Raw genomic sequence first — 54,782 nt, forward strand, 5'->3', positions numbered from 1 at the left:
CGCGCCTCGTGCTCAACCGGCCCGACAAGCTCAACGCCATCGGTGAGACCACGCCCGCCGAGATACGCCGCGCGGTCGAATGGGCCGAGGCCGACGAAGAGGTGCACGTGATCGTGGTCGAGGGCGCGGGCCGTGCCTTCTGCGGCGGCTACGACCTCGGCGACTACGCCGAAGGCCATGGCCGCCAGGGCGACGGTGAGCAGGGCGACCATCCCTGCCGGCAGGAGAAGACGCCCTGGGACCCGATGCTCGATTACGCCGCCATGAAGCGCAACACCGACGACTTCATGGCCCTGTGGCGCAGCCGCAAGCCCACCATCGCCAAGGTGCACGGCTACGCGGTGGCCGGCGGCAGCGACATCGCGCTGTGCTGCGACCTGCTGACCATGGCCGACGATGCGCGCATCGGCTACATGCCCACGCGTGTGTGGGGCTGCCCGACCACCGCGATGTGGACCTACCGCCTCGGCGCCATGCGCGCCAAGCAGCTCATGTTCACCGGCGACACCATCACCGGCACGCAGGCAGCCGAATGGGGGCTGGCCAATCTCTCGGTGCCGGCCGAGCGGCTCGAAGACGCCACGATGCAGCTCGCGCAGCGCATCGCGGGCGTGCCGAGCTCGCATCTCATGATGCACAAGCTGGTCGTCAACCAGGTCTGGCATTCGATGGGGCTGGAACAGAGCCAGATGTTCGCCACCGTGTTCGACGGCATCACGCGCCACAACCCCGAGGGCATGTGGTTCAGGCGGCAGGCGGAGGCCGAAGGCTTCAAGAGTGCGGTTCAGTGGCGCGACAGCGGCCGGCCGATTCCGGAAGGCGACGAGGCGAGGGCGCGCATCGCGGAACTCGAAGCGAAGCTGGCGGCGCGCGGTTGAGCACCGCTGCCGCGGTGCTCAGCCCTCGCGGCGCGTGACGACCACCGTGGCCTCAAGCCCCTCGTAGGCCTCGGGGTCGCCGAACCAGCTGCCCGAGATCGGCGCCGCCAGCGAAGGGTCGCGTGCCACGCCGACACGGATCAGCTGGCCGCTGCCCATGAGGTTGTTGGTGGGGTCGAAGGCGAGCCAGCCCACGCCCGGCAGGTAGGCCTGCAGCCAGGCGTGCGTGGTGCCGGCGCCGGTCATCGAGTCGGGCTCGCCCTGCGCCCGCGCGGCGGTGTCGAGTGCCGCGTCGTAGAGGTAGCCAGAGACGAAGCGGGTGGCGATACCCAGGCGGCGCGTGGCTTCCATCATCAGCAGCGCGTAGTCGCGGCAGCTGCCGCTGCCCAGCGCCAGCGTTTCCAGCGGCGTCTGCGTGCCTTCCTCGTCGCGCGCCTTGTATTCGAAGCTCCGGCCGATGTGCGCGTTCATGCGCGTGAGCACCTCGCGCGTGCTGTTGGGCTTGTCGGCCTGCAGGAACTGGTGGGCCCAGCGGATCAGCGTACCTTGCTCGTCGTCGTCGTGGTGCGGGCGCAGGTAGTGCTCCAGGTCGAGCCGCTCCTGCACCGAGTAGGCGAAGGGCAGGAATTCCGCGGACGGATCGAGCGTGAACAGGTCGCGCTGCGACGGCGGCACGTGCTCGATGGTGAAGGAGCACACGATGCGCAGCTCGGTGGCTTCGCCCAGCGGCTGCACCAGCGCGACGGAGTTGGAGTACGGGTCCTGGATGAGCCGCGTGTTCGCCTCCGGGCTCACCTGCAGGTCGGTGGCCAGCACGCGCAGGTCGTGGCTGTCGCGCGGGCGGAACATCACCCGGTGCAGGCCGAAGCTGACCGGCTGGTTGTAGCGGTAGACGGTGGTGTGCCTGATGTCGTACTGGGTGGCCATGCGCCGCATTCTCGTGCCTTCGCGCGGCAAAAGTGTGGAACGCACGGGCGTCGATGCCGCAGAATCGGCGCCAGTCCATTCGACCGTCCGGCTCGCACATCCGTTGCGCCACCCAGGAGATTCCGGCCCGCCATGTACTGCGCCACCTTCATCTTCGCCAAGAAGCAGTTCGACGACGAGTTCCACCGCCTCGACCAGACCATCGCCGCAGCCGCCAGGTCGCTGCCCGGCTACCTGGGCGAGGAGATGTGGGAAAACCCCGGCAACGGGCTCGTGTCGAACGTCTACTACTGGGATTCGCTCGACAGCCTGCAGGCGCTGATCAGCCACCCCGCGCACCAGCAGGCCAAGGCCGCGCAGGCGAACTGGCTCGACGGCTACAAGGTGGTGATCTCCGAAGTGCTGCGCACCTACGGGGACAGCCGCATCGACCACATGCTGGCGCACCTCGGTGCACAGCGCCGGGTAGTCAGGCAGGCAGCCGATGCCCGAAGCATTCGGCCCTTTGCAGGTGCTCGGCGGGCCGGCGATCGGCATCTTCCCGGGCGCCATGGTGGCCTGCTGGGCGTGACCCCGGCCACGGGCTGATTCTCAGAGCCGCTGAGTGCCGAGCGCCTTGGCCAGCGTGGCGGGCAGGGGCAGCGGTTCGGCATGCCACTGCGCGGCGAGCAGCTCGGCGCACAGGGCCGCGAAGCTCAGGCCGCGCGAGCCCAGGGCTGTGCAGGTCCAGAGGCCGGCATCGACCGGGCCTGCAAGAGGGCGCCGGTCGCCCGAGGCGCATCGAACGCCGACCCATGTGTGGCTCTCGCCGCCGGCCAACGCCCTGGCGGCGTCCGGGTGCAGACGCTCGAGGCGCTCGCGGTTTGCGTTGCTGTCCGCCTCGGTGGGGTCGAGGCTGGTGCTGTCGCGATCGAAGGTGGCACCGGCCAGCCACATCGGGGCCTCGCCGTGTTCGCCTGGGACGTGAGCGACCAGATGGCCGTCGCCGTTGACTGGCGTCGTGGGTAGCAGGGCGCTGTCGTCGGGCATCGGGCCCCAGGCGACCTGCCCGCGCACCGGCTGCAAGGGGAGCGTGGGAGCGAAGCGGCCCGATTCGAAGCCGGCGCAGATGACGACGCGATCTGCTTCGGTCAGCAGCTCGCCCGCCGCGTCGAACAGTTGCCAGCCGTCTGCATGGCGCTCCAGCCGTTCCACCCGGCAACCGCCGCGGAACTCGATGCCCGGTTGGCGCAGCCAGGCTGCGACCAGCCGCTGCGGCTTCACCCAGGCCGCCCGCGCATGCCAGATTGCGGGAGTGCCGGCGGGCAGGCCGGCCGCCGACAGCTCGTCGCTATCGGCTGGCCACGATTCGTTCGGCCCCTGGCTGCTCCAGCCGGCGGGCACGCGGACATCGCCATCGGGCCGGCGCTCCAGCACGCCGCTGGCGCGCCAGTCCCGGCCTTCTTCGAGCAGCCGTGTCAGTTCGATCCAGGTCGCACGGATGCCGGCACGTGTGAGCCGCGAGAGCAGGGCGTCGTCGGGCGATACATGCGGCGCGAGCATGCCCACCGGCAGCCCCGAGGCGCCGGATGCGGGCCAGTCGGCCGCGTCGAGCACTATCACCTGCCAGCCTCGCCGTGCCAGGCTGGCCGCCACGGCCGCACCCGCGAGGCCCGCGCCGATGACGGCGCAGCGGCCCGGCGCCTCGACGCGCTCCGGCGCGGGTTCGCGGCGGCGCACGGTCCAGGCGGGGGCGAAGGTGCCGTGCAGGCAGTCGCGCTTGGGCGGCAGGCCGGGTCGCTTCTCGACGGCGAAGCCTTGCTGCGCGAGCGCATCGCGGATCGCCCGCGCGATGGTCCAGGTGGCGATGCGTGTGCCCTGGCGGGCGAAGCGCGACACCGCCTTGAGCGTGTCCGCCGACCACATCGCCGGGTTCTGCTGCGGGCTGAAGCCGTCCAGGAAGATGCTGTCGGCCTCGAAGCGCTGGGCGCGCAGCATGGGCTGCACGTCGCCGACGCACAGGGTGAGCATCACGCGGCCCTCGTCGAGAGTCAGCCGGTGGAAGCCCGGTAGCAGGCCGTTCCACTGCGCGGCCAGTTCACCAGCAAGGGGTGCGAGTTCGGGGTACGCCCCGGCCGCGCGCACCAGATCGCCGGCCGAGACCGGATGGGCCTCGACCGAGACGAAGTGCAGCAGCCGAGACCGTGCCGGATCGGCGCGCCACGCCTGCCAGGTTGTCAGGAAATTGAGGCCCAGGCCGAAGCCGGTTTCGAGAATCCGCCATTGGGGCTGTCCGCCCCAGGCCTCGGGCAGGCCGCAGCCGCCGAGGAAAACATGGCGCGACTGGGCCAGTGCGCCGGTTTCGGTGTGATAAATGTCGTCGAAGCGTTCGCTCCGGGGAACGCCGTCGGCGCGCCAGGTAACAGGCTCACCCCCAGGCTTCGCGCACTTCGTGTCGCTTCGCCCACCCCCTTCGAGGGGGCAACACCTGCAGCCCGGCGAAGCCGGTTCTGCGGTGTTTCCCGAAGAAGAGGGGGGCGGCAATCGCGGGAGTGACCGTCAGGGGGCCGATGGGGGAACGTAGCCCTGGGCCACGTCGGCGCCTTCGCCGAAGAAGTGCTTTTCCATCTGCCGCGCCAAGTACTGGCGGGCGCGCAGATCGGCAAGGTTCAGGCGGTTTTCGTTGACCAGCATGGTCTGCTGCTTCAGCCAGGCAGCCCAGGCTTCCTTGCTGACGCTTTCCCAGATCCGCTTGCCCAACTCGCCGGGGTAGGGCGGGAAGTCGAGACCTTCGGCTTCTTTGCCGAGCTTGATGCACTGAACCATGCGTGCCATTTCTGTTGCCTTTTGAACGGGAAAAGTGGGGATACGGGAAAAAAAGCGGGAAAGGGCTGCTTAGTTGATTTGGCTATTTAGAACTGAAAACTTGGTCGTTCCAGTTTCTATATGTCGTATTGAGAATACGCAGCTTCATCGATATGCCTTTTCAGAGCAAGACACCATGAGCCTTCGCCGCGACTTTATCAAGCTTTCCCTGGGTGCCGGCGTGGCCGGTGCCATGGCCCTGTCGGCGTTGCCGACGTTCGCGCAGGGCGCCGCGGCGGCCAAGGGCCCCGTGACGCTGCTGAACGTGTCGTACGACCCGACACGCGAGCTCTACGTGGACTACAACCAGGCCTTCGCCAAGTACTGGAAGGCCAAGACCGGCCAGGACGTGACGGTCAAGCAGTCGCACGGCGGCTCGGGCAAGCAGGCCCGCTCGATCATCGACGGCATCGATGCCGACGTAGCCACGCTGGCGCTCGGCGGCGACATCGACGCGCTCGTCTCGCACGGCGGCCTGGTCAAGGCCGAGTGGCAGAAGCGCCTGCCGCACAACTCCGCGCCCTACACCTCGACCATCGTGTTCCTGGTGAAGAAGGGCAACCCCAAGGGCCTGAAGGACTGGGACGACCTGGTCAAGCCCGGCGTGCAGGTGATCACCCCGAACCCCAAGACCTCGGGCGGCGCCCGCTGGAACTACCTGGCTGCGTGGGAATTCGCCAAGCGCAAGTACGGCGGCGACGCGAAGGCCAAGGAGTACATCGGCAACCTGTTCAAGAACGTGCCCGTGCTCGACACCGGCGCGCGCGGCGCGACCATCACCTTCGTGCAGCGCGGCGTGGGCGACGTGCTGCTGGCCTGGGAGAACGAAGCCTTCCTGGCGCTGAAGGAATTCGGCCCCGAGAAGTTCGAGATCGTGGTGCCGTCGATCTCCATCCTGGCCGAGCCCAGCGTGTCGGTGGTCGACAAGGTCGTCGACAAGAAGGGCACGCGCGCCGTCGCCGAGGAGTACCTGAAGTACCTGTACTCCGACGAAGGCCAGGACATCGCGGGCCGCAACTTCTACCGCCCGACCTCCGAGAAGGCCAAGGCCAAGTACGACAAGCAGTTCCCCAAGCTCACGCTGGTGACCATCGACCAGGCCTTCGGCGGCTGGGCGAAGGCCGACAAGGAGCACTTCGCCGACGGCGGCTCCTTCGACCAGATCTACACAGCGAAACAAAAGTAACCCCCCCAGGCTGCGCGCACTTCGTGTCGCTTCGCCCACCCCCTGCCGGGGGCGGGCCGGCCGCTTCGGGCGGCCGTGCGCGGCGGCCCCCGCGAATTCGCGCTTTTTTTCATCGAACTGAGGTTTTCCGTGTCCGTTCTCCTGATTGCCGGTAGCCCGACGGCCCCGTCCCGTTCCACCGCCTTGCTCGACGCGGTGGGCGAGCGGCTGGCCCGGCGCCATGCGCGGATCGAGCGGCTCGCCGTTCGCGAACTGCCGGCGCAGCCGCTGCTCCTGGCAGAGTGGAATCACCCGGCCATCGAGCGCGCCATCGCCCAGGTGGCGGCGGCCCGCGTGATCGTGGTGGCCACGCCGGTCTACAAGGCGGCCTACAGCGGCCTGCTCAAGGTTTTTCTCGACCTGCTTTCGCAGAACGCGCTCAAGGGCAAGACGGTGCTGCCGCTGGCCACCGGCGGGAGCCCGCACCACATGCTCGCGCTCGACTACGCGCTGCGGCCCGTGCTGCAGTCACTGTCTGCGCGCCACATTCTTCCGGGCGTATACGCCAGCGAATCGCAGATCGCGCTGACGCCCGAGAACGCCTACCAGGTGCACAACGACCTGGCCGAACGACTCAACGAGGCCGTCGAGGTACTGGCCACCGAGGGCCTGAAGCTGCCGGCGACGCACGGCTTCGAGCCGGTGCCGTTCTCGCGCGTGCGATGTAGCGTCTGAAAGCACGGGCCACGCGCCAGCGCGAGCCCGGCTTTTCCGGAACTCTTCCTCCGGTCATCCCGCTTCCCTTTTTGAACACCGCCTGTGCGCGGTGCGGGACAGCCTTTGCCTTTCGTTTCGCAACACCAAGGAACCCACGCATGACTCCCGTTGCCACCGAAGACTCCGTGCTCGACACGACCCCGCGCTCCCTCTGGCATGCGCTGGGCGACCTGGCCGCGAGCGTGATCGTCGTCAGCGCCGTCGCGCTGATCGTGAGCTTCATCGCCGCTGCCTGAGCGCGCGGCCAACACAGTCGAAAGCCTTCTCATGACACTGATCTCCGCACCCCGCCGCCGCCTGCTGCAGGGCGTTGCCGCTGCCATTGCGCTGCCTTCGTTCGGTGTACTGGCGCAGTCGCCGGCGCGCCAGTTCCGCATCGGCCACCAGAAGGGCTACCTCACGCTGCTCAAGGGCCGCGGCACGCTCGAGAAGCGCCTCGCGCCGCTGGGCGTGAGCGTGAAGTGGACCGAGTTCACCGCCGGCCCCGTGCAGCTCGAGGCGCTGAACGTCGGCTCCATCGACTTCGGCGACGTGGGCGAGGCGCCGCCGATCTTCGCGCAGGCCGCCGGCGCGCCGCTGGCCTACGTGGGCGCGACCGTGCAGCGTCCGCAGTCCGAAGCGGTGCTGGTGCCCAAGGGCTCGGCCATCAAGACGGTGACCGAACTGAAGGGCAAGAAGATCGCGCTCAACAAGGGCTCGAACGTCCATTACTTCATCGTCAAGCTGTTCGAGAAGCACGGCCTCTCCTACGCCGACCTGAACCTGGTCTACCTGCCGCCGGCCGACGCGCGCGCGGCCTTCGAGAAGGGCTCGGTCGATGCCTGGGTGATCTGGGACCCGTTCCTGGCCGCGGCCGAGAAGTCGCTCGAAGCACGCGTGCTGGCCGACGCCACCGGAGTGGTCGGCAACCGCGCCTACTACTTCTCGTCGCTGGACTACGTGGCGAAGAACGCCGACGTGCTGTCCATCGCGATCGAGGAGCTCAACAAGGTGGACGCATGGGGCGCCTCGAACAAGGGCGAGCTGGCCGGCGAGCTCGCCGCTCTCTGGGGCCTGCCCAAGCCTGTGGCCGAACTGTCGGTAAACCGTTCGGCGTACGGCACCACGCCCATCACCAAGGCCATCCTGGCCGAGCAGCAGAAGATCGCCGACACCTTCTTCGAGCTGAAGCTGATCCCGAAAAAGATCAACGTGCTCGAAGCAGCCGGTGCGGGGGTCGCGTGATGCAGATCTTCTGGTTCCTCCCCACGCACGGCGACGCCCGCTACCTCGGCACCAGCGAGGGCGCGCGCCCCATCGACCTGGCCTACCTGCAGCAGATCGCCGGCGCGGCCGACAACCTCGGCTACGAGGGCGTGCTGATACCGACGGGCCGCTCCTGCGAAGACCCGTGGGTCATCGCCTCCAGCCTGATCGGCGCGACGAAGAAGCTCAAGTTCCTGGTGGCGGTGCGTCCGGGGCTGCACCAGCCCAGCCTCGCCGCGCGCATGGCAGCGACCTTCGACAGGCTCTCGGGCGGGCGCCTGCTCGTCAACCTCGTGACGGGCGGCGACCAGGCCGAGCTCGAAGGCGACGGCGTGTACCTGGACCATGCCTCGCGCTACGAGCAGTCGGCCGAGTTCATCCGCATCTGGCGCGAGATCATCGCGCGCAGCCACGACGGGCAGGCCTTCGACTACGAGGGCAGGCACCTGAGCGTGAAGGGCGCGAAGCTGCTCTACCCGCCGGTGCAGAAGCCGTATCCGCAAGTGTGGTTCGGCGGCTCTTCGGCGGCTGCGCACGAGCTGGCGGCGGAGCAGGTCGATGCCTACCTTACCTGGGGCGAGCCGCCCGCCGAGGTCGCGAAGAAGATCGCCGACGTGCGGGCGCGCGCCGAGCGCAAGGGCCGGCGGGTCGAGTTCGGCATCCGCCTGCATGTGATCGTGCGCGAGACGGAAGACGCCGCCTGGAAGGCCGCCGAGGAACTCATCAGCCGCGTGGACGACGAGACCGTGATCCGCGCGCAGGCCGCCTTCGCGCGCATGGATTCGGAAGGACAACGCCGCATGGCCGCGCTGCACGCGGGCGGCGCCAAGCGCACCCGCGCCGAGCTGGAGATCGCGCCGAACCTCTGGGCCGGCGTGGGCCTGGTGCGCGGCGGTGCCGGCACGGCGCTGGTGGGCGATGCGAAGACGGTTGCGGCGCGCATCGAGGAATATGCGGCGCTGGGCCTGGACAAGTTCATCCTGTCGGGCTACCCGCATCTCGAAGAGGCCTACCGCTTCGCCGAGTTGGTGTTCCCGCTGCTCTCGCGCAGGGCGAAGACACGGCTGGCGGGCGGCTCGCTGAGCGGCCCGTTCGGCGAAGTCGTCGCCAATCTCGATGCGCCTTCGCGCCTCGTCTCCCAAAGTTGAAGGACTGCCATGACCGAACAGGTTCAGGAACTGCCGGCGGTGGTGCCGGCGGAGAACGCGGGCAACAACGCATTCAAGGCCTTCGCCGCCAGCGTCGCGAAGCGGCTGGTGCCGTGGCTGGTGCCGGTGGGGCTCATCGTCTTCTGGCAGATCGCGTCGTCGCTGGGCTGGCTCAGCACCCGCGTGCTGCCGGCGCCGGTCGACGTGGTGAAGGCCGCGTGGAACCTCACGGTCTCCGGCGAGCTGTGGACGCATGTGAAGGTCAGCGCGGGCCGGGCGCTCGCGGGGCTGGCCATCGGCGGCGGCGCGGGGCTGGTGCTGGGGCTGCTCACGGGCTCGGTGAAGTTCTTCGAGACGCTGCTCGACTCCACCATCCAGATGGTGCGCAACATCCCGGCGCTGGCGCTGATTCCGCTGGTGATCCTGTGGTTCGGCATCGACGAGTCGGCCAAGCTCTTTCTCATCTCGGTGTCGGTGTTCTTCCCGATCTACCTGAACACCTTCCACGGCATCCGCAACGTCGATCCGCAGCTCATCGAGATGGGGCGCACCTACGGCCTGTCGCGCTGGCAGCTGTACCGCGAGGTGATCCTGCCGGGCGCGCTGTCGTCGATCCTCGTGGGGCTGCGCTTCTCGCTGGGCCTGATGTGGGTGATTTTGATCGTGGCCGAGACGATCTCGGCGCAGGCCGGCATCGGCTACCTCACGATGAACGCCCGCGAGTTCCTGCAGACCGACATCGTGCTGGTGGGCATCCTGCTGTACGCGCTGCTCGGCAAGCTGGCCGACCTGTTCGCCCGCGGTCTGGAGCAATGGTGGCTGCGCTGGCACCCCGGCTACCAGAAGAAGGCGAAGTGAGGGCAGGGGAATGACGCATTCATCAGCCTCCATCTCCCGCCGCACCGCCATCGCGACGATCGCGGCGCTCGGCTCGGGCGCGGTGCTCGCGCAGGGCGTGGCCGCCCGGCCCGCCACCGTGCGCCTGGGCTACCAGAAGTCGTCGACGCTCATCGCCGTGCTCAAGGCGCAGGGCACGCTCGAGAAGCAACTCGCACCGCTCAACGCCGCGCTGAGCTGGCACGAGTTCACCAGCGGCTTGCCGCTGCTGGAGGCGCTGAACCTCGACAACCTCGACATCAGCGCCGACGTGGCCGACACCGTACCGGTGTTCGCGCAGGCGGCTGGTGCCGACCTGACCTTCATCGCGCAGGAAGCGCCGTCGCCCGCCGCGCAGGCCATCGTGGTGCGCGAAGACTCGCCGCTGAAAAACGTCGCCGACCTGAAGGGCAAGAAGATCGGCTTCGCGAAGGCGGCCGGTGCGCACTACCTGCTGATCGCCGCGCTCGACAAGGCCGGCCTCTCGTTCAAGGACATCGAGCCCGCCTACCTCACGCCCGCCGACGGCCGCGCTGCCTTCGAGAAGGGCGCGATCGACGCCTGGGTGGTGTGGGACCCGTTTCTCGCCGCGGCCCAGCGCCAGTCGAAGGTGCGCGTGCTGGCCGACGGCGCAGGCATCGCCTCGTACCAGCGCTACTACCTCGCGAGCAGCAAGTTCGCCAAGGCGCGGCCCGACGTGCTGCGCGTGGTCTACGCCGAGCTGGAGAAGACCGGCCGATGGGTGAAGCAGAACCCGAAGGAAGCGGCCACGCTGCTGTCGCCGGTGTGGGGCCTCGACGCCGCCACCATCGAGCAGGCCAACGCCCGCCGCAGTTACGCGGTGCGACCGGTGGTGCCCGAGGTGCTGGGCGAGCAGCAGCGTATTGCCGATGCCTTCCTCGCCGAGAAGCTGCTGCCCAGAAAGATCGATGCGCTGAACGTGGCGCTGTTCAAGCCCGGAGTCTGAAGAAACCATGAGTGCCGTACTGAAAGACATCCAACCCCTGGCTCGTTCGCACGAAGGCGTTGCGGGCGGCGTGCGCCTCGAGGCGCGCAACCTGCACAAGCGATATGGCGCGCGCGAGGTGCTGCGCAACACGCGCCTGACCATCGAGCCGGGCCAGTTCATCGCCATCGTCGGGCGCAGCGGTTGCGGCAAGAGCACGTTGCTGCGGCTTATCGCGGGCCTGGAGGAGCCGAGCTCCGGCGGCCTCTACACCGACGGCAAGGCCGTGAACGGCCTGCACGACGACACCCGCATCATGTTCCAGGAGGCGCGCCTCTTGCCATGGCGCCGCGTGCTCGACAACGTGACGCTGGGGCTGCCGAACGACGCCAAGGCGCGCGGCAAGGAAGTGCTGGCGCAGGTCGGCCTGGCCGATCGCGAGAACGAATGGCCGGCGCGCCTGTCGGGCGGCCAGCGCCAGCGCGTGGCCCTGGCGCGCGCGCTGGTGCACCACCCGCGCCTGCTGCTGCTCGACGAGCCGCTGGGCGCGCTCGACGCGTTGACGCGCATCGAGATGCACCGCCTCATCGAGAACCTGTGGCAGCGCCACCGCTTCACCGCGCTGCTGGTGACGCACGACGTGCAGGAAGCCGTTGCGCTGGCCGACCGCGTGATCCTGATCGAGGACGGGCGCATCGCGCTCGACGAGAACATCGCGCTGGCCCGTCCGCGCTCGCAGGGCGACCCGGCCTTCGCCGCGATCGAAAAACGAATCCTCGACAGGGTGCTGCAGAAGTCCGGAGAGACCGAAGCCGAGAGCACCGACGCCAGCTGGCTCGCCACGCCCGCGCACGCATTGCGCTGGGCGATTTGATGTCCACCCCCAGGCTTGCCCACTTCGTGTGGCCGCCAACCCCCTCGCCGGGGGGCAATACCAGCGGCCCGGCAGAGCCGGTTCCGCGGTATTCCTGGATGAACCCGTCAGCCCGTTCTTTCCTTCAACCCTGAAAGGTATTCCGCATGTCGCAGAACTGGAAATTCGAAACCCTGTCGGTCCACGCCGGCTATTCGCCCGATCCGACCACCCGCGCCGTGGCGCCGCCCATCTACCAGACGGTGGCCTACGCCTTCGACAGCGCGCAGCACGGCGCCGACCTGTTCGACCTGAAGGTGCCGGGCAACATCTACACCCGCATCAACAACCCGACACAGGACGTGCTGGAGCAGCGCGTGGCGGCGCTCGAAGGCGGCATTGCCGCGCTCGCGCTGGCCTCGGGGCAGGCGGCTGTGACCTACGCGATCCAGACCATCGCCGAAGCCGGCGACAACATCGTCAGCAGCACTGCGCTGTATGGCGGCACCTACAACCTGTTTGCCCACACACTGCCGCAGTTCGGCATCACCACGCGCTTCGCGGATCACCGCGATCCGTCGAGCTTCGAGAAGCTCTTCGACGAGCGAACCAAGGCCGTGTTCGTCGAGTCGCTCGGCAACCCGGCAGGCAACGTGACGGACATCGCGGCCATCGCCGAGATCGCGCACCGCAACGGCGTGCCGCTGATCGTCGACAACACGGTGCCCTCGCCGTACCTGAGCCGGCCCATCGAGCACGGCGCCGACATCGTGGTGCACTCGCTCACCAAGTACCTGGGCGGCCACGGCACCAGCATCGGCGGTGCCATCGTCGACTCGGGCAAGTTCCCGTGGGCGGAGCACAAGCAGCGCTTCAAGCGCCTGAACGAACCCGACGTGAGCTACCACGGCGTGGTCTACACCGACGCGCTCGGCCCGGCCGCCTACATCGGCCGCGCGCGCGTGGTGCCGCTGCGCAACACGGGCGCGGCCATTTCGCCGTTCAACGCCTTCCTGATCCTGCAGGGCATCGAGACGCTGGCGCTGCGCGTGGACCGCATCAGCGACAACGCGCTGCGCGTGGCGCAGCACCTGAAGACGCACAAGGCGGTGAAGTGGGTCAACTACGCGGCGCTCGAAGACCACCCCGACCACGCGCTCGCGAAGAAGTACCTCGGCGGCAAGGCCAGCGGCGTGCTGACCTTCGGCATCGGCTCGGGACGCGAGGGCGGCGCGAAGTTCCTCGATGCGCTGAAGCTCTTCACGCGCCTTGTGAACATCGGCGACGTGCGTTCGCTGGCCACGCATCCCGCATCGACCACGCACCGGCAGCTGTCGCCCGAGGAGCTGGCCAGGGCCGGCGTGACCGAGGACACGGTGCGCCTGTCGGTGGGCATCGAGCACATCGACGACCTGATCGCCGACCTCGACCAGGCACTCGCCGCGGCGTCGAACTGAAGAACATTTCATTTGAAGCAATGACCACTCTGCAAGCCATCCCCGAAGCCGCGCTGGACCAGCTGTTCCGCAAGGCCCGCACCGTGCACGCGTTCAAGCCCGTGCCGGTGACCGACGAGCTCATCCACAAGCTGTACGACCTCCTCAAGTGGGGCCCGACCGCCTTCAACGCCCAGCCGGCACGCTACGTGTTCGTGCGAAGCGAGGAGGCCAAGGCGAAGCTGAAGCCGGCCGTGTCGGCGGGCAATACCGCCCAGACGCTTGCCGCCGGCGTGACGGTGATCGTGGCGCACGATTCGCGCTTCTACGAGCACCTGCCCAGCCAGTTCCCGGCCTACGACGCCAAGCCGCTCTTCGAGAAGAGCGCCGAGGCCGCGCAGGCCACGGCCTTCCGCAACAGCAGCCTGCAGGGCGCCTACCTGATCCTGGCCGCGCGGGCGCTCGGGCTCGACGCGGGACCGCAGTCGGGCTTCAACGCCGACCTGGTCGACAAGGCCTTCTTCCCCGATGGCCGCTATCGCGCGAACTTCCTCGTCAACCTCGGCGTGGCCGACCACGCGGGCACCTTCGAGCGCGGGCCGAGGCTGGCGTTCGACGACGTGGCCGAGATCGTCTGAGCGCCGCCAGTCCGCCGTGCTTTTCCTCAACGAATTCCCTCATCAACCCGAAAGAGAACCCATCATGTCCATCCAAGCCATCAACGTCCGCAACCAGTTCAAGGGCAAGGTCCGCGAAATCATCCGCGGCGACGTCGTCTCCGAAGTCGACGTCGAAACCGCCTGGGGCATCGTCACCTCGGTCATCACCACGCGCTCGGTCGACGAACTGCAGCTGAAGGTGGGCTCCGACGTGGTTGCCCTCGTGAAGTCCACCGAGGTTTCGATCGCGAAGCTCTGACGGACCCTCGGGCATCTGCGACGACCCGGCGCCGATTGGCGCCGGGTTTTTTCGTTTGTGGGGTTTGTGTTTTCAGAGGTTTACCGAGTGTGGATTGATCGATCGTGCTGAATTTCTGAATTCATCATGATCTTTCAGTGACCTGAATTTTCTTTAAGGGCATCGCCATAGCATGCGCGCCGCGAGGCGCGGTCGGTGTCGTTTTTCGATGCATGGAAACGCCTCGTGAAGAGTCGTTAACCAATCAAAGATATTCAGGGAGGAACCGCATGCTCGTTGAGATTGACGAACATGGAATGATCAGCCACGCGCGAGTGAGACGTGCTCGCAGTCCACAGATCGAACGAGGGAAGAGGGCCGGGGCGATCACCGGCATCGTCGTGCACCAGACGGACGCCGATACTTCGGCGTCTTCGTTGAACAGCTACAAGCGGCCGAAGGCGAACGGGGCGCACTTTCTGATCGACAAGGATGGAACGATCTATCAGACGGCGGCGATTTATCAGAGGACGAATCATGTGGGGCCGTTGCAGGCAAGATGTCTGGCGATCCAAAAATGCAAGCCGCGAGATTTCCCTGCAAAGGTGGGCGCAGCCGAGATGCATCGCATTGAAATGCTCAAGGCGCCTGCCGATCGATATCCGAGCAATATGGAGGCTATAGGGATCGAACTGGTCGGAAGAGCCAAATTGCCCGCGGGGTTCAAAGCGCTCGGTGAAGAAGCAACATGGTCACTCGACAAGATACGAGGCAAGTACGGCATATTTGAAACGCCGACCGCAGCTCAGAATCAATCCCTCTCGTGGCTTGTCAACGCACTCCAGGGGTCGATGCAGATCGCTGCGGATGAGGTATTTCGCCATCCCGTTGTCAGCAGGAAGAATCTGACGGAGGCGCAAGGCGCGAACTGGACTCTGTCCACCCCCAAACCATGACCAGGACCAAGAACTCAATAACTGTCGCTGCGCTAGCTGTGGCGGCAACCACATTCTCGGTACACGCTGCCGACGGGCGCTATCCGGTCACTTATGTGCAGAAGGTGGAAATCACGCACCCTTCGCATCGAAGCGCGTGGGAGAACAAAGACTTTCTGGACTGCGACGACGTTGTTCTGACAGAAGAGGATGTTTTCTACGCCTTGCGGCACATGCGCAGAATTTCGTGGAAATCCTACGACCCGGAAAATACGGATACCACAGGGTGTGAAGGAAAAACGCTCGTCACGTTCAAGAACGGAAAAATCCTCGCGATGGGCATCGAGCCGACCGGCCGAATCAGTACCGGGGAATTCGACGCAAAGATGAAGCCCACAGCGAGTCCACCGAGCTTCTACGAATGCGACCCGTGCAGGCAACGCAAGATGGCGCTTCTAAAAGATGCTCTGCATCGCGCGGACGAGCGACGGCTCAAGCGACTTGAGGCGGAAGGCAGGATTCCTCCCGGTGAGGCGGAAGTCCGGCTGAAGAGGAGCAAGGCTGAGCGAGACAAGCCCTGAGGGCCTGTCAACTCGGTTTTTCTGACGGCCCACTGCAGTGGGCTGATCGCACCAACACACTATGAAAAAGACCATCAACTTGATGACCGCAGCGGCGCTGCTCCTCGCCGCGGGAGTTTCAGCGGATGCCGCCGACAAGCGATACCCGATTGCTTATGTGCAGAAAGTGGAGATTACGGATCCTTCGCACCGGAACATCGCCTGGGAGAAGAAGGACTTCCTGAACTGCGACGACGTCGTATTGACGGAGGAGGATGTTCGCTATGCCTTGCGGCACATGCGTAGAGTTTCGTGGAAAGGTTACGACCCTGAACAAGTGGTGGACGCCACGGGATGCGAGGGCGAGGCACTCGTTACGTTCAAGAATGGACGGGTGCTCGCCATGGGCATCGAGCCTACTGGGCGAATCGGCACGGCGGAGTACGACCGAAAGGCGGATATTGTCGCGGGGTCCACGAGCTTCTACGAATGCAGCCCCTGCCGGACACGCAAGATGGCCCTCCTGAAAGACGCACTGAACCGCGCAGACGAGCGAAGGCTCAAGAGGCTGGTGGCGGAGGGACAGCTCTCCGCCAGCGAAGCAGCGCGTCGCTTGAATTGGGCGCGAGTTCAGCGCGACAAGCCCTGACGCATCGACTGAAGCATGGCTTCCCCCGAAAACCCGCCACGGCGGGTTTTCTTTTGCCAACCCTTCATCGACGCCCCTCTTAGTTGCCCTGTGCATTAGAAATTGCAAACACCTTCCTTCCACCCCCATCAGCCGCCTCGCAGAATCTTCCGGATCACCCGAAAAAGGACCTCCGATGAGCGCCATTCTTTCTTCCACGATTCCCGCGCAAGCCGCGCACCACCACGAACTCGACATCGTCCGCCAGGCTGGGCACATCGGCGCCGAGGTGCGCGGAGTGCGTCTGTCGGGCTTGCTCCAGCCCGAGGTGTTCGGCGCCATCAAGGCCGCACTGCTGAAGCACAAGGTGCTCTTCTTCCGCGGCCAGCAGCATCTGGACGATGCGCAGCAAGAGGCCTTCGGGCGCCTGTGGGGCGAGCTGGTGCCGCACCCCACCGTGCCTTCGAGGGACGGCACGCGGCTGCTGGAGCTCGACTCACGCCACGGCGGCCGCGCCAATTCGTGGCACACGGACGTCACCTTCGAGGTCGCCTATCCGCAGGTGTCGATCCTGCGGGCGGTGGTGATCCCGGCCTATGGCGGCGACACGGTCTGGGCCAACACGGTGGCGGCCTACGAGAGCCTGCCCGACGATCTGAAGGCGCTGGCCGACCGGCTGCGCGCCATCCACGGCAACGACTACGACTACGCCGCCACGCGTTCGCCGGCCAATCTGGACGAGGAGGGCACGAAGCGCTACCGCGATGTCTTCACTCGCCGCCTGCTCGAGGCCGAGCATCCGGTTGTGCGCGTTCACCCCGAGACCGGCGAACGCAGCCTCGTGCTCGGCCACTTCGTGAAGCGGCTGGCCGGGCATTCCACGCACGATTCCGGCCATCTGCTGAACGTGCTCCAGAGCCATGTGCACCGGCTGGAGAACACGGTGCGCTGGCGCTGGGCCCAGGGCGACGTCGCCATCTGGGACAACCGTGCCACGCAGCACTACGCGATCAACGACTACGGCGACCAGCACCGCGTGGTGCGCCGCGTGACCATCGCGGGCGACGTGCCGTATGGCGTGGACGGTGCGAAGAGCGTGGACCTGACGGCCCCGGCCGTGCGTGCGGCCGAAGCTGCACGAGCCGTCGCCTGATCGCGCCTGAATCGATCCTTTACAACGGCTGGTTGTTAGAAATCGACTTTTCGGTTGTTTGAGCTTCGGCGCCCGGCTCCTACAGTGGTGGTTATCGCCACCAAGGCGTATCCAACGCACAACAGGAGCGTCACAGCATGCCAGTGGAAGTTGAAGAAGAAGTCATCGCCTTGCCCGAAGCACTCGAACAGGCGCGCGCCAGGGCCGCCGGGAGCAATCTGCCCTATGCGGGCGGCGTCGCGCCGCAGAAGGCCTGGGAACTGGTACAGAACGGCCAGGCCGTACTGGTCGACGTGCGCTCCGGAGAGGAGCGCAAGTTCGTCGGCCATGTGCCCGGCAGCCAGCACGTGGCCTGGGCCACGGGCACGGCGCTCACGCGCAATCCGCGCTTCGTGCGCGAGCTCGAAGCCAGGCTCGCGAAGGACGGCGGCAAGGAAGCCGTCGTGCTGCTGCTGTGCCGCAGCGGCAAGCGTTCCGCGCTGGCGGCCGAGGCTGCGGCAAAGGCCGGCTTCACGAACGTCTTCAACGTGCTCGAAGGCTTCGAGGGCGAGATCGATGCGCAGCAGCACCGCGGCGGCTCCGACGGCTGGCGCTTCCACAAGCTGCCGTGGGTGCAGGACTGAGACCGCACCCCACACGACATTTCTCCGGGAGGAACTACAGATGGCCCATTTCGAGGTGAGCGACATCGTGCGCGCACTGCATGGTGTGCGCGACGAGTGGCGCGATTCGCAGCGGCGTTCGCGCGAGCCCGGCGCGCGCGAGTTTCCGTCGCGCGATGCGCTCGCGCAGATCGTCGAGTCGCTCAAGGGCGCGCTCTTTCCGATGCGGCTCGGCCCGCCGGACCTGCGCCACGAGAGCGAGGACTTCTACGTCGGCCACACACTCGACTCGGCGCTGCAGGCGCTGCTGGTTCAGGCGCGGCTGGAGCTGAACTTCAATGCGCGCCACGAGCCACGCCCTGCCAGCGAAATCGACGATATCGCCACCGAGGCCGTGCGCCGCTTCGCGAATGCACTGCCGGGCCTGCGCAGCCTGCTCGACAGCGACGTGCTCGCCGCCTACCAGGGCGATCCGGCCGCGCGCAGCGTCGACGAGGTGCTCCTGTGCTATCCCGGCGTGCTCGCGATGATCCACCACCGCCTCGCGCATGAGCTCTACAAGCTCGGGCTGCCGCTGCTGGCGCGCATCGTGGCCGAGCTGGCGCATGCGCAGACGGGCATCGACATCCATCCGGGCGCGAAGATCGACGCGGGCTTCTTCATCGACCACGGCACGGGCGTCGTGATCGGCGAGACGGCCGTCATCGGCAAGCGCGTGCGGCTCTACCAGGCGGTCACGCTCGGCGCCAAGCGCTTCCCGACAGATACCGAAGGCAACCTGCAGAAGGGCCTGCCGCGCCATCCGGTGGTGGAGGACGACGTGGTCATCTACGCCGGCGCGACCATCCTCGGGCGCGTGACGCTCGGCAAGGGCGCCGTCATCGGCGGCAACGTGTGGATCACCGACGACGTGCCGCCGGGCGCTAGCGTCACGCAGGCCAGCCTGCAGAACGCACCGAAGGCAGGTGGCGTATGAAGGCGTTCGTCGAAGACTTCGGCGTGACCATCCGCCAGCTGCGCGAGGACAGGGGCTGGTCGCAGGAGGAACTGGCTGAGCGTTCCGATCTGAACCGCTCCTACGTTGGGGAGATCGAGCGCGGCCGCGTCATTCCATCGATCGTCACCGCGCAGAAGCTGGCTACCGCGCTGGGCATCAACATGGTCGGCCTGCTCATGCGCTGCGAGCAGTTGGAGCAGTCGCGTCTCGCGCGAAGGATCAACTTGGCGGCTATAGCCTGTTGAGGGAAAACCCGTGGCCGCCGGACACTGGCGGCCACTTTTTTCTCAACCACGAAAGCCTGATCCATGAGCGCAACAGTTGGTGGTACCACCGCCCTTGGCGACAACGCCGCAAGACAGCTGGCCAATGCCACCAAGACAGTCCCCCAACTCGAGACCATCAGCCCGCGCTGGCTGACGCACCTGCTGCAGTGGGTTCCGGTGGAGGCGGGCATCTACCGCGTCAACAAGGTGAAGAACCCGGAGGCGATCAAGGTCACCTGCACCTCGCGCGAGGAAGAGAACCAGCTGCCGCGCACCTTCGTCGACTACGAAGAGAACCCGCGCGAGCACTACCTGAACGCCGTGAGCACCGTGCTCGACGTGCACACCCGCATCTCCGACCTCTACAGCAGCCCGCACGACCAGATCAAGGAACAGCTGCGCCTGACGATCGAGACGATCAAGGAGAACCAGGAGAGCGAGCTCATCAACAACCCCGACTACGGCCTGCTGGCGCAGGTGAGCGAAGAGCAGCGCATCTTCCCGCTGACCGGCGCGCCCACGCCCGACGACCTCGACGAGCTGCTGGCCAAGGTGTGGAAGGAGCCGGCCTTCTTCCTCACGCACCCGCTGGCCATTGCCGCCTTCGGCCGCGAGGCCACGCGCCGCGGCACGCCGCCGCCGACGGTGAGCCTCTTCGGCTCGCAGTTCATCACCTGGCGCGGCATTCCGCTGATCCCGTCGAACAAGGTGCCGGTGGCCGATGGCAAGAGCAAGATCCTGCTGCTGCGCGTGGGTGACAAGCGCCAGGGCGTGGTGGGCCTCTTCCAGCCGGGTCTCTCGGGCGAGCAGGGCCCGGGGCTGTCGGTGCGCTTCATGGGCATCAACAACCACGCGATCGCGTCGTACCTGATCTCGCTGTACTGCTCGCTCGCGGTGCTGACGACCGACGCGCTGGCGGTGCTCGACGATGTCGAGATCGGCAAGTACCACGACTACGCCGACACCTACAAGTAAGCCGCTGTGAGCAGCACTCCATCGATCCCGGGCGAGGCGCCGTTCGACCCGGCGGTTCTCGCGCGCATGGCCAGCGCCATGTTTTCCGCACTGCCGGGCACGCCGCCCGACTCGGTGCCCGGCGTGGCGAACGGGCTGGTGCCGGGAGCGCAGTTTCCGACCAACGTCGCGCCCGCGGGTTCGCCGCTGGCGAGCCCTGCCGGCTTCGGGCCCAGCGTGCCGGGTACGCCCTTCCCACAAGGGCAGATTCCGGGCGCCAACCTGGTGCCGGCATCGCCGACGCAGGTGCCTTCGCTCGCGAACCGCGCGCCGGCGCTGGTGCCGCACGCGGTGGCGGGCAACGGCGTGCCGGACAGCGTGCTCTCGGTGGCGCCGGCCTTCGAGCCGCGCTCGGGTGGCACGGTGCAGGGCGTGCCGCAGCTGAATGGGGCAGTGGCACCGCAAGCCGCGGCCTCGTCGTTCTATTTCCTGGACAACGGCTACGGGCATCCCCCGGCCGGCGCGACCCCCGTGGTCTCGCCCCCTCTCCCGCTTGCGGGTGAGGACTGGGGTGAGGGCCAGCGGACGACGCAAGGTGCGGGGCTGCCCCTCACCCCAACCCTCTCCCCAGAGGGGAGAGGGAGTGAACCCCAGTTCTACTTCGTCGACGCGGTGCGCCTGACCAGCGGCTTCGTCACGCCCGCCAAGCCCGATCCGCGCGGGCCCGGCGCCGTGCCGCTGGCCGCCAGCGGCCAGCATCCTCCCTTCGACATCCAGGCCGTGCGGCGCGACTTCCCGATCCTGCAGGAGCGCGTGAACGGCAAGCAGCTCGTGTGGTTCGACAACGCGGCCACCACGCACAAGCCTCAGTCGGTCATCGACCGCATCTCGTATTTCTACGAGCACGAGAACTCCAACATCCACCGCGCGGCGCACGAGCTGGCCGCGCGCGCGACCGACGCCTACGAGGGCGCCCGCGAGCGCGTGCGCAGGTTCATCAACGCGCCCGAGGTGGAAGAGGTGATCTTCGTGCGCGGCACCACCGAGGCCATCAACCTCGTGGCCAAGAGCTGGGGCGGACAGCACGTGGGCGAGGGCGACGAGATCGTCGTGTCGAACCTGGAGCACCACGCCAACATCGTGCCGTGGCAGCAGCTCGCCGCCGCCAAGGGCGCGAAGCTGCGCGTGATTCCTGTGGACGACTCGGGGCAGGTGCTGCTCGACGAGTACCGCAAGCTGCTGAACGACCGCACGAAGATCGTCGCCGTCACGCAGGTCTCCAACGCGCTGGGCACGGTGGTGCCGGTGAAGGAGATCGTCGAGCTGGCGCACCGCGCTGGCGCGAAGGCGCTGGTCGACGGCGCGCAGTCGGTCTCGCACATGCGCGTGGACGTGCAGGACATCGGCGCCGACTTCTTCGTCTTCTCCGGCCACAAGGTGTTCGGCCCTACCGGCATCGGCGTGGTGTGGGGCAGGCGCGAGGTGCTCGAAGACATGCCCCCGTGGCAGGGCGGCGGCAACATGATTGCCGACGTGACCTTCGAGAAGACGGTGTTCCAGCCGATCCCGAACAAGTTCGAGGCCGGCACCGGCAACATCGCCGACGCCGTGGGGCTGGGCGTTGCCATCGACTACGTCAACAAAATCGGCATCGAGAACATCGCGCGCTACGAGCACGACCTGCTGGTGTACGGCATGGCGCAGCTCGGCGCGATTCCAGGCGTGCGGCTGATCGGCACGGCAGCCGACAAGGCCAGCGTGATGTCCTTCGTGCTCGACGGCTACACCACCGAGGAGGTGGGGCAGGCGCTGAACGAGGAGGGCATCGCGGTGCGCACCGGCCACCATTGCGCGCAGCCTATCCTGCGCCGCTTCGGCGTGGAGACGACGGTGCGGCCCTCGCTGGCCTTCTACAACACCTTCGACGAGATCGACCGGCTGGTGGCGGTGGTGCGGCGGCTGGCGTCGCAGCGGCGCGCGGGCTGAAGCCTGGTCAGTGAAGGTCAGTGCGTTCGCCCGAGGTGGCGGCTGAAGAAGGCCGCTACCTCGGCGTTGAATGCCTTGTGGAAGGCGATTCGGTCGAAGCCGGGCGCGTCGCGGCAGATCTCGATCCTTGCGTCGAGCTGTGCTTGCGAGCACGGTGCGAGAAAACCGAAGTGTTCGGCCTTGTCGGCCGCATGCCATTCGGGCGCCGAGGGCAGGTTGCCGCGAACGGCTGCCACGCTCTCGGGCGTGACGCCGTCGCCGCCGTAGGTCGACGCCCAGAGCTCGATCGGGATCTTCACGTTCTTCAGGCCCCGGGCGTCGAAGAGCATGCCGAGCGGGTCGGCGATCACGGCCGCCTTGATGCGGGTGTCGTGCGTCAGCGGCGTGGCCAGCAGTTCCTGGAAGCCCTGCTTCACCCATTCGCACGCCTTGCCTTCGGGCTGCGTTGCGCACGGGGATGAGGGCAGCGGCGGCAGCCGCTCGAAGTCCGGGCGCGCTCCCGCGAGCACGAGGCCCGTGTAGCCGCCCCTCGAAAAACCGTAGAAGCCGATCCGGTCGGCCGCGATCCTGCCGTGCGCGGGCCACTTCTGGAGCATGTGGTCTATCAGCCGCTTGATGTCGGTGGTTCGCGTCGCCAGCGCGACGATCCTGTCGTCCGGGCCGCCGCGGAGCTGGAAGTTGTCCTGCGAATGGCTGATGGCCGCGACGATGAAGCCCGCGTCGGCGAGCGCCTGCGCCGTGTCGTGATGGCCGAGGAAGGAGCCGCCGTAGCCGTGCGAGATCACGACGAGCGGCAGCCGGGCGTTGCCCGGCGGGAGCGGACAGTCCCGCACGCCCTGGATCGTGTTGCGGCCCAGCTTGATTTCGCCCGCGGGTGCGGCGCACGGTGTCCATACGGCGCCCTGCATCGCCGGGCCTTCGCGGTCGGCAGGTATATCGATGGTGCCGAAGCCGGCGGCATGGGCGAACACCGCCGACAGGCATGCGGCGGCGAGGCAGAAGGGGCGCAGAAGATGGAGGAGGCGCATTGCCCCAGTGTGCGGCGCCAGCCGGTGGGCTGCTTAGCAGGCTTTGCGGTCTTCGCAGGCCGCCGCGCTATGCTTGCGATTGTTAACAACGTTGCCTGCCTTCGCATGTCCCTGTCCCAAGCTTCTTCTCCCGCGCCCCGGGCCGCCGACGAATCCTGCGACGTGCTGGTCGTCGGCGGCGGTCCCGCCGGATCGACCATCGCCACGCTGCTGGCACGGCAGGGCCGCAAGGTGGTGCTGCTGGAGAAGGCGCACCACCCGCGCTTTCACATCGGCGAATCGCTGCTGCCCGCGAACGTGGAGCTGTTCGACAAGCTCGGCGTGCGCGACCAGGTCGAGAAGATCGGCATGCCGAAGTTCGGCATCGAGTTCGTCTCGCCCGAGCACGAGCACCGCAGCTATGTGGAATTCGGCGAGGGCCTGGACAAGTCGCTCGACTCGGCCTGGCAGGTCCGCCGCTCGGAGCTGGACGAGCTTCTGTTCCGCAACGCCGCCACCTGCGGCGCGCAGGCCATCGAAGGCTGCAAGGTGCGCGACGTGGCCTTCGACGCCGAGGGCGCGACGGTCCAGGCCGAGATGGACGACGGCGCGCGCCATAGCTGGCGCGCCCGCTTCGTGGTCGATGCCACCGGCCGCGACACGCTGCTGGCCAACAAATTCCGCTGCAAGCAGAAGAACCCCGACCACAACAGCACCGCGCTCTTCGGCCACTTCACCAACGCCGAGCGGCTGGAGGGCAAGAAGGAAGGCAACATCAGCATCTGCTGGTTTCCGCACGGCTGGTTCTGGTTCATTCCGCTGGCCGACGGCACCACCAGCGTGGGCGCGGTCTGCTGGCCGTACTACCTGAAGACGCGCGACAAGCCGCTCAAGGAGTTCTTCTACGACACCATCGCGACCTGCCCGGTGCTGGTGGACCGCCTGAAGAACGCCACGCTGGTCGACGACGCGGTGCATGCCACCGGCAACTTCTCGTACTCCAGCACGCACGCCACGGGCGAGCGCTACCTGATGCTGGGCGACGCCTTCACCTTCATCGACCCGATGTTCTCCTCGGGCGTGTACCTCGCGATGCACAGCGCCTTCGACGGCGCCGAACTGGTGGCGACAGCGCTCGACAAGCCGGCCCAGCTGGCCGCGGTACGCAAGGGCTTCGAGGCCATGATGCGCAAGGGCCCGCGCGAGTACTCGTGGTTCATCTACCGCGTGACCAACCCGACCATCCGCGACATGTTCATGCATCCGGGCAACCCGTTCCGCGTGAAGGAAGGGCTGATGACGCTGCTGGCCGGCGACATCTACCGCGGCACGCCGATGCGCGGCCCGGTCGGCATGTTCAAGGTGCTGTACTACCTGATCTCCATCGGCAACATGCGCCGCACCTGGGAAGGCTGGAAGCGCCACCGCTTCAACATCCGCGACATGGGGATGCTGAAGGGCGAGACGATCCTCAAGTCGGACTGAGCGCCAGGGCCAGTGTCACCGCGTGGGCGGTGCCGGGTACGGGGCTGCTGAGCACGTCGATGCCCAGGTCGGCGAGCTTATCGGCCACGGGGGCCATCGAGGCCTGGGCCAGCACGACGACGTCGGCCTCGATTGCCGCCGCACGGATCGCGCCAGCCAGTGTCTCGATGTAGCGCGCGTGGGCTCCGGCTTCGAAATGCGGCCATGCGTCCTCGACGAACAGCAGGGCCGGCTGGACGGCGATTCCAGCGTTCTGTGCGGCGGAAAGAACGAGGGCCTTCGTAGGCGCCAGCGTGCTTTCGAGCGCTGCGGCGATCAGCACGCGAGGCCCGGTGCGAACGGCCTTGTCGGCCATGGCCCGGTCGATGCGCAGGGCTCTGAATGCATCGCCGGAGGGCGTGCGTTCCGCGATGGCGCCGATGGTCGAGCAGGTGCACACCACGACCTTTGCGCCGCCCGCGGCGGCTTCGCGCATCGCCTCGTTGACGCGGGCGATGAGGTCGGCGTCGTCGACGCCGGTGACGCGCGCGTCAGCCAGCAGCTCTTCGCGCACCACGTGCCGCACACGCAGAGTGGGAGCGTTCTCGCGCGCCAGCCGCTCGAATGTCGGCACGTGGACCTGTGCCGTGTGCAGGAAGGCGAGCGAGTCTTTCATCGGATCCTCAGACAGCCGCGGCAGCCTCGCGTGCGCGTCGCGCCTCGTAGGCCTTGAGGTGCACGTAGGCGGTGCGCAGCACGGTGGGCACCGTGGCGTTGCCGGGCGCTGCGCGGCTCAGCAGGTCGCCGACGATGTGATCGGCTTCCACGGCCGCGCCGCGCGCCATGTCCTTGTACATCGAGGCCGTCATCGGCGAGCCGGCTGCCGTGATGATGGCGCGGCCGCGCTGCACGGCGGCGGGGCGCGGCGCGAAGCCGTTGTGTGTGGCGATGGCGCAGCACTCGTCGAAGATCGACAACGCCACGTCCTGCCCGCCGGCGGCCACGATGTCGCCGATGGAGGCGTGCATCAGGCTGGTGAGGCCGGCGGCCGAGGCGATGAAGACCCACTTCTCCCACATGTCCTGCGAGATGTTCTCGCTGGCGGTGGCATCGAACTTCGCGCCGGCGAACTGCGCCGCGATGGCGTCGACCCGCGCCGAGCGGCCGCCCGAGCGTTCGCCGAAGCTCAGGCCGTGCATGTCGTTGAGATGCAGCACGCGGCCTTCGTCGTCGAGGGTGGCGGAGATCATGCACAGTCCGCCCAGCACGCGCTCGCTGCCGAATCGCTCGGCAAGCCTGTCGATGTGGCTCATGCCGTTGAGCAACGGGAGGATCACGGTGTTCGGGCCCACGGCTGGCGCGAAGGAGTCCATGGTCGAGCCGAGGTCGTAGGCCTTGCTGCCGACCACGATCACGTCGTAGGGGCCGTCGATGCCATCGGCCAGCACATGCTTCGGAGATGGCAACTGCAGGTTGCCGAAGGGGCTCTGCACCACCAGCCCGGTCTTGGCGAGCTGGGCCGCGCGGCGCGGGCGCAGCAGGAAGGTGACGTCGCGTCCCGCCTCCAGCAGACGGCCGCCGAAATAACCACCGAGTGCGCCGGCACCCACCACCAGAAATCTCATCGCGTTTCGCTCCTGTATTCGACAGAGGAAAAAAGACCGGCCGCGATGATGCCCGGGATCGCCGCAGCCTGCTTCGAGCGGGCGCTTTCCCCGGCTGTCGGCGGCGGGCAAATGGCAAGAGGTGGAACACGCGCGGGCGGTCCGGCACATGATGCGCGATGGCATCGCCCGGCAGGCCTGGGCGCAGGGCAGGTTCGACATGCCCCGAGCGCATCGATCGCGAGGCAGCGATCGGGTGCCACGGTGTAAATGCATGAACTTTTCCGGATAAGGTCTTGGGCGCTTCGCATAATCGCGTTCGTCATTTCCGACCCCCTCATCAAAGGAGCTTCACCCATGGCACAGACCCGCATCGCCGTCATCGTCGGCAGCCTGCGCAAGGATTCGTTCAACCACAAGCTGGCCCTCGCGCTGGCGCAGCTCGCGCCCTCGGACTTCACCTTCGAAAGCCTGCGCATCGACGACCTGCCGCTGTACAACCAGGACGACGACGCCAACCAGGCTCCTTCGGTGAAGCGCCTGAAGACCGAGATCGCGGCGGCCGACGGCCTGCTGTTCGTCACGCCCGAGTACAACCGCTCCATTCCCGGCGTGCTGAAGAACGCCATCGACCACGCCTCGCGCCCCTACGGCCAGAGCGCCTGGGCAGGCAAGCCGGCCGGCGTGGTCGGCATCTCGGTCGGCGCCATCGGCACCGCGCTGGCGCAGCAGCACCTGCGCAACATCCTGGCCTACCTCGACGTGCCCACGCTTGGCGCCCCCGAAGTGTTCCTGCAGGCCAAGGACGACCTGTTCGACGACAAGGGCCACATCGGCAACGAGGGCTCGAAGAAGTTCCTGCAGGGCTGGATGGACAAGTACGTGGCCTGGGTGAAGAGCCACTCGGCCTGAGATTCCGCGCAGGCCGGAACGAAAAAACCGCCCATCGGGCGGTTTTTTCATGGTGCGAGGCTGAACGTGCTCAGGCAGCCTGCGCGACGCTCTTCTGGTTCGCGGCTTCTGCCGTCGCCACCAGGATGTCGGCGCGGGCAGCCGCCAGGGCGCTGTTGCGGGCTTCGTCGCCCATCGCCACGCCCTCGGCGCGCACGATGCGCACGTCGGTGATGCCGAAGAACCCGAAGACTGCCTTGAGGTAGCTCTCCTGGTGTTCCATGGCCTGGCCGCCTTCGCTGGTCGAGTAGACGCCGCCGCGGCTGGAGGCCACGATGATGGTCTTGCCGCCGGCCAGGCCCACGGGGCCCTTGTCGGTGTACTTGAAGGTGCGGCCGACCTGACCGAGGCGGTCGATCCACGCCTTGAGCTGCGTCGGGATCGAGAAGTTGTAGAACGGCGTGCCGATGACGACCACGTCCGAAGCCAGGAACTGGCTCACGAGCTTTTCGGACAGGGCGTTTTCACGCGCCTGGGCTTCGGTGGGCTGGGCCTGCACGCCGACCTTGATGCCCAGCGCGTCGGCGCTGAAGTGCGGGGGGGCGTCGACGGCCAGGTCGAGGTACTCCACGGTGGTGTCGGGGTGGGCGGCGCGCCATGCGGTCACGATCTCGGCCGAGAGCAGGCGCGAAGTCGAGTTGGTGCCGAGGATGCTGGAGTCGATGTGGAGCAGCTTCATTTCAATCAATCACTTTCTGTGTTGGCTGTCGGCACTCAAAATCGGCCGGCGATGGCGTAATTCTATTTTTGGGTCGAGTTGCCGATAAGTAGCCAAAAATTGCATAGATCGTCCTGATTGCAGGACAATGGCCGCCATGCAGGACCTCAACGACATGGTTTTCTTCGCCGAAGTGGCCGAGCGCGGCGGCTTCGCGGCCGCCAGCCGGGCCTTGGGCATTCCCAAGTCGCGGCTCTCGCGGCGGGTGGCGGAGCTGGAAGAGCGCCTCGGCGTACAGCTGATGCAGCGCAGCACCCGGCGGCTGTCGCTCACGCCGGCCGGCGAGATCTACCTGCGGCACGCTTCCGCGATGCGCGACGCGGCGCAGGCGGCGGCCGAGGCGGTGGCGCAGGTGCAGACCGAGCCCAGCGGGCTGGTGCGGCTGAGTTGCCCGGTCACCATCGCGCACAGCGGGCTGGCGCAGCTGATGCCGGTGTTCATGGAGCGCTACCCCGCGGTGCGCATCGACATGAAGGTGATCAACCGGCCGGTGGACCTGATCGAGGAGGGTATCGACATCGCGCTGCGCGTGCGGCCGGCCATCGAGGACAGCACGGTGCTGGTGGCCAAGACCTTCGGCTACAGCCGAGGCGTGCTGGTGGCGAGCCCGGGGCTGCTGGCGCGACACGGGCCGGTGCAGACGGTGGCCGACCTGGGGAAGCTGCCCACGGCGGCCATGTCGGTCAACGGGGAGGGGCGCAGCGACTGGCGGCTGGAAGGCCCGAACGGCGAGAGCCTCGTCCATTCGCACACGCCCCTCTATGTGGCCGACGACCTCGCCACGCTGCAGTTCGGCGCGCTGGGCGGCATCGGCGCGACCATGCTGCCCGACTACATGTGCCGTGCCGACGTGGAAGCCGGCCGTCTGGTACGGCTGCTGCCGGGCTGGGGGCCGCCGCCGGTGGTGGCGCACATGGTGTTTCCGGCGCGGCGGGCGCTGGTGCCGGCGGTGCGCAAGCTGATCGATTTCCTGATGGAACACCTGCAGAGCGCAGACATGCGGATGTTCTAGCGCCCGGCCGATTTGGGGCCGGGTTGCCCTCGTTATGCGGAAAACGTCATATCCAAACAAGCAGATATTCGTTTGGCATTGAAGCAAGGGTTCGCACAATCCGGGACTCCCATCCCCATCCAGGAGCGATCATGGCTACTCTGCGTCTAGGCGACACCGCCCCCAATTTCACCCAGGATTCCAGCGAAGGCCCCATCGACTTCTACCAGTGGGCCGGCGATTCGTGGGTCGTGTTCTTCTCGCACCCCGCCGACTTCACGCCCGTGTGCACCACCGAACTCGGCAAGACCGCGGCGCTGTCGGGCGAATTCGCCAAGCGCGGCGTGAAGCCCATCGCGCTGAGCGTGGACCCGGCCACCAGGCACAAGGAGTGGATCGGGGACATCAACGACACGCAGAACACCACGGTCAACTTCCCCATCATCGCGGACGCAGACCGCAAGGTGGCCGACCTGTACGACCTGATCCACCCGAACGCCTCGGCCACGGCCACCGTGCGCAGCGTGTTCATCATCGACCCGAAGAAGATCGTCCGCACGACCATCACCTACCCGGCGTCCACCGGCCGCAACTTCGACGAGATCCTGCGCGTGATCGACTCGCTGCAGCTCACCGACAGCCACAAGGTCGCCACGCCGGTGAACTGGAAGGACGGCGACGACGTGGTCATCATCCCGGCCATTCAAGACCCGGCCGAGCTCGCCGAGCGCTTCCCCAAGGGCTTCAAGGCCGTGCGCCCGTACCTGCGCATCACGCCGCAGCCGAACAAGTAAGCAAGCGGGCAGGGCAGCTCGGTCATGCAGACTCGTGTCGTCATCGTGCCTGGTTGGCGCGACTCCGGGCCCGGCCATTGGCAGAGCCTGTGGGAAGAGCGCATTCCGGGCGCAGCGCGCGTGGTGCAGGACGACTGGGCCTCGCCCAAGCGCGAAGCCTGGGTGAGCACACTGGCCAGGCTGGTGCTCGACAGCCCCGGCCCGGTGGTGATCGCCGCGCACAGCCTGGGCTGCATCGCCACGGCGCACCTGCCGCCCGAGGCGGCCGCGCGCATCCGCGGCGCGCTGCTGGTGGCGCCGGCCGACCCCGAGCGCCGCGCCGTGTTGTCCGATTTCGCACCCGTGCCTTATGCCGCGCTGCCGTACCGCAGCATCGTGGTGGCCAGCAGCAACGACCCGTACTGTCCGATCCGCCTGGCAGGCGCATATTCGCGCGCCTGGGGCAGCGAATTCGTCCGGATGCAGAATGCGGGCCACATCAACATCGATTCGGGGCACGGGGACTGGCCGCTGGGCCTTGCCTTGCTCCAGTCGCTGACCGACGAGCCCGCCGCATGGTCGGCGGGCCGTGAATTTTCAGAGAACCTCGCAACCACATGACTTCCAGAATCAAGACCTTCGTCGCCGTGCTCGCGCTGGCGTCCTCCGCACTCGCCGGCAGCACCGCCTTCGCCCAGGGCACCTCGCTGCTGAACGCCTCCTACGACGTGGCGCGCGAGTTCTACAAGGACTACAACGCGGCCTTCGTGGCGCACTACAAGAAGGCCACCGGCAAGGACGTGAAGATCGACCAGTCGCACGGCGGCTCCAGCGCGCAGGCCCGCGCGGTGGCCGACGGCCTCGACGCCGACGTGGTGACGATGAACACCTCCACCGACATCGATTTCCTCGCCAACGCCGGCGTGGTCGCGAAGGACTGGAACAAGAAGTTCCCCGAGAACGCATCGCCGACCACGTCGACCATGCTGTTCCTGGTGCGCAACGGCAACCCCAAGGGCATCAAGGACTGGGACGACCTGGTCAAGCCCGGCGTGCAGGTTGTGATCGTCAACCCCAAGACCGGCGGCAACGGCCGCTACGCCTACCTGGCCGCCTGGGGCTACATCAAGAAGAAGGGCGGCACCGATGCCCAGGCCGCCGAGTTCGTCGGCAAGCTGTTCAAGAACGTGCCGGTGCTGGCACGCGGCGGGCGCGACGCGACCACCGCCTTCCTGCAGCGCAACATCGGCGACGCGCTGATCACCTTCGAATCGGAAGTGGTCTCCATCGACCGCGAATTCGGCACCGGCAAGGTCGACTCGGTCTATCCGTCGATCAGCATCGTGGCCGAGAACCCGGTGGCCGTGGTCGAGCGCACCGTCAACAAGAAGGGCACCGGCGAGCTCGCCAAGGCCTACCTCGACTGGCTGTATTCCGAAGAAGCGCAGGAAATCGCCGCCAAGCACGCGCTGCGCCCGCGCTCGCAGACGGTGCTCAAGAAGTACGCCGCGACCTTCAAGCCGCTGCAGCTCTTCACGGTGCAGGAACTTTTCGGCAGCCTCGGTGAAGCGCAGAAGGTGCACTTCAACGACGGCGGCCAGTTCGACAAGCTGTACACCCCTGGCGGCAGGTAAATGAGCGGCGCTGTTACTTCGGCGCTCCCGTCTGCGGGAGCGCCTTTTTCTCGTGCCAACCGGGCAGGCGGCGCCAAGCGCGTGCTGCCCGGTTTCCACATCACGCTGGGCTTTTCGATTCTTTATCTGAGCCTGATCGTGCTGATCCCGCTGTCGGCGCTGGTCTTCAAGACCTTCACGCTGAGCTGGGAGCAGTTCTGGGTGGCCGTGACCGCGCCGCGCGTGATGGCTTCCTACCGGCTGACCTTCGGCGCATCGCTGCTGGCAGCCATCGTGAACGCGGTATTCGGCCTGCTGGTGGCCTGGGTGCTGGTGCGCTACAAGTTTCCGGGCAAGCGCATCGTCGACGCGCTGGTCGATCTGCCTTTCGCGCTGCCCACGGCCGTGGCCGGCATTTCGCTGACCGCGCTGCTCGCGGGCAACGGCTGGATCGGCCAGCTGCTGGAGCCGCACGGCATCAAGCTGGCCTTCACGCCGGCGGGCGTGGTGATCGCGCTGATCTTCATCGGGCTGCCCTTCGTGGTGCGCACGGTGCAGCCGGTGCTGGAAGATGCCGAGAAGGAACTGGAAGAGGCCGCCACCTCGCTGGGCGCGACGCGGCTGCAGACCTTCACCAAGGTGATCTTCCCGTCGATCGCGCCTGCGCTGCTGACGGGCTTTGCCATGGCCTTCGCTCGCGCCATCGGCGAGTACGGCTCGGTGATCTTCATCGCCGGCAACATGCCGATGATCTCGGAGATCACGCCGCTCATCATCATCGGCAAGCTGGAGCAGTACGACTACGCGGGCGCCACCGCGGTCGCGCTGGTGATGCTCGTCATTTCCTTCGTGCTGCTGCTGGTCATCAACGGCCTGCAGGCATGGCAGCGCCGTCGCGGAGGGGCCTGACATGAGCGCACCAACCAAAGTCGTTCGCCGCGCACAGGCCGGCACCACCGAAGCCGCCTGGGTGCGCTGGCTGCTGATCGGCCTCGCGCTCGGGTTCATGTTCCTGTTCCTCGTGCTGCCGCTGGCGGCCGTGGCGACCGAAGCGCTGCGCAAGGGCGTCACCGCGTACCTCGACGCGCTGAAGGAGCCCGATGCCTGGAGCGCCATCCGCCTTACGCTGATCACCGCCGCCATCGCGGTGCCGATGAACCTGGTGTTCGGCGTGGCCGGCGCCTGGGCCATCGCCAAGTTCGAGTTCCGCGGCAAGGCGCTGCTGACCACGCTGGTCGACCTGCCGTTCGCGGTGTCGCCGGTGGTGGCGGGCCTGATCTACGTGCTGGTGTTCGGCGCACAGGGCTGGCTGGGCCCGTGGCTGGCCGAGCACGACATCAAGATCATCTTCGCGGTACCCGGCATCGTGCTGGCGACCGTGTTCGTGACCTTCCCGTTCATCGCGCGCGAGCTCGTGCCGCTGATGCAGGCGCAGGGCACCGACGAGGAGCAGGCCGCCATCGTGCTCGGCGCGACTGGCTGGCAGACCTTCTGGCGCGTGACGCTGCCCAACATCAAGTGGGGCCTGCTGTACGGCGTCATTTTGTGCAACGCGCGCGCCATGGGCGAGTTCGGCGCGGTGTCGGTGGTGTCGGGCCACATCCGCGGCCAGACCAACACCATGCCGCTGCACGTGGAAGTGCTCTACAACGAATACCAGTCGGTGGCCGCCTTCGCCGTGGCTTCGCTGCTGGCGATCCTGGCGCTGGTCACGCTGGTGATCAAGTCGGTGATCGAATGGCGCCACGAGCGCGAGATGAAGGCCATTGCCGAGCTGCCCCCGGAACGCCCCCCTGAAGCCACCGCGGCCTGAGAGAGTGAGAGAGAAGAAATCATGAGCATCGAAATCCGCAACATCAGCAAGCAGTTCGGCGACTTCCGCGCGCTGCGCGACGTGAGCCTCGACGTCGATTCGGGCGAACTGGTCGCGCTGCTCGGCCCCTCGGGCTGCGGCAAGACCACGCTGCTGCGCATCATCGCGGGGCTGGAGACGGCCGACACCGGCAGCATTCTTTTCTCGGGCGAGGACACCACCGACGTGCACGTGCGCGAGCGGCAGGTGGGCTTCGTGTTCCAGCACTACGCGCTGTTCCGCCACATGACCGTGTTCGAGAACGTGGCCTTCGGCCTGCGCGTGAAGCCGCGCAAGGAGCGCCCGAGCGACGCGCAGATCAGGCAGAAGGTGACCGACCTGCTCAAGCTGGTGCAGCTCGACTGGCTGGCCGACCGCTATCCCTCGCAGCTCTCCGGCGGCCAGCGCCAGCGCATCGCGCTAGCCCGCGCGCTGGCGGTGGAGCCCAAGGTGCTTCTGCTCGACGAACCCTTCGGCGCGCTCGACGCCAAGGTGCGCAAGGAACTGCGCCGCTGGCTGCGCCGGCTGCACGACGAGCTGCATGTCACCTCCATCTTCGTCACGCACGACCAGGAGGAGGCGCTCGAGGTGGCCGACCGCGTGGTGGTCATCAACAAGGGGCGGATCGAACAGGTCGGCTCGCCGCAGGAAGTGTGGGACCAGCCCGCGAGCCCGTTCGTCTACGGCTTCCTGGGCGACGTGAACCTGTTCCACGGCCGCGCCGACAACGGCGCGGTGCAGCTTGAGGGCATGCGCCTCGAATCTCCCGAACACAGCGGCGCGCGCGACGCCAAGGCGCGTGCCTACGTGCGTCCGCATGACATCGACGTGACACCCTACACGAGCGGCGCCTCGGGCATCGTCGCCACGCTGTCGCGCGCGATCGTCGTCGGACCCATCGCGCGGCTGGAACTTGAGCCCACGGAGTCGAATCCAGATAATCCGGGCTCCGGAACCATCATCGAAGCGCAACTCCCTGCGCAACAGTTCCGCGATCTGGGCTTGAAGGAGGGCGACACGGTCGTCGCCAATCCGCGCAAGGCCAGAGTGTTCGTAGAAGAAGATTGGGTATCTCCTTGATCGATTGGTACTTCGGCGCGCCGCGCCGCGCGTTCGGGCTGATCTGCCTGGCCTGTGTCCTGATGCTGGCCTTCGGGCTCTACCTGCAGCACGTGGTCGGGCTCGAACCTTGTCCGATGTGCATCGTGCAGCGGTATGCGCTGGTGCTGGTGGCGCTGTTCACCGGGCTGGCCGGGGTTTTTCGCAACGTCGGCCTGCGTGCGGTGAGCGGCGTGCTGGCGCTGCTGGCCGCCCTGGGTGGTGCCTATACGGCGGCCTCGCAGAGCTGGCTGCAGTGGTATCCGCCCGAAGTCGTGAGCTGCGGCCGCGATCTCTACGGGATGATCGAGACCTTTCCGCTGAAGCGCGCGCTGCCGATGATCTTCCGCGGCGGCGGCGACTGCTCGAAGGTCGACTGGTCGCTGTTCGGACTGACGCTGGCGAACTGGTCGTTCATCGCGTTCGTGGTTCTGTCGCTGCTGCTGATCACGCTGCTGGTTCGCTCGCGTCGCGCGCGCTGAGACGGTCGCGCAAAGAAAACGCCGCCCGACAGGCGGCGTTTTTGCGTTCTCGAAGACAGCGAGGCGGATTCGCCTCAGTTGAACCAGCCCTGGCCCGAGAAGCCGCAAGCCATTTCTTCCAGCAGGCTGCGCCAGTACCAGCGGGCCGAGCAGCTGTTGACCATCGCGGTGTTCATGGGCTGAGCCGTTTCGGTCTTGGCGGCAGGTGCGACGAAGCTCAGCAAGTCCTGCTGGGCCGAAACCTCTTCCACCTTCGTCTTCGAAGCGGGCGCGCCGATACTGGCGATGGCGCCCGTCGTCTGCAGCATGTCGCTGTCCTGCGGGGTATGTGCCGCGCCCGCAATACCGCTGAAAGCCAGCAGCGTCGCAATTGCACCGGCCAGGGCTGCATTGCGCAGCAGCGTGTTCGACTGTTTGAATTTCATGGTCGTTTCCCTTAATTGAATACGTCGGAAAAGTGATGCCCCGGCCGCGAAAAAAGATATTCGCGGGCCCATTGGCATCTGCTGTGGCGGGCGGCTTTCAGTGCACTGCCCAATTGCCAATGTAGGAGGGGAATTCGCGTGCATACAGTGCCTAAAGTCACGATCCGGCCGGGGTGTAAGCCGCAGGGCGTTCCCTTGTAAGAGGATGGTGTCAATGCACTGCGCAGGTCTTTAAAAGTCCTTCAGCAAACGCGGCTAGGATCGTGCGACAACCGTGGAGCTTCTCCGGAACTTCCTTTCCGGCGCCGAATTCTTCTTGAAGGAAAGCGGCCCGCCCCGGAGCCTTTCATCCATTTCCTTCCGCATGCCCAATAACCCACCCCGGCGATCGCGCAAATACCTGATCGGCATTGCCGTTTTCATCGTGCTGGTCGTCATCGCCTCTTCATGGCTGCGGCCGGCGAAAAAAAGCGAATACCTCACCGCCACGGTGCAGCGCACCGATCTCGAGAACGCGGTGCTCGCCACCGGCGTGCTGCAGGCGCTCAAGCAGGTGGAGGTGGGCGCTCAGGTGAGCGGCCAGCTCAAGTCGCTGAAGGTGGTGCTCGGGCAGACGGTGAAGAAGGGCGACTGGCTCGCCGAGATCGACCCCGTCATCTCGCAGAACACCCTGGCGCAGGAGCAGGCCAGGCTCGACAACCTGCAGGCGCAGAAGCTCGCGAAGGAAGTGCGCGTCAGGCAGGCGCAGCTCACCTGGACCCGGCAGCAGGAAATGCTCGCGCAGGACGCCGCCGCCAGGCAGGACATGGAGAGCGCCGACGCTGAACTGCGTGCGCTGCGTGCAGACGCGGTGTCGCTCGAGGCGCAGATCCGCCAGCAGAAGCTGGCCGTCGCCTCGGCGCAGCAGAACCTCTCTTACACGCGCATCGTCGCGCCCATCGACGGCGACGTCGTCTCCATCAACACGCTCGAAGGCCAGACCGTGGTCGCCGCTTTCCAGGTGCCCACGCTGATGAAGCTGGCCGACCTGTCGACCATGACCGTGAAGGCGCAGGTGTCGGAAGCCGACGTGGTGCGCGTGAAGCCGGGGCAGCCGGTGTACTTCACCATCCTCGGCGACCCCGACAAGCGCTATCACGGCACGCTGCGCGCGGTGCAGCCTTCGCCGGAGAAGATCAACAACGCCGTGTTCTTCAACGCGCTGTTCGACGTGCCCAACCCCGACCGCACGCTGCGCGTGGACATGACGGCGCAGGTCGCCATCCTGCTGGGCGAAGCGAAACAGGCGCTGACGGTGCCGTTGACCGCACTGGGCGCGCGCGACAAGGACGGCCGCCAGGAGGTGCGCGTGCTCAAGCCCGACCAGACCGTGGAGACGCGCAAGGTGCGCGTCGGCATCTCCAACAACTTCCAGGCGCAGGTGCTCGAAGGCCTGAAGGAGGGCGACAGCGTCATCACCGGCGACGCCTCGGCGGTACCCGAGCGCGGCGAGACCGCCGACAACGGCGGCGGACGAGGCAAGCCTCAATGACGCAGCCGCTGCTCAGCCTGCGCGGCATCGGCCGCAGCTTTCCCTCGGGCGAGCAGGAAGTGCAGGTGCTGAAGGACGTGAACCTCGACGTCGGCAGCGGCGAAATGCTGGCCATCGTCGGCGCCTCGGGTTCGGGCAAGTCGACGCTGATGAACATCCTGGGCTGCCTCGACCGGCCGAGCACGGGCTCCTACACCGTCTCCGGCCAGGACGTGGGGGCGCTCGACAGCGACGCGCTGGCCGAACTGCGGCGCGAGCACTTCGGCTTCATCTTCCAGCGCTACCACCTGATGCAGCACCTGACGGCCACCGGCAACGTCGAGGTGCCCGCGGTGTACGCCGGCACCGACGGCCAGGCGCGCGACTCGCGTGCGCGCCAGCTGCTCGCGCGGCTCGGGCTGGGCGACCGCACCGAGCACCGGCCCAGCCAGCTGTCGGGCGGCCAGCAGCAGCGCGTGAGCATCGCGCGCGCGCTCATGAACGGCGGGCAAGTGATCCTGGCGGACGAGCCGACCGGTGCGCTCGACAGCCGCAGCGGCCAGGAGGTGATCAGCATCCTGCGCGAGCTGCATGCCCAGGGCCACACGATCATCATCGTGACGCACGACATGCAGGTGGCGAGCTGCACCGAGCGCATCATCGAGATCGCCGACGGCGTGATCGTGGGCGACAGGCCGAACGTGCCGAGTGTGCCGACCGTGGCGGCCCCGGCGCAGGAGGCTTCGCAGGCCGAAGGCGAACCTCCGGCTGCGATGACGAAGCCCGGGCTGGGCATCGCCCGCTTCAACACCGGCTGGGCCCGCTTCGCGGAAGCCTTCCGCATGGCCTGGCGCTCGATGATGGCGCACCGCATGCGCACGGCGCTCACCATGCTGGGCATCGTCATCGGCATCACTTCGGTGGTGTCGATCGTGGCGATAGGAGAGGGCGCCAAGCGCTACGTGCTGTCGGACATCCGCGCCATCGGCACCAACACGCTCGATGTGTACCCGGGCCGCGACTTCGGCGACGACAAGGCGTCGAGCATCCGCACGCTGATACCTCCCGACCTCGACGCCATCGCGGCGCAGCCCTACGTTCACAGCGTGACGCCCGTGACCTCGCGCAGCCTGCGGCTGCGCTACCGCAGCGTGGACATCAACGGCACGGTCAACGGCGTGAGCGACAGTTTCTTCCGCGTGCGCGACATGCAGATGGCCAGCGGCGCGGCCTTCACCGCCTCCGACGTGCGCCACCAGTCGCAGGTGGTTGTTATCGACCAGAACACGCGGCGCAAGCTGTTTCCCGACGGAACCGAGCCGGTGGGCAAGATCATCCTCGTGGGCAGCCTGCCATGCACGGTGATCGGCGTGGCGCAGGAGAAGAAGACGGTGTTCGGCGACGGCAACAAGTCGCTCAACCTCTGGCTGCCCTACAGCACGGGCGCGAGCCGGCTCTTCGGGCAGCAGCACTTCGACAACATCACGGTGCGCATCCGCGACGACCAGCCCACGAAGGCGGCCGAGGACAGCATCGTCAAGCTGCTCACGCTGCGCCACGGCACCAAGGATTTCTTCACCTTCAACATGGACAGCATCGTCAAGACGGCGGAGCGCACCAGCCAGTCGCTCACGCTGCTGCTGTCGCTCATCGCCGTGATCTCGCTGGTGGTGGGCGGCATCGGCGTGATGAACATCATGCTGGTGTCGGTGACCGAGCGCACGCGCGAGATCGGCATCCGCATGGCGGTGGGGGCGCGCCAGAGCGACGTGCTGCAGCAGTTCCTGACCGAGGCGGTGCTGGTGTGCCTGGTGGGCGGCCTGATCGGCGTGACGCTCTCATACGGCATCAGCTTCCTGTTCTCGCTTCTCGTCAAGCAATGGCAGATGATCTTTTCAATCGGCGCCGTGGTTTCGGCATTTCTCTGCGCGTCGCTGATCGGCGTGCTGTTCGGCTACCTGCCGGCGCGCAACGCGGCGCGGCTGGACCCCATCGAGGCGCTGGCTCGTGAGTAAGGCGCATGTTCTTTCCCTGGCCTCGGTGGCCATCGCGGTGCTCGCCCTGGGCGGCTGCACGCTGTTCCAGCCGGAGCAGCGCGCCCAGCGGCCGTTCGACATTCCGCAGCGCTGGCAGCAGTCGGTTTCGCCCGCGACCACCGGGGCCGCGGTGGCGCTGTCCGCCCACTGGTGGACGGCCTTCGATGATCCGCAGCTCGACAGGCTGATCGACAACGCACTGCGCACCAACAACAACCTGGCGGTGGCCGGCATCCGCGTGCAGCGCGCGCAACTGCAAGCCGGGCTCGCGAACACGAATCTCACGCCGGGCGTGATCGGGCAGGCCAGCACCAGCCGCAGCTACGACCTCAAGCGCGGCGGCGTCGCCGGCTCGGCGTCGAACTCGTCAGTGGCGCTGAGCTACGAACTCGACCTGTGGGGCCGGCTCTCGGCGCTGCGTAGCGCCGCCGACTGGGAGCTGAAGGCCACCGAGTCCGACCGGCAGGCGACTGCGCTGTCATTGATCGGCACCGTGGCGGGGCTCTATTGGCAGACCGGCTACCTGAACCAGCGCATTGCGCTGAGCGAGGCGGGCATGGAAGACGGCCGGCGCATCCTCGCGCTGGCGCGGGTCAAATACGCGGCGGGCGCGGTGTCGGGGCTGGACGTGGCGCAGGCCGGCCAGAATCTCGCGACGCAGGAAGCCGCCCACACTCAACTGCTGCAGCAGCGCGTGGAGGCACGCAACGCGCTGGCGATCCTGTTCGACCAGCCGCCGGAGCCGATGGCCGCCGAGCCGGCGCAACTGCCCGACATCGCATTGCCCTCCATCGATGCCGGCGTGCCCGCGAGCCTGCTGGGCCGCCGCCCCGACCTTCGCGCCGCCGAGCAGCGCCTGCGCAGTGCGCTGGCAAACGTCGACGCCACGCGCACCGGCTTCTATCCCACGCTGAGCCTGACGGGCACGCTGGGCACGTCGAGCACCGCGCTCGGCGAACTGCTGAAGAACCCCGTGGGCACGCTGGGCGCGGGTCTGACGCTGCCGTTCCTGCAATGGAATACCGCGCGGCTGACGGTGGCCGTGTCGCAGACGCAGTACGAAGAGGCGGTGGTGGGCTTCAGGCAGTCGCTGTACACGGCGCTGTCGGAGGTCGAGAACGCGCTGTCGTCACGCACGCAGCTGCGTGCCGAAAGCGAGAGCCTGGTGCTGGCGCTGCAGGAGGCACAGCGCGCCGAGCGCCTGTCGGAAGTGCGCTACCGCGCGGGGGCGACCGCGCTGCAGCCGGTGCTCGACGCGAAGGACAGGCGCCGCGCGGCCGAGGTGTCGCTGGCGCAGAACCGGCTGAACCAGCTCAACGCGACGATGACGCTCTACAAGGCGCTGGGCGGGGCGGCAGTGGCTTCGTAGCGCATTTGCTCCCTCTCCCTCTGGGAGAGGGCTGGGGTGAGGGCATCGGCCTCCAAGTCGAGGCCGCGCTTCATCGGCTGCACAGTGCCCTCACCCTGACCCTCTCCCAGAGGGAGAGGGAAGAAGACATCAGTCCTGAAACGGCGGCTTCTTCGCCAGCTTGCGCAGCAGCAGCAGGGGCAGGCGCAGCACGAACTCGACCATAAGCCGCGTGTGCATCCAGGTGAGCAGCACGTTGTCGCGGCCATAGCGGAAGTGCGAGACGCCGCCTTCCTCGGCGCTCAGGTATTTCACCGGTGCGTCGATGTTGACCGGCTTCACGCCGCGCCAGGCCAGCCGCACGACGGCCTCGGTGTCGAAGTCGAAGCGGCGCATCCAGGGCTGGCGCGCCATCACCGCGATCAGGTCGGCCACCGGATACACGCGAAAGCCGTAGAGCGAGTCGCCGACGCCCGCGAACAGCGTTTCGAGCTGCGTCCACCCGTTCGACACGCGCCGGCCGCGCACGCGCAGCAGCGGCGCGCTGGCGTCGAACACCGGGCGGCCGAGCACCATGGTTTCGGGGCGAGCCAGCGAGGCTTGCATGAAGGCGGGGATCAGGTCGGCCGGATGCTGGCCGTCGGAGTCCATCGTCAGCGCGTGGGTGAAGCCGGCTTCCTTTGCGGCGCGCAGGCCGTGCAGCACTGCGGAGCCCTTGCCCTGGTTCTGCGGCAGCACCCACACGCGCAGGCCCGGGTCGCCCTCGGCCATCTGCTGCAGGCGCTCGCCGGTGCCGTCGTCGCTGCCGTCGATCACCACCCACACCGGGTTCCATTGCGCGCGCGCGGCGGCGACCGTGGAGAACAGGCGCTCGCCGGTGTTGTAGCTGGGGATCAGGACAAGGTGTGTGCGCGAGGCGTCTGGCATTCGGGGGACGCGTCGGTGGCGCGCTGCTCCATGTTTTGTCGGAAGTATTGTTCGAGTTCCGCCTGCAGCACGTCGCTGTCCTGCGTGGGCGCGAAGCGCTTGCCCAGCCGCAGCCTGAAGACGATGGGCAGCGGCGGCACGCGCCACAGCGGCCAGCCCTTGGCGAGGTAGGGCGAGTCGGTGTCGATGAACACCGTCTGGATCGGCGCCTGCGCCAGCTTGGCGATCAGCGTGGTGCCCGGGCGGAACGGGTTGAGCGGCGGCGTCACCGTGCGCGTGCCCTCGGGGAAGATCACCAGCTGGCCGCCGTTGCGCAGGTCGTTCACCGCCAGCCGCACCATGGTGCGCGCCGACTTGTTGCTGATGTAGCGCGCCAGCCGGGCGCCCGCGCCAAGGAAGATGTTGCCCATCAGGTCGGCCTTCATGATGCAGGCGCTGCGCGGCAGCCGCGCCACCAGCAGCAGCGCGTCGAGCATGGTCGGGTGGTTGGCCACGAAGATCACGCCGGGCTCCTTGCTCATCGGGTCGAGGCAGCTGGCGTCGATGCGCATCATGCCGGTCACCGAGGCCAGCCACCAGAACATGCGGTAGGCGAAGGCGATGGTCATGCGGCCCAGGGCACGGGCAGGCGCCGCCGGCATCACCGGATGGATGAGCATGGCGAAGATGTTCCAGACCAGCGAAATCAGGCCGAGAAACAGCAGCAGCGCATAGAGCATCACCGCGAGCGGAATCGACGTGAGAAATCTCAGCACGCGGTTCATTGAATCGGTCAATCGGACGGAAGGACGGAACGGCCGGGCAATAGCCGGTCAGGCCCGCAGCTGCCCCGCGGCGACGGCGTGGGCCTCGATCTCGACCAGCAGGTCGCTGCGGCAGATGTCCGCCTCGAGGTAAACGGCGTGGCGAGCCATCGGCGCGTCGGCGCCCAGCGCTTCCTCGATGACGGCGCGCACCGTGGCGGTGTCGGAAGGGTGCCGCACGTAGACCACGCAGTCGAGCCCGGCCAGCGAGAAGGTCGCGCTGCAGCGCTCGTTCGCGGCTGTGATGACGGCCTGCAGGTTGCGCAAGGTCTCGCGCGTCTGCTCTTGCACGTCGCCATGGTGCACGGTCTCGTGGCCGACGATGCTCGCGGTGCCGGAGATGAAGAGAGCGAGGTTGCCGTCGCCAGTGTCCGCCAGCGCGGCGCGGGAGAAGGTCGGAGAGCGGGGGCCGTAGGTTTCGGGATAGCGGTAGGCCGAAACCTGCCGCGGATTCTCGACCGGCAGCGGCGCCTGCTGGCCGGCCAGGAAGCGGATCGACAGCGCACCCTGGTGGATGCCCAGCGCGCAGGCGGCCGGCGCGCCTTCGAAGGCTGCGCGGCCGGCTTCGAGGAAAGCTTCCTGGCGGCCCAGGTTGAACTGGCGGTAGCGCTCCAGGCCGCCGCCGTCGGCGTTGATCTGCGGCAGGTAGTTCCAGATGCGCTGCAGGTGCGGCGTGCCGGCCTGGTCCAGCGTCTTGAAAAGATCGCGGTAGGCGCGGTGCGCGAGTTCGGCCAGGCCCTGCTTCTCGGCGGATTCGTCGAGGTCGATGGCGCCGAGCAGCCAGTGGCCGTCGGTGCGCCAGCGCGCGATGCCGGTGGTGCCCGACTTGATCTGCGCACCGCCCGCGTGCCACACGTCGGCCATGGCGCCGCTGTCGGAGAGCACGCGCGCGTTGACCGTCGGCATCCAGGCCACGCCGTGCGGCGTGCCGTAGCCGAGCGCGGCGAAGGGGGCCTTGCCGTCGGTCGCCAGCGCCAGGCTGGCCGGCAGCGACAGGCGCTCGACGCGCAGATGGGTCTCGTGGCGCTGCGGCAAGGTGGCGTGCGACGGGGTGTCGGGATTCCCGGGCCCGACGGAAGGCGATGGCGTCATCGAACAATTATCACCAAAAGCATTGACCCGAATTCCGGCCTCCAGGGCCGGCGTTGTGTGCGCCGGACAGTAAACTCGGGGCTGCTCGGATTGACACAGAAACACAGGACAGCGAGATAGAAAGCCATGGCCGGACATAGCAAGTGGGCGAATATTCAGCACCGGAAGGGCCGCCAGGACGAGAAGCGGGGCAAGCTCTGGACCCGCGCGATCCGCGAAATCACGGTGGCCGCCCGCGCCGGCGGCGCCGATCTGGGCGCCAACCCCCGGCTGCGGCTGGCGGTTGAAAAGGCCAAGGCCGTCAACCTGCCCATCGACACCATCAAGCGCAACATCGACAAGGCCACGGGCAACCTCGAAGGCGTCAATTACGAAGAAATTCGTTACGAAGGGTACGGCATCGGCGGCGCGGCAATCATCGTCGACACCATGACCGACAACCGCGTGCGCACCGTGGCCGAAGTGCGCCACGCCTTCTCCAAGCACGGCGGCAACATGGGCACCGAAGGCTCGGTGGCCTTCCAGTTCAAGCACTGCGGCCAGATCATCTTCGCGCCCGGCACCAGCGAGGACAAGGTGATGGAAGCGGCCCTCGAGGCGGGCGCGGAAGACGTCGTCACCGACGACGATGGCGCCATCGAGGTGATCACCTCCGTAGCCGAATTCGAGGCGGTGAAGAACGCGCTCGAAGCCGCCGGCCTGAAGCCCGACGCCGCCGAAGTCACCATGCGCGCCGAGAACACGGTGGAAGTGACCGGCGAGGACGCCGCAAGAATGCAGAAGCTGCTCGACGTGCTCGAGGACCTGGACGACGTGCAGGACGTCTATCACAACGCCTCGCTGTCCGAGTGAGCTGCCGTCGTCGAATGAATGTTTGTTGAATCACAGCGAGAAATGAAGGCCCGCGAATGAAGGTACTGGTAATTGGGGGAGGGGGCCGCGAACACGCTCTGGCATGGCGCCTGGCGCAGGCCGCACGGGTGAGCCGCGTGTACGTGGCGCCGGGCAATGGCGGCACCGCCAGCGACGAGCGCTACGACTGCATCGACATCACCGAGCCCGCCGCGCTGCGCGAGTGGGCCATCAAGGAAAAGATCGCGCTGACGGTGGTCGGTCCCGAGGCGCCGCTGGCGGCCGGCGTGGTCGACGAGTTCCGCGCGCACGGCCTGCGCATCTTCGGCCCGACCCAGGCAGCCGCGCAGCTCGAAAGCTCGAAGGCCTTCTCCAAGGCCTTCATGAAGCGCCACAAGATCCCGACGGCCGAGTACGAGGCCTTCACCGACGCCGCAGCCGCGCACGCCTACATCGACGCCAAGGGCGCCCCCATCGTCGTCAAGGCCGACGGCCTGGCAGCCGGCAAGGGCGTGGTCGTGGCCATGACGGCCGAGGAAGCGCACGAGGCCGTCGACTTCATGCTGGTCGACAACAAGTTCGGCGTGTCCCACAACGAAGGCGGCGCGCGCGTCGTCATCGAGGAATTCCTGCAGGGCGAGGAAGCCAGCTTCATCGTGCTGTGCGACGGCAAGAACGTGACCGCGCTGGCCACCAGCCAGGACCACAAGCGCCTGCTGGACAACGACGAAGGCCCCAACACCGGCGGCATGGGCGCGTATTCGCCCGCGCCGGTGGTCACGGCCGAAGTGCATGCGCGCGCCATGCGCGAGATCATCCTGCCGACCATCCGCGGCATGGAAAAGGACGGCATCCCGTACACCGGCTTCCTGTACGCCGGCCTCATGATCGACGCGGCCGGCCATCCGAAGACGCTCGAATTCAACTGCCGCATGGGCGATCCCGAGACGCAGCCGATCATGATGCGGCTCAAGTCCGACCTGTTCGAAGTCTTCTGGCACGCCACCGACGGCACGCTCGATCAGGTCGAGCTGCAGTGGGACCGCCGCGTGGCGATGGGCGTGGTCATGGCCGCGCACGGCTATCCGCTGTCGCCGCGCAAGGGCGACCGCATCACCGGCATCCCTGCCGAGGCGCCCGATGCGGTGGTATTCCACGCGGGCACCACGCTCGACAACGGCGAGCTCAAGACCAGCGGCGGCCGGGTGCTGTGCGTGACCGTTCTGGCCGACAGCGTGAAGCAGGCGCAGCAGCGGGCCTACGAGGTCGCGGCGCGCGTCAGCTTCGATGGCGCCCAGTACCGCAAGGACATCGGCTTCCGCGCGGTGCACGCACGCAACCCCCACGGCAGCTGATGCAGCAGGCCAATCCGGCGGCGGTCGGCGAGTACCTGCGCGGACTGCAGCAGTCGATCATCGCGGCTGTCGAGAAGGCCGACGGCGGCACCTGCGTGCGCGATGCCTGGCAGAAGGCGCCCGGCGAGCCGCTGCAGGGCAACGGCCTGACCTGCATCCTCGAAGGCGGCGAGCTCTTCGAGCGCGCGGGCTGCGGTTTCTCGCAGGTGCGCGGTCCGAAGCTGCCGCCCTCGGCGACGCAGAACCGCCCCGAGTTGGCGGGCGCGCCCTTCGAGGCGATGGGCGTGTCGCTGGTGTTCCATCCGCGCAATCCGTACGTGCCGATCGTCCACATGAACGTGCGCATGCTCGCCGCGCTCCCCGAGGGCAAGGAACCGGTCTGCTGGTTCGGCGGCGGCATGGACCTCACGCCCTGCTACGGTTTCGAGGAAGACGCGGTGCACTTCCACACCGTGTGCCGCGATTCGCTTGCCGCGTTCGGCGACGACAAGTACACGCGCTTCAAGACCTGGTGCGACGAATATTTCTTCCTCAAGCACCGCAACGAGCAGCGCGGCGTCGGCGGCATCTTCTTCGACGATTTCTCCGAAGGCGGCTTCGAGAACGGCTTCGCGATGATCCGCTCGGTGGGCGACAGCTTCCTGCAGGCCTACCTGCCCATCGTCGAGCGCCGCCGCGCCACGCCGTACACGGAGCGTGAGCGCAACTTCCAGCTCTACCGGCGTGGCCGGTACGTGGAGTTCAACCTCGTGTGGGACCGCGGCACGCACTTCGGCCTGCAATCGGGCGGGCGCACGGAATCGATCCTGCTGTCGATGCCGCCGCTGGCGAGTTGGGCCTACCAGCAGCAGCCCGAGCCGGGCAGCCCCGAAGCCGCGCTCTACAGCGACTTCATCGTGCGGCGAGATTGGTTGTGAACTCTCCTCCCGGTAAGGTGCAACGCCGCATCGGCGTGTTTGGCGGCGCGTTCGATCCACCGCACAACGCCCACGTGGCCCTTGCCGAAGCCGCGATGGCGCAGCTCGATCTCGACGAGCTGCATGTGATTCCCACCGGCCTGGCCTGGCACAAGAGCAGGGCGCTCACGCCGAAGGAGGATCGCCTCGCCATGACCCGGCTGGCCTTCGGCGACCTGAAGGGCACCATCGTCGTCGACAGCCGCGAGGTGCTGCGCGACGGCCCCACCTACACGCTCGACACCCTGCACGAACTGCAGCGCGAGCAGCCCGGTGCCCAGCTGGTGCTGATCATGGGAGCCGACCAGGCCAGCGCGCTGCCGACCTGGCACGGCTGGCAGGATATACTCGGCATTGCTATTGTTTCTGTAGCGTATCGCGCACTATCGACGGGTAACACTGCCCGTTTTGATCCGAAATCCCTGTCCGGCCTTCCTGCTGGCGCGCGTTTCGAGGCGCTCGAACTGCCTCCCATGGACATCAGCGCCACCGAGATCCGGCGGCGCGCGGCGCTCGGCGTGGACATTTCCTCGCTGGTTCCGCCCACGGTTGCACGCTATATTGACCAACACCACCTCTACCGCACTGCCTGATGACCACTGAAGCCGCCGCAAAGAAAGACACCCAGAAACTCCAGCGAGCCATCATCGATGGCCTCGAAGACGTCAAGGCGCAGGACATCCAGGTATTCGACACCGAGCATCTCTCGCCACTGTTCGAGCGTGTGATCGTTGCCTCGGGCACCTCCAACCGCCAGACCAAGGCGCTGGCCGCCAGCGTGCGCGACGCGGTACGCGAGGCCGGCTTCGCCAAGCCGCGCGTGGAGGGTGAGGATAACGGCGAGTGGATCATCGTGGACTGCGGTTCGGCCGTCGCGCACATCATGCAGCCCGCCATCCGCCAGTACTACCACCTGGAAGAGATCTGGGGCGACAAGCCGGTGCGCGCCAAGCTCGGCGGCACCAAGCCCGCGGTAGCCACCGCCTCCAAGGCCGGCGCCGAAGAGAAGAAGGCCGCCGCCAAGGCCCCGACGCTGCGCCGTTCGAGCGCCGCCAAGACCGCGATCCGCGCGGCCGAGCAGGAAGCCAAGGCCGCGAAGGCCCCGGCCAAGAAGACGGCTGCGAAGAAGGCTCCCGCCAAGAAGGCCGCAACCACCACTGCGCGCGTGCCGGTCAAGGTCGTGGGCAAGCCCGCCGCCAAGAAGCCGGCGGCAAAGAAGACGACGGCCGCCAGGAAGGCGCCAGCCCGCCGCGCATGAAGCTGCTGGTGGTCGCCGTCGGGCAGCGCATGCCCGACTGGGCACAGACTGCCTGGGACGACTACGCCAAGCGCTTTCCGCCCGAGCTCAAGCTCGAACTGCGCGCGGTCAAGACCGAGCCGCGCGGTTCAAAGACGCTGGAAACCCTCTACGCCGCCGAGCGCGAGCGCATCGAAGGCGCCATTGCGCGCGGCATGCGCATCGTGGTGCTCGACGAACGCGGCACGGCGCTGACCACCAAGGCGCTCGCCGCGCGTCTGCAGACCTGGCAGGGCGAGGGCGACGACGTCGCCCTGGTCATCGGCGGGCCCGACGGGCTCGACCCGGCCTTCAAGGCCGCGGCCCACGAACGCATCCGGCTGTCCGACCTCACGCTGCCGCACGCGATGGCGCGCGTGCTGCTGGTCGAGCAGTTGTACCGTGCGTGGTCGGTCAACGCGGGCCATCCCTACCACCGCGAATGACGAACGCCGCCGGGCACGTCGCGTTGCTCGACGAACGGGGCCATGCGCTGGTGCCGGCGCTGCTGCCGGCCGAACTCCTGGACGCCGCCGCGCGGTCGCTCGACGACCGGCTGGGGCAGGTGGCGGGCAGCCGCAACCTGCTGGTTCATCCGCTTTGCGGCGACATCGCGGTTCGCCTGAAAGCGCGGCTGTGCGGCATGGGCCTGCTCGATGCCCGGTCGGTAGCCGTGCAATGCACGCTCTTCGACAAGACGCCCGACAGCAACTGGCTGGTCGCGCTGCACCAGGACACGTCGATCCCGGCCTCGGGCGCCGGCATGGCCGCCGTCATCAAGGAGGGCGAGCCCTACGTACAGCCTCCGATCGACGTCCTGCAATCGCTGCTCGCCGTGCGGGTGCATCTGGACGACTGCGGCGCCGACGCAGGACCGCTGCGCGTCGTGCCGGGCAGCCACCGCGCCGGTCGGCTCGATGGCGAGGAAGCGCTGGCGCTGCGAGCCGCCCATGGAGAAACCGTCTGCACCGCGGCGCAAGGCGATGTCTTGCTGATGCGCCCCTTGCTGCTGCATGCCTCGTCGCGCGCGAAATCGCCGGCGCGTCGCCGCGTCCTTCATTTTCTTTTCGGACCTCCGGGCCTGCCGCACGGGCTGGCCTGGAACCACATGGTGGCCGGCGATCAGCCGAGTCCACGGGAGACTTGAACCTTGCCCGATTTCATCTACCTCGCCTCGCAGAGCCCGCGCCGCGCCCAGTTGCTCGGCCAGCTCGGAGTGCGCCACGAACTGCTGCTGGCCGATGCCGACGAGGATGCCGAATCGCTGGAAGCAGTGCTGCCCAACGAAGCCCCGGCCACCTACGTGCAGCGCGTCACCGGGCTGAAGCTCGACGCCGCCGTGGCCCGGATGCGCAGGCGCGGCCTGCCCGACGCGCCGGTGCTTTGCGCCGACACCACGGTCGCGCTCGGCCGCACCATCCTCGGCAAGCCGGAGGACGAAAAGGACGCCTCTCGCATGCTGCGGATGCTCTCGGGCACCACCCACCGCGTGCTGACCGCCGTGGCGCTGCATCACGGCAGAAAGAGCCATGCCGCGCTCAGCGTGTCGCGCGTGCGCTTCGCCGACATCACGAAGTCGCAGATCGCCCGCTACGCCGAAAGCGGCGAGCCGCTGGGCAAGGCCGGCGCGTACGCCATCCAGGGCGCGGCGGCGGCGTTCGTCGAGCACATCAGCGGGTCCTATTCGGGCATCATGGGCCTCCCCATGTTCGAGACCGCACAACTCTTGCGGCAGGCGGGGATGCTCAAGTGAATACGCCATGACACTCAAGACCGCATTCTTTTTCAGGGCCGCCGCGGAACCGGCTTCGCCGGGCCGCTGGCGGCGCCCCCCTGCAGGGGGGTGGGCGAAGCGACACGCAGTGCGCGCAGCCTGGGGGGCGAACCTATGAGTCAAGACATATTGATCAATTGGTCTCCGCAGGAGACCCGCGTGGCGCTGATCGAGCACGGTGCGGTGCAGGAACTGCACGTCGAGCGCACGCTGGAGCGCGGGCTGGTCGGCAACATCTACCTGGGCAAGGTGTCGCGCGTGCTGCCGGGCATGCAGTCGGCCTTCATCGACATCGGCCTGGAGCGCACCGCCTTCCTGCATGTCGCCGACATCGTCGCGCCGTTCACGCCGGGTTCGCGCCCCAGCGCCCCGGCACCCGATCGCGACCACCGCAACGGCGGACCGATGGTGCCCATCGAGAAGCAGGTGTTCGAAGGCCAGTCGCTGCTGGTGCAGGTCATCAAGGATCCCATCGGCACCAAGGGCGCCCGGCTTTCCACGCAGATCAGCATCGCCGGGCGGCTGCTGGTGTTCCTGCCGCAGGACAACCACATCGGCGTGTCGCAGAAGATCCCGGCCGAGCAGCGCGAGTCGCTGCGCACCCGCATGCTGGCGCTCATCGAGGCGGCTGCGGCGGCCGACAGCGGCGGCGTGGTGCCGGCCAACACGGGCGGCTTCATCCTGCGCACCAACGGCGAAGACTCCAGCGACGCGGAGCTTGCCGAAGACATCGCTTACCTGCGCAAGACCTGGTCGCGCATCCGCGAAGCCTCGATGCGCATGCCGCCGATGTCGCTGCTGCACCAGGACCTGAGCCTGCTTCAGCGCGTGCTGCGCGACATGACGGGCGAGGAGACGCAGACCATCCGCATCGACTCGCGCGAGCAGTTCGAGCTGCTTTTGAAGTTCGGCCTCGAATACATGCCCAAGGCAGCGGGCAAGCTGCAGCACTACAAGGGCGAGCGCCCGATCTTCGACCTGTACTCGGTCGACGAGGAAATCGCCAAGGCGCTGGGCCGGCGGGTCGACCTGAAGTCGGGCGGCTATCTGGTGGTCGACCAGACCGAGGCCCTGACCACGGTGGACGTGAACACCGGTGGCTTCGTCGGCGCGCGCAACTTCGACGACACCATCTTCAAGACCAACCTTGAGGCTGCTCAGGCCATCGCGCGGCAACTGCGGCTGCGCAACCTGGGCGGGATCATCATCGTCGACTTCATCGACATGGGCCGCGACGACCACCGCGAGCAGGTGCTGGCGGAGTTCCGCAAGCAGCTCGCGCGCGACCGCGTGAAGACCACGGCGGGCGGCTTCTCGCAACTGGGGCTGGTGGAGATGACGCGCAAGCGCACGCGCGAATCGCTGGCGCACATGCTGTGCGAACCCTGCATCGCCTGCGGCGGGCAGGGCATCGTGAAGACCGCGCGCAGCGTGGCCTACGACGTGATGCGTGAAATCTTGCGCGAGGCGCGTCAGTTCACGCCGCGCGAGTTCCGCATCGTCTCGTCGCCGCAGGTGATCGAGCTCTTCCTCGACGAGGAAAGCCAGCACCTGGCGGGTTTGAGCGACTTCATCGGCAAGCCGATCTCGCTGCAGGCCGAGCCGGCGATCGGGCAGGGGCAGTACGACATCGTGCTGCTCTGACCGGGCAGGATCAGAGCGTCGGATCCTGCCCCGGCGGTGCGCTTCGCACGGCCAGCGTCTGCAGCCGCGCATACAGCCCGTCGAGCGCCATGAGCTGTTCGTGGCTGCCTTGCTCGGCGATGCGGCCTTGCTCCATCACGATGATCCGGTCGGCGTGCTGGATGGTCGAAAGGCGGTGCGCCACGATCAGCGTGGTGCGGTTCTGCATCAGGCGCTGCAGGGCGTCCTGCACCAAGCGCTCGGATTCGGTGTCGAGGGCAGACGTCGCCTCGTCGAGCAGCAGCACGGGCGCATTCTTGTAGAGGGCGCGTGCGATAGCCAGGCGCTGGCGCTGACCTCCGGAGAGCTGCGTGGCGTTATGGCCCAGCACGGTGTCGATGCCCTGGGGCAGGTTCTCGACGTGCGAGCTCAGGTTGGCCGCTGCTATGCATTGCTGCACGCGCTCGCGGTCGATCTCGGCGCCAAGCGCCACGTTGGCTGCCAGCGTGTCGTTGAGCATCACCACGTCCTGGCTCACCATCGCGAACTGGGCGCGCAGGCTCTTGAGCTGCCATTCGCTGGTGTCGTGGCCATCGAGCAGCACCTGGCCGCCGCTGGGCTGCACGAAGCGCGGCAGCAGATTGACCAGCGTGGTCTTGCCCGAACCGGAGGGGCCCACGAAGGCCACCACCTGGCCAGGCTCGATGGTGAGGCTCACGCCGTCGAGCGCGCGCTGCTCGTCGTCGCCGCGGTAGCTGACCCGCACGTCGCGCAGCTCGATGCGGCCCTGGGCATGTTCGAGGCTGAAGCTGCCTTGCGACTCTGGCGCCACTTCGTCGATGAGGATCAGCCCGCGCTCCAGCGCAGCGAGGCCGCGCGTGATCGGGCCGGCCACTTCGGCAAGGCGGCGGATCGGCGCGATCAGCATCAGCATCGCCGTGATGTAGGCCACGAAGCCGCCCACGGTGAATCCCTGCTTGCCGCTTTGCCACAGCGCGATCATCACCACCACCGAGAGCGCGAGCGAGGCCATCATCTGCGTGAGCGGCGTGGTGGCCGCCTGGGCGATGGTCGACTTCACGGCCAGCCGGTTCAGGCGCTGGCTGAGCTGCTCGAAGCGGCGGCCCTGTGCGCCTTCGGCGCCGTGCAGCCGCACCACGCGGTGGGCGAGCACGTTTTCCTCGACCACGTAGGCCAGCTCGTCGGTGGCCTGCTGGCCCTGCTGCGTCAGGCGGTAGAGCCGCTTGGAGAACACCTTCATGATCCATGAGATGCTGGGCACCAGGAAGGCGACGATGAGCGTGAGCTTCCAGTTCAGGTAGACCAGATAGCCCAGCAGCGCAATCAGCGTGAAACCGTCGCGCGTGAGCCCGAGCAGCGCCTGCACCAGCAGCATCGCACCGGTCTGCACTTCATAGACGACCGTGTTCGAAAGCGCGCTGGCCGACTGACGGGCGAAAAGCGCGAGCTCGGCGCCGAGCAGCCGCTCGAACAGCACCCGCCGCAGCTTCTGCATGCCCTCGTTGGCGATGCGCGAGAGCGCGTACTGCGAAATGAACTGGGCGATGCCGCGCACCGCGAACAGCAGCAGCACGGCGGCGGGCACGAACCACAGGGGCATCTGGCCGCGCGTGAAGCCGCGGTCGAGCAGCGGCTTGAGCAAGGCAGCCATCAGCGGTTCGGTGACGGCGGCGAGCAGTGCCCCGATCAGTCCGAGGGCCCACCATTGACGGGAGCCGCCAAACCAGGTCATGAGTCGCGCCAGGCGGCGCATCAGGGGAGGGCGCGCGTTCTCGGCGCCGGGGGATGCTTGCATGGCGGCGGATTTTACGGGGCGGGCCTTTGCAGGCCCGGTGCTGCCCCGTCTGTAGGACCGGATCGACGGATAAACGTTTTGTGACGGCAGGCCCCGGCCAGTGTGTAACATGTCGGCCGTTGAAGCCGGGGAGAACTTTTTCACCCCGAAACCTCTCCGAACCGCATGAACAAGCCGTTGCCAGCCCAAATTCCAACTCCTTCTTCATCGCTATTTGCACGCCGCACCGTCATCGCGGCTCTCGCTGCCACCCCCATGATTCCTGCTCTGGCCCAGTTCCGGGTCGAGGTTTCCGGTGTGGGGCTCACGCAGCTGCCGATCGCGCTCGTTCCATTCAAGGGGCAGGAATCCTCCCCGCAGAAGATCTCCGAGATCGTCCAGGCCGACCTGGAACGCAGCGGCCAGTTCCGCGGCGTCGATGCCTCGGGGCAGGCCCTCGACGAGGCATCGCGCCCCGATCTTTCGCTGTGGCGCCAGCGCACCGCCGATTCGCTCGTGGCGGGCAGCGTCACCCGTCTGGCCGACGGCCGCTTCGACGTGCGCTTCCGCCTGTGGGACGTGGTGAAGGGTCAGGACCTCGGCGGCCAGAGCTACACCGTTCCCCAGGGCGACCTGCGGCTGGCATCGCATCGCATCGCCGACTACGTTTATGAGAAGCTGACCGGCGAAAAGGGCATCTTCTCGACCCGCATCGCCTACGTCACCAAGGGCGGCAGCCGCTACTCGCTGTGGGTGGCCGACGCCGACGGCGAGAACGCGCAGGCCGCGCTTGCCAGTCCCGAGCCGATCATCTCGCCGTGCTGGTCGTCCAATGGCCAGCAGCTCGCGTACGTGTCCTTCGAGTCGCGCAAGCCCGTCGTGTACGTGCACAACGTGGCCACCGGCCAGCGCCGCCTGCTTGCCAACTTCAAGGGCTCCAACAGCGCCCCGGCCTGGGCACCCGACGGCAACTCGCTGGCCGTCACGCTCAGCCGCGACGGCGGTTCGCAGCTTTTCTCCATTCCCGCCAGCGGCGGCGAACCGCGCCGCCTGACGCAGAGCTCCAGCATCGACACCGAGCCGGTGTACTCGGCCGACGGCAGCACGATCTATTTCGTGAGCGACCGCGGCGGCGCTCCCCAGATCTACAAGATGAGCGCCGGCGGCGGCAGCCCCACGCGGGTGACCTTCAGCGGCACCTACAACATCTCTCCATCTGTCAGCGGCGATGGCCGGTGGTTGGCCTACATCTCGCGAGTGGGCGGCGCCTTCAAACTCCATGTGATGGAGTTGGCAACCAGCAACGTCAGCGCGATCACCGACACCTCCGCGGACGAAAGTCCGAGTTTTGCTCCGAACAGCAAGCTGATCGTCTACGCCACCCAGCTCCAGGGCCGCGAAGCCCTGATGACGACCACGCTCGATGGAAAAATAAAGGCACGACTGGCGGGACAGGCGGGAGACATCAGGGAACCGGACTGGGGTCCGTTCCAAAAGCAATGACCAAGGTTTATTTGAGGAGTTTGAAAAAATGTTGAAACGTACGCTCTATTCGCTGGCCATCGTGGCTCTCATCGCCGGTTGCTCGTCGGGCACCAAGCTCAACGAAACGCCGGTGACCGACCGCTCGGGCACGGCTGGCGGCCAGCAGGGCGCCAGCACCGTGGCACCTGTCACCATCGACCCGACCGCGGGCACCGCGCAAGGTCCGGTGGGCGTCGAGCGCATCGTCTATTTCGACTACGACAGCTACACGGTCAAGCCCGAGTTCCAGTCGCTGATTGACGGCCATGCCCGCTTCCTCAAGGCCAACCCGCAGCGCCGCATCTCGATCGAAGGCCACACCGACGAGCGCGGCGGCCGCGAGTACAACCTGGCCCTCGGCCAGAAGCGTTCCGAAGCCGTGCGTCGCGCACTGACCCTGCTGGGCGTGAACGACAACCAGATCGAAGCCGTGAGCTTCGGCAAGGAAAAGCCGGCTGTGACCGGCTCGGGTGAGGAAGTCTGGGCGCAGAACCGCCGCGCCGAAATCCGCTACACCCGGTGATGCCACGCGCCCTACTGCGAGGCGCGGCGCTGGCCGCCGCCTTGCTCTGCGTCTCGGCCGCCTCGCAGGCCGCGCTGTTCGAGGATGACGAGGCTCGCCGCGCCATCCTCGACCTGCGCCAGCGCGTCGAGGCCATGCGCCAGCAGACCGACCAGCGGCTCACCGACGAGAACGGCCAGCTGCGCCGCAGCCTGCTCGACCTGCAGAACCAGATCGAGCAGATGCGTGGCGACCTGGCCCGCATGACCGGCCAGAACGAGCAGCTCACGCGCACGCTGAGCGAAATGCAGTCGCGCCAGACCACCATCGACGACAAGCTCAAGCAGAGCGAGCCCTC

General features: G+C 67.4%; 58 protein-coding genes and 1 pseudogene (2 of these 59 only partly in view). 47 read left to right on the forward strand and 12 right to left on the reverse strand.

The genetic code is table 11. The annotated features are described in order from the left end of the window. On the forward strand, positions 1-878 hold the 3' portion of the coding sequence (locus tag ABL843_RS14295; protein WP_418120277.1) for a crotonase/enoyl-CoA hydratase family protein. The gene continues 55 nt to the left of window position 1, outside the view; the window shows 878 of its 933 coding nt (coding positions 56-933); the start codon falls outside the window, past its left edge; its stop codon occupies positions 876-878. 18 nt (positions 879-896) lie between these two features. Here the strand turns inward: ABL843_RS14295 and ABL843_RS14300 are convergent, their stop codons facing one another. Continuing rightward, positions 897-1,805: a transglutaminase family protein gene (locus ABL843_RS14300; protein ID WP_418120278.1), complete on the reverse strand. Its 909-nt coding sequence runs from the start codon at positions 1,803-1,805 to the stop codon at positions 897-899. Positions 1,806-1,937: 132 nt separating this feature from the next. Here ABL843_RS14300 and ABL843_RS14305 point away from each other — a divergent pair. Further along, positions 1,938-2,240, forward strand: a pseudogene (locus tag ABL843_RS14305) (antibiotic biosynthesis monooxygenase family protein); the annotation flags it as partial. 156 nt (positions 2,241-2,396) lie between these two features. Here ABL843_RS14305 and mnmC read toward each other — a convergent pair. Next, positions 2,397-4,160: an FAD-dependent 5-carboxymethylaminomethyl-2-thiouridine(34) oxidoreductase MnmC gene (gene mnmC / locus ABL843_RS14310; protein WP_418120469.1), complete on the reverse strand. Its 1,764-nt coding sequence runs from the start codon at positions 4,158-4,160 to the stop codon at positions 2,397-2,399. Between the two features lie 183 nt (positions 4,161-4,343). Beyond that, positions 4,344-4,619, reverse strand: a complete 276-nt coding sequence (locus ABL843_RS14315) for an oxidative damage protection protein (RefSeq protein ID WP_126019332.1) — start codon at positions 4,617-4,619, stop codon at positions 4,344-4,346. A 166-nt stretch (positions 4,620-4,785) separates the two neighbouring features. Between ABL843_RS14315 and ABL843_RS14320 the strand changes: the two genes are divergently transcribed. From ABL843_RS14320 to ABL843_RS14415, 20 genes are all read left to right on the forward strand, one after another. Continuing rightward, complete coding sequence (locus ABL843_RS14320; RefSeq protein ID WP_418120279.1) at positions 4,786-5,835, forward strand: sulfate ABC transporter substrate-binding protein; 1,050 nt, start codon at positions 4,786-4,788, stop codon at positions 5,833-5,835. 129 nt (positions 5,836-5,964) lie between these two features. Next, on the forward strand, positions 5,965-6,549 hold the full coding sequence (ssuE, locus tag ABL843_RS14325) for an NADPH-dependent FMN reductase (RefSeq protein ID WP_184638255.1): 585 nt from the start codon (positions 5,965-5,967) through the stop codon (positions 6,547-6,549). 140 nt (positions 6,550-6,689) lie between these two features. After that, on the forward strand, positions 6,690-6,827 hold the full coding sequence (locus ABL843_RS14330; RefSeq protein WP_165909539.1) for a hypothetical protein: 138 nt from the start codon (positions 6,690-6,692) through the stop codon (positions 6,825-6,827). 31 nt (positions 6,828-6,858) lie between these two features. Next, positions 6,859-7,815, forward strand: coding sequence for a sulfonate ABC transporter substrate-binding protein (locus ABL843_RS14335; protein WP_418120280.1), 957 nt, complete (start codon positions 6,859-6,861; stop codon positions 7,813-7,815). Continuing rightward, positions 7,815-8,984 carry an FMNH2-dependent alkanesulfonate monooxygenase gene (ssuD, locus tag ABL843_RS14340; protein ID WP_418120281.1) on the forward strand — a complete coding sequence of 390 codons (1,170 nt, stop codon included), beginning with the start codon at positions 7,815-7,817 and terminating at the stop codon, positions 8,982-8,984. Before ABL843_RS14335 ends, ssuD begins: the two co-directional genes overlap by 1 nt. A gap of 9 nt (positions 8,985-8,993) precedes the next feature. After that, positions 8,994-9,842 (forward strand): aliphatic sulfonate ABC transporter permease SsuC, encoded by an 849-nt coding sequence (gene ssuC / locus ABL843_RS14345; protein WP_126019346.1) that lies wholly within the window; start codon positions 8,994-8,996, stop codon positions 9,840-9,842. Between the two features lie 10 nt (positions 9,843-9,852). After that, the gene (locus ABL843_RS14350; protein WP_418120282.1) at positions 9,853-10,827 is read left to right on the forward strand and encodes an aliphatic sulfonate ABC transporter substrate-binding protein; all 975 of its coding nucleotides are present in this window, start codon (positions 9,853-9,855) and stop codon (positions 10,825-10,827) included. 7 nt (positions 10,828-10,834) lie between these two features. Beyond that, positions 10,835-11,680 carry an ATP-binding cassette domain-containing protein gene (locus ABL843_RS14355; protein WP_418120283.1) on the forward strand — a complete coding sequence of 282 codons (846 nt, stop codon included), beginning with the start codon at positions 10,835-10,837 and terminating at the stop codon, positions 11,678-11,680. Positions 11,681-11,826: 146 nt separating this feature from the next. Continuing rightward, entirely contained in the window at positions 11,827-13,116 is a 1,290-nt protein-coding gene (locus tag ABL843_RS14360) for an O-acetylhomoserine aminocarboxypropyltransferase/cysteine synthase family protein (RefSeq protein WP_126019350.1), read from the forward strand. Positions 13,117-13,136: 20 nt separating this feature from the next. Next, positions 13,137-13,733, forward strand: coding sequence for a malonic semialdehyde reductase (locus tag ABL843_RS14365; protein ID WP_418120284.1), 597 nt, complete (start codon positions 13,137-13,139; stop codon positions 13,731-13,733). 64 nt (positions 13,734-13,797) lie between these two features. Continuing rightward, positions 13,798-14,013, forward strand: coding sequence for a TOBE domain-containing protein (locus ABL843_RS14370; protein WP_007829250.1), 216 nt, complete (start codon positions 13,798-13,800; stop codon positions 14,011-14,013). A 269-nt stretch (positions 14,014-14,282) separates the two neighbouring features. Next, positions 14,283-14,948 (forward strand): N-acetylmuramoyl-L-alanine amidase, encoded by a 666-nt coding sequence (locus ABL843_RS14375; protein WP_418120285.1) that lies wholly within the window; start codon positions 14,283-14,285, stop codon positions 14,946-14,948. Next, entirely contained in the window at positions 14,945-15,508 is a 564-nt protein-coding gene (locus ABL843_RS14380; RefSeq protein ID WP_418120286.1) for a hypothetical protein, read from the forward strand. The genes ABL843_RS14375 and ABL843_RS14380 overlap by 4 nt, the downstream gene beginning before the upstream one ends. Before the next feature lie 61 nt (positions 15,509-15,569). Further along, complete coding sequence (locus ABL843_RS14385) at positions 15,570-16,136, forward strand: hypothetical protein (protein ID WP_418120287.1); 567 nt, start codon at positions 15,570-15,572, stop codon at positions 16,134-16,136. 175 nt (positions 16,137-16,311) lie between these two features. After that, positions 16,312-17,268 (forward strand): TauD/TfdA dioxygenase family protein, encoded by a 957-nt coding sequence (locus ABL843_RS14390; RefSeq protein ID WP_418120288.1) that lies wholly within the window; start codon positions 16,312-16,314, stop codon positions 17,266-17,268. Between the two features lie 137 nt (positions 17,269-17,405). After that, positions 17,406-17,891 (forward strand): rhodanese-like domain-containing protein, encoded by a 486-nt coding sequence (locus ABL843_RS14395; protein WP_184638233.1) that lies wholly within the window; start codon positions 17,406-17,408, stop codon positions 17,889-17,891. 40 nt (positions 17,892-17,931) lie between these two features. After that, positions 17,932-18,846 carry a serine O-acetyltransferase EpsC gene (epsC, locus tag ABL843_RS14400; RefSeq protein WP_126019365.1) on the forward strand — a complete coding sequence of 305 codons (915 nt, stop codon included), beginning with the start codon at positions 17,932-17,934 and terminating at the stop codon, positions 18,844-18,846. After that, the gene (locus ABL843_RS14405) at positions 18,843-19,112 is read left to right on the forward strand and encodes a helix-turn-helix domain-containing protein (protein WP_125950756.1); all 270 of its coding nucleotides are present in this window, start codon (positions 18,843-18,845) and stop codon (positions 19,110-19,112) included. Before epsC ends, ABL843_RS14405 begins: the two co-directional genes overlap by 4 nt. Before the next feature lie 63 nt (positions 19,113-19,175). After that, the gene (locus tag ABL843_RS14410) at positions 19,176-20,108 is read left to right on the forward strand and encodes a family 2A encapsulin nanocompartment shell protein (RefSeq protein ID WP_184638231.1); all 933 of its coding nucleotides are present in this window, start codon (positions 19,176-19,178) and stop codon (positions 20,106-20,108) included. Positions 20,109-20,174: 66 nt separating this feature from the next. Then, entirely contained in the window at positions 20,175-22,073 is a 1,899-nt protein-coding gene (locus tag ABL843_RS14415; RefSeq protein ID WP_418120470.1) for a family 2A encapsulin nanocompartment cargo protein cysteine desulfurase, read from the forward strand. Between the two features lie 17 nt (positions 22,074-22,090). Here ABL843_RS14415 and ABL843_RS14420 read toward each other — a convergent pair whose 3' ends face one another. Next, on the reverse strand, positions 22,091-23,101 hold the full coding sequence (locus tag ABL843_RS14420) for an alpha/beta hydrolase family protein (protein WP_418120289.1): 1,011 nt from the start codon (positions 23,099-23,101) through the stop codon (positions 22,091-22,093). A 105-nt stretch (positions 23,102-23,206) separates the two neighbouring features. Here ABL843_RS14420 and ABL843_RS14425 point away from each other — a divergent pair, with 105 nt between their 5' ends. Beyond that, positions 23,207-24,565 (forward strand): FAD-dependent oxidoreductase, encoded by a 1,359-nt coding sequence (locus ABL843_RS14425; RefSeq protein ID WP_418120290.1) that lies wholly within the window; start codon positions 23,207-23,209, stop codon positions 24,563-24,565. On the opposite strand, the gene ABL843_RS14430 is transcribed toward ABL843_RS14425, so the two are convergent. Next, positions 24,552-25,220 carry an Asp/Glu/hydantoin racemase gene (locus tag ABL843_RS14430; RefSeq protein ID WP_418120291.1) on the reverse strand — a complete coding sequence of 223 codons (669 nt, stop codon included), beginning with the start codon at positions 25,218-25,220 and terminating at the stop codon, positions 24,552-24,554. The two genes, ABL843_RS14425 and ABL843_RS14430, sit on opposite strands and share 14 nt — an antisense overlap. Before the next feature lie 7 nt (positions 25,221-25,227). Beyond that, positions 25,228-26,169 (reverse strand): 2-dehydropantoate 2-reductase, encoded by a 942-nt coding sequence (gene panE, locus ABL843_RS14435; protein WP_418120292.1) that lies wholly within the window; start codon positions 26,167-26,169, stop codon positions 25,228-25,230. Positions 26,170-26,505: 336 nt separating this feature from the next. Between panE and ABL843_RS14440 the strand changes: the two genes are divergently transcribed. Further along, positions 26,506-27,060, forward strand: coding sequence for an NADPH-dependent FMN reductase (locus ABL843_RS14440; protein WP_184638219.1), 555 nt, complete (start codon positions 26,506-26,508; stop codon positions 27,058-27,060). Between the two features lie 70 nt (positions 27,061-27,130). Here ABL843_RS14440 and ABL843_RS14445 read toward each other — a convergent pair whose 3' ends face one another. After that, positions 27,131-27,778 carry an FMN-dependent NADH-azoreductase gene (locus tag ABL843_RS14445; RefSeq protein WP_184638217.1) on the reverse strand — a complete coding sequence of 216 codons (648 nt, stop codon included), beginning with the start codon at positions 27,776-27,778 and terminating at the stop codon, positions 27,131-27,133. Between the two features lie 136 nt (positions 27,779-27,914). On the opposite strand from ABL843_RS14445, the gene ABL843_RS14450 reads away from it, so the two are divergent. From ABL843_RS14450 to ABL843_RS14485, 8 genes are all read left to right on the forward strand, one after another. Further along, positions 27,915-28,829 (forward strand): LysR family transcriptional regulator, encoded by a 915-nt coding sequence (locus ABL843_RS14450; RefSeq protein ID WP_126019381.1) that lies wholly within the window; start codon positions 27,915-27,917, stop codon positions 28,827-28,829. Positions 28,830-28,960: 131 nt separating this feature from the next. Beyond that, positions 28,961-29,602 (forward strand): peroxiredoxin, encoded by a 642-nt coding sequence (locus tag ABL843_RS14455; protein WP_126019383.1) that lies wholly within the window; start codon positions 28,961-28,963, stop codon positions 29,600-29,602. Between the two features lie 24 nt (positions 29,603-29,626). Then, positions 29,627-30,202 carry an RBBP9/YdeN family alpha/beta hydrolase gene (locus ABL843_RS14460; RefSeq protein ID WP_184638215.1) on the forward strand — a complete coding sequence of 192 codons (576 nt, stop codon included), beginning with the start codon at positions 29,627-29,629 and terminating at the stop codon, positions 30,200-30,202. Continuing rightward, a complete protein-coding gene (locus ABL843_RS14465) occupies positions 30,199-31,215 on the forward strand; it encodes a sulfate ABC transporter substrate-binding protein (protein ID WP_418120293.1) in 1,017 nt (338 codons plus the stop codon). The genes ABL843_RS14460 and ABL843_RS14465 overlap by 4 nt, the downstream gene beginning before the upstream one ends. Beyond that, positions 31,216-32,103 (forward strand): sulfate ABC transporter permease subunit CysT, encoded by an 888-nt coding sequence (cysT, locus tag ABL843_RS14470; RefSeq protein WP_126019390.1) that lies wholly within the window; start codon positions 31,216-31,218, stop codon positions 32,101-32,103. Position 32,104: 1 nt separating this feature from the next. Next, on the forward strand, positions 32,105-33,007 hold the full coding sequence (gene cysW, locus ABL843_RS14475) for a sulfate ABC transporter permease subunit CysW (protein WP_418120294.1): 903 nt from the start codon (positions 32,105-32,107) through the stop codon (positions 33,005-33,007). Positions 33,008-33,028: 21 nt separating this feature from the next. Beyond that, positions 33,029-34,126 carry a sulfate/molybdate ABC transporter ATP-binding protein gene (locus tag ABL843_RS14480; protein WP_418120295.1) on the forward strand — a complete coding sequence of 366 codons (1,098 nt, stop codon included), beginning with the start codon at positions 33,029-33,031 and terminating at the stop codon, positions 34,124-34,126. After that, positions 34,123-34,626 carry a disulfide bond formation protein B gene (locus tag ABL843_RS14485; protein ID WP_418120296.1) on the forward strand — a complete coding sequence of 168 codons (504 nt, stop codon included), beginning with the start codon at positions 34,123-34,125 and terminating at the stop codon, positions 34,624-34,626. Before ABL843_RS14480 ends, ABL843_RS14485 begins: the two co-directional genes overlap by 4 nt. A 74-nt stretch (positions 34,627-34,700) precedes the next feature. Here the strand turns inward: ABL843_RS14485 and ABL843_RS14490 are convergent, their stop codons facing one another. After that, positions 34,701-35,051, reverse strand: coding sequence for a hypothetical protein (locus tag ABL843_RS14490; protein ID WP_418120297.1), 351 nt, complete (start codon positions 35,049-35,051; stop codon positions 34,701-34,703). A gap of 364 nt (positions 35,052-35,415) precedes the next feature. Here ABL843_RS14490 and macA point away from each other — a divergent pair, with 364 nt between their 5' ends. From macA to ABL843_RS14505, 3 genes are read left to right on the forward strand one after another with little or no spacing between them, the layout of a single operon-like run. Next, complete coding sequence (gene macA, locus ABL843_RS14495; RefSeq protein WP_418120298.1) at positions 35,416-36,582, forward strand: macrolide transporter subunit MacA; 1,167 nt, start codon at positions 35,416-35,418, stop codon at positions 36,580-36,582. Continuing rightward, the gene (gene macB / locus ABL843_RS14500) at positions 36,579-38,576 is read left to right on the forward strand and encodes a macrolide ABC transporter ATP-binding protein/permease MacB (RefSeq protein WP_418120299.1); all 1,998 of its coding nucleotides are present in this window, start codon (positions 36,579-36,581) and stop codon (positions 38,574-38,576) included. The genes macA and macB overlap by 4 nt, the downstream gene beginning before the upstream one ends. Continuing rightward, complete coding sequence (locus ABL843_RS14505) at positions 38,569-39,966, forward strand: efflux transporter outer membrane subunit (protein ID WP_418120300.1); 1,398 nt, start codon at positions 38,569-38,571, stop codon at positions 39,964-39,966. The genes macB and ABL843_RS14505 overlap by 8 nt, the downstream gene beginning before the upstream one ends. Before the next feature lie 129 nt (positions 39,967-40,095). Here the strand turns inward: ABL843_RS14505 and ABL843_RS14510 are convergent, their stop codons facing one another. Genes ABL843_RS14510 through ABL843_RS14520 form a run of 3 tightly spaced genes read right to left on the reverse strand, consistent with a single transcriptional unit; the run spans position 40,096 to position 42,767 of the window. After that, positions 40,096-40,872, reverse strand: coding sequence for a glycosyltransferase family 2 protein (locus ABL843_RS14510; protein ID WP_418120301.1), 777 nt, complete (start codon positions 40,870-40,872; stop codon positions 40,096-40,098). Beyond that, positions 40,839-41,636, reverse strand: coding sequence for a lysophospholipid acyltransferase family protein (locus tag ABL843_RS14515; protein ID WP_126019414.1), 798 nt, complete (start codon positions 41,634-41,636; stop codon positions 40,839-40,841). Before ABL843_RS14515 ends, ABL843_RS14510 begins: the two co-directional genes overlap by 34 nt. A gap of 48 nt (positions 41,637-41,684) precedes the next feature. Continuing rightward, positions 41,685-42,767: a Rid family hydrolase gene (locus ABL843_RS14520; RefSeq protein WP_240650476.1), complete on the reverse strand. Its 1,083-nt coding sequence runs from the start codon at positions 42,765-42,767 to the stop codon at positions 41,685-41,687. Between the two features lie 126 nt (positions 42,768-42,893). On the opposite strand from ABL843_RS14520, the gene ABL843_RS14525 reads away from it, so the two are divergent. From ABL843_RS14525 to rng, 9 genes are all read left to right on the forward strand, one after another. Next, on the forward strand, positions 42,894-43,619 hold the full coding sequence (locus ABL843_RS14525; RefSeq protein ID WP_126019416.1) for a YebC/PmpR family DNA-binding transcriptional regulator: 726 nt from the start codon (positions 42,894-42,896) through the stop codon (positions 43,617-43,619). Between the two features lie 56 nt (positions 43,620-43,675). Then, positions 43,676-44,974, forward strand: a complete 1,299-nt coding sequence (gene purD, locus ABL843_RS14530; protein WP_126019418.1) for a phosphoribosylamine--glycine ligase — start codon at positions 43,676-43,678, stop codon at positions 44,972-44,974. After that, positions 44,974-45,891 (forward strand): oxygen-dependent coproporphyrinogen oxidase, encoded by a 918-nt coding sequence (gene hemF, locus ABL843_RS14535; RefSeq protein WP_418120302.1) that lies wholly within the window; start codon positions 44,974-44,976, stop codon positions 45,889-45,891. Before purD ends, hemF begins: the two co-directional genes overlap by 1 nt. A 17-nt stretch (positions 45,892-45,908) precedes the next feature. Beyond that, a complete protein-coding gene (gene nadD / locus ABL843_RS14540) occupies positions 45,909-46,523 on the forward strand; it encodes a nicotinate-nucleotide adenylyltransferase (RefSeq protein WP_418120303.1) in 615 nt (204 codons plus the stop codon). After that, positions 46,523-47,188, forward strand: coding sequence for a ribosome silencing factor (gene rsfS / locus ABL843_RS14545; RefSeq protein ID WP_126019424.1), 666 nt, complete (start codon positions 46,523-46,525; stop codon positions 47,186-47,188). The genes nadD and rsfS overlap by 1 nt, the downstream gene beginning before the upstream one ends. Beyond that, the gene (rlmH, locus tag ABL843_RS14550; RefSeq protein ID WP_070060813.1) at positions 47,185-47,652 is read left to right on the forward strand and encodes a 23S rRNA (pseudouridine(1915)-N(3))-methyltransferase RlmH; all 468 of its coding nucleotides are present in this window, start codon (positions 47,185-47,187) and stop codon (positions 47,650-47,652) included. The genes rsfS and rlmH overlap by 4 nt, the downstream gene beginning before the upstream one ends. After that, positions 47,649-48,353: a phytanoyl-CoA dioxygenase family protein gene (locus ABL843_RS14555; protein ID WP_418120304.1), complete on the forward strand. Its 705-nt coding sequence runs from the start codon at positions 47,649-47,651 to the stop codon at positions 48,351-48,353. The genes rlmH and ABL843_RS14555 overlap by 4 nt, the downstream gene beginning before the upstream one ends. Before the next feature lie 3 nt (positions 48,354-48,356). After that, entirely contained in the window at positions 48,357-48,959 is a 603-nt protein-coding gene (locus tag ABL843_RS14560; protein ID WP_418120305.1) for a Maf family protein, read from the forward strand. 135 nt (positions 48,960-49,094) lie between these two features. Continuing rightward, positions 49,095-50,624, forward strand: coding sequence for a ribonuclease G (gene rng / locus ABL843_RS14565; protein ID WP_418120306.1), 1,530 nt, complete (start codon positions 49,095-49,097; stop codon positions 50,622-50,624). Positions 50,625-50,634: 10 nt separating this feature from the next. Here the strand turns inward: rng and msbA are convergent, their stop codons facing one another. Further along, positions 50,635-52,419, reverse strand: a complete 1,785-nt coding sequence (msbA, locus tag ABL843_RS14570; RefSeq protein WP_126019432.1) for a lipid A export permease/ATP-binding protein MsbA — start codon at positions 52,417-52,419, stop codon at positions 50,635-50,637. Positions 52,420-52,674: 255 nt separating this feature from the next. Between msbA and tolB the strand changes: the two genes are divergently transcribed. The 3 genes in view from tolB to ybgF are tightly spaced (at most 28 nt apart) and all read left to right on the forward strand, a layout consistent with a single transcriptional unit that may run on beyond the window. Next, positions 52,675-53,901 (forward strand): Tol-Pal system beta propeller repeat protein TolB, encoded by a 1,227-nt coding sequence (tolB, locus tag ABL843_RS14575; RefSeq protein WP_418120307.1) that lies wholly within the window; start codon positions 52,675-52,677, stop codon positions 53,899-53,901. A gap of 28 nt (positions 53,902-53,929) precedes the next feature. Next, positions 53,930-54,445, forward strand: a complete 516-nt coding sequence (gene pal, locus ABL843_RS14580) for a peptidoglycan-associated lipoprotein Pal (RefSeq protein WP_126019437.1) — start codon at positions 53,930-53,932, stop codon at positions 54,443-54,445. After that, on the forward strand, positions 54,445-54,782 hold the 5' end (the start) of the coding sequence (gene ybgF, locus ABL843_RS14585) for a tol-pal system protein YbgF (RefSeq protein ID WP_126019439.1). The gene runs 412 nt beyond the window's last position; only the first 338 of its 750 coding nucleotides appear in the window; the start codon lies at positions 54,445-54,447; its stop codon lies off the right edge, out of view. The genes pal and ybgF overlap by 1 nt, the downstream gene beginning before the upstream one ends.

Origin of the sequence: Variovorax sp. 350MFTsu5.1, assembly GCF_048302515.1 — a bacterium.
Classification (GTDB): domain Bacteria; phylum Pseudomonadota; class Gammaproteobacteria; order Burkholderiales; family Burkholderiaceae_C; genus Variovorax; species Variovorax guangxiensis.

Bases quoted from the DNA above. Each gene is read 5' to 3' on its own strand.
- ABL843_RS14515 (WP_126019414.1), bottom strand. From the start codon at position 41,636: ATGAACCGCGTGCTGAGATTTCTCACGTCGATTCCGCTCGCGGTGATG.
- ABL843_RS14390 (WP_418120288.1), top strand. From the start codon at position 16,312: ATGAGCGCCATTCTTTCTTCCACGATTCCCGCGCAAGCCGCGCACCAC.
- pal (WP_126019437.1), top strand. From the start codon at position 53,930: ATGTTGAAACGTACGCTCTATTCGCTGGCCATCGTGGCTCTCATCGCC.
- ABL843_RS14370 (WP_007829250.1), top strand. From the start codon at position 13,798: ATGTCCATCCAAGCCATCAACGTCCGCAACCAGTTCAAGGGCAAGGTC.
- ABL843_RS14410 (WP_184638231.1), top strand. From the start codon at position 19,176: ATGAGCGCAACAGTTGGTGGTACCACCGCCCTTGGCGACAACGCCGCA.
- ABL843_RS14450 (WP_126019381.1), top strand. From the start codon at position 27,915: ATGCAGGACCTCAACGACATGGTTTTCTTCGCCGAAGTGGCCGAGCGC.
- ABL843_RS14510 (WP_418120301.1), bottom strand. From the start codon at position 40,872: ATGCCAGACGCCTCGCGCACACACCTTGTCCTGATCCCCAGCTACAAC.
- ABL843_RS14440 (WP_184638219.1), top strand. From the start codon at position 26,506: ATGGCACAGACCCGCATCGCCGTCATCGTCGGCAGCCTGCGCAAGGAT.
- ABL843_RS14460 (WP_184638215.1), top strand. From the start codon at position 29,627: ATGCAGACTCGTGTCGTCATCGTGCCTGGTTGGCGCGACTCCGGGCCC.
- ABL843_RS14385 (WP_418120287.1), top strand. From the start codon at position 15,570: ATGAAAAAGACCATCAACTTGATGACCGCAGCGGCGCTGCTCCTCGCC.
- ABL843_RS14555 (WP_418120304.1), top strand. From the start codon at position 47,649: ATGACGAACGCCGCCGGGCACGTCGCGTTGCTCGACGAACGGGGCCAT.
- ABL843_RS14365 (WP_418120284.1), top strand. From the start codon at position 13,137: ATGACCACTCTGCAAGCCATCCCCGAAGCCGCGCTGGACCAGCTGTTC.
- tolB (WP_418120307.1), top strand. From the start codon at position 52,675: ATGATTCCTGCTCTGGCCCAGTTCCGGGTCGAGGTTTCCGGTGTGGGG.
- rlmH (WP_070060813.1), top strand. From the start codon at position 47,185: ATGAAGCTGCTGGTGGTCGCCGTCGGGCAGCGCATGCCCGACTGGGCA.
- macB (WP_418120299.1), top strand. From the start codon at position 36,579: ATGACGCAGCCGCTGCTCAGCCTGCGCGGCATCGGCCGCAGCTTTCCC.
- ABL843_RS14405 (WP_125950756.1), top strand. From the start codon at position 18,843: ATGAAGGCGTTCGTCGAAGACTTCGGCGTGACCATCCGCCAGCTGCGC.
- ABL843_RS14300 (WP_418120278.1), bottom strand. From the start codon at position 1,805: ATGGCCACCCAGTACGACATCAGGCACACCACCGTCTACCGCTACAAC.
- ABL843_RS14425 (WP_418120290.1), top strand. From the start codon at position 23,207: ATGTCCCTGTCCCAAGCTTCTTCTCCCGCGCCCCGGGCCGCCGACGAA.
- ABL843_RS14395 (WP_184638233.1), top strand. From the start codon at position 17,406: ATGCCAGTGGAAGTTGAAGAAGAAGTCATCGCCTTGCCCGAAGCACTC.
- ABL843_RS14380 (WP_418120286.1), top strand. From the start codon at position 14,945: ATGACCAGGACCAAGAACTCAATAACTGTCGCTGCGCTAGCTGTGGCG.
- ABL843_RS14330 (WP_165909539.1), top strand. From the start codon at position 6,690: ATGACTCCCGTTGCCACCGAAGACTCCGTGCTCGACACGACCCCGCGC.
- ABL843_RS14455 (WP_126019383.1), top strand. From the start codon at position 28,961: ATGGCTACTCTGCGTCTAGGCGACACCGCCCCCAATTTCACCCAGGAT.
- ABL843_RS14420 (WP_418120289.1), bottom strand. From the start codon at position 23,101: ATGCGCCTCCTCCATCTTCTGCGCCCCTTCTGCCTCGCCGCCGCATGC.
- ABL843_RS14480 (WP_418120295.1), top strand. From the start codon at position 33,029: ATGAGCATCGAAATCCGCAACATCAGCAAGCAGTTCGGCGACTTCCGC.
- ABL843_RS14430 (WP_418120291.1), bottom strand. From the start codon at position 25,220: ATGAAAGACTCGCTCGCCTTCCTGCACACGGCACAGGTCCACGTGCCG.
- ABL843_RS14520 (WP_240650476.1), bottom strand. From the start codon at position 42,767: ATGACGCCATCGCCTTCCGTCGGGCCCGGGAATCCCGACACCCCGTCG.
- panE (WP_418120292.1), bottom strand. From the start codon at position 26,169: ATGAGATTTCTGGTGGTGGGTGCCGGCGCACTCGGTGGTTATTTCGGC.
- cysT (WP_126019390.1), top strand. From the start codon at position 31,216: ATGAGCGGCGCTGTTACTTCGGCGCTCCCGTCTGCGGGAGCGCCTTTT.
- ABL843_RS14525 (WP_126019416.1), top strand. From the start codon at position 42,894: ATGGCCGGACATAGCAAGTGGGCGAATATTCAGCACCGGAAGGGCCGC.
- msbA (WP_126019432.1), bottom strand. From the start codon at position 52,419: ATGCAAGCATCCCCCGGCGCCGAGAACGCGCGCCCTCCCCTGATGCGC.
- hemF (WP_418120302.1), top strand. From the start codon at position 44,974: ATGCAGCAGGCCAATCCGGCGGCGGTCGGCGAGTACCTGCGCGGACTG.
- ssuC (WP_126019346.1), top strand. From the start codon at position 8,994: ATGACCGAACAGGTTCAGGAACTGCCGGCGGTGGTGCCGGCGGAGAAC.
- cysW (WP_418120294.1), top strand. From the start codon at position 32,105: ATGAGCGCACCAACCAAAGTCGTTCGCCGCGCACAGGCCGGCACCACC.
- ABL843_RS14445 (WP_184638217.1), bottom strand. From the start codon at position 27,778: ATGAAGCTGCTCCACATCGACTCCAGCATCCTCGGCACCAACTCGACT.
- purD (WP_126019418.1), top strand. From the start codon at position 43,676: ATGAAGGTACTGGTAATTGGGGGAGGGGGCCGCGAACACGCTCTGGCA.
- ABL843_RS14355 (WP_418120283.1), top strand. From the start codon at position 10,835: ATGAGTGCCGTACTGAAAGACATCCAACCCCTGGCTCGTTCGCACGAA.
- ssuD (WP_418120281.1), top strand. From the start codon at position 7,815: ATGCAGATCTTCTGGTTCCTCCCCACGCACGGCGACGCCCGCTACCTC.
- ABL843_RS14465 (WP_418120293.1), top strand. From the start codon at position 30,199: ATGACTTCCAGAATCAAGACCTTCGTCGCCGTGCTCGCGCTGGCGTCC.
- ABL843_RS14350 (WP_418120282.1), top strand. From the start codon at position 9,853: ATGACGCATTCATCAGCCTCCATCTCCCGCCGCACCGCCATCGCGACG.
- ABL843_RS14315 (WP_126019332.1), bottom strand. From the start codon at position 4,619: ATGGCACGCATGGTTCAGTGCATCAAGCTCGGCAAAGAAGCCGAAGGT.
- epsC (WP_126019365.1), top strand. From the start codon at position 17,932: ATGGCCCATTTCGAGGTGAGCGACATCGTGCGCGCACTGCATGGTGTG.
- ABL843_RS14490 (WP_418120297.1), bottom strand. From the start codon at position 35,051: ATGAAATTCAAACAGTCGAACACGCTGCTGCGCAATGCAGCCCTGGCC.
- rng (WP_418120306.1), top strand. From the start codon at position 49,095: ATGAGTCAAGACATATTGATCAATTGGTCTCCGCAGGAGACCCGCGTG.
- macA (WP_418120298.1), top strand. From the start codon at position 35,416: ATGCCCAATAACCCACCCCGGCGATCGCGCAAATACCTGATCGGCATT.
- ABL843_RS14375 (WP_418120285.1), top strand. From the start codon at position 14,283: ATGCTCGTTGAGATTGACGAACATGGAATGATCAGCCACGCGCGAGTG.
- ABL843_RS14335 (WP_418120280.1), top strand. From the start codon at position 6,859: ATGACACTGATCTCCGCACCCCGCCGCCGCCTGCTGCAGGGCGTTGCC.
- ABL843_RS14320 (WP_418120279.1), top strand. From the start codon at position 4,786: ATGAGCCTTCGCCGCGACTTTATCAAGCTTTCCCTGGGTGCCGGCGTG.
- ABL843_RS14415 (WP_418120470.1), top strand. From the start codon at position 20,175: ATGGCCAGCGCCATGTTTTCCGCACTGCCGGGCACGCCGCCCGACTCG.
- rsfS (WP_126019424.1), top strand. From the start codon at position 46,523: ATGACCACTGAAGCCGCCGCAAAGAAAGACACCCAGAAACTCCAGCGA.
- ABL843_RS14360 (WP_126019350.1), top strand. From the start codon at position 11,827: ATGTCGCAGAACTGGAAATTCGAAACCCTGTCGGTCCACGCCGGCTAT.